The sequence below is a fragment of the Clostridium sp. C2-6-12 genome (genome assembly GCF_009928485.1).
GTDB lineage: Bacteria > Bacillota > Clostridia > Clostridiales > Clostridiaceae > Clostridium.
The window spans coordinates 1-57,671 of the sequence record NZ_JAABNP010000032.1; the positions used below are offsets into that span (position 1 = coordinate 1).

The 57,671-nt window shown below is 30.1% G+C and carries 44 protein-coding genes and 1 other annotated feature; of the genes, 1 reads left to right on the plus strand and 43 read right to left on the minus strand.

The genetic code is table 11. From position 1 onward, the window contains the following. Positions 1 to 79: 79 nt before the first annotated feature. The 19 genes from sigG to GXK56_RS21330 form a co-directional block, all read right to left on the minus strand. Positions 80 to 853: an RNA polymerase sporulation sigma factor SigG gene (gene sigG / locus GXK56_RS21240; RefSeq protein ID WP_160691177.1), complete on the minus strand. Its 774-nt coding sequence runs from the start codon at positions 851 to 853 to the stop codon at positions 80 to 82. A gap of 84 nt (positions 854 to 937) precedes the next feature. Continuing rightward, positions 938 to 1,645 (minus strand): RNA polymerase sporulation sigma factor SigE, encoded by a 708-nt coding sequence (gene sigE, locus GXK56_RS21245; protein WP_160691179.1) that lies wholly within the window; start codon positions 1,643 to 1,645, stop codon positions 938 to 940. After that, entirely contained in the window at positions 1,620 to 2,462 is an 843-nt protein-coding gene (locus GXK56_RS21250) for a sigma-E processing peptidase SpoIIGA (protein ID WP_160691181.1), read from the minus strand. Before GXK56_RS21250 ends, sigE begins: the two co-directional genes overlap by 26 nt. A 288-nt stretch (positions 2,463 to 2,750) precedes the next feature. After that, positions 2,751 to 3,884: a cell division protein FtsZ gene (ftsZ, locus tag GXK56_RS21255; protein ID WP_160691183.1), complete on the minus strand. Its 1,134-nt coding sequence runs from the start codon at positions 3,882 to 3,884 to the stop codon at positions 2,751 to 2,753. A gap of 14 nt (positions 3,885 to 3,898) precedes the next feature. Then, positions 3,899 to 5,143: a cell division FtsA domain-containing protein gene (locus GXK56_RS21260; protein ID WP_160691185.1), complete on the minus strand. Its 1,245-nt coding sequence runs from the start codon at positions 5,141 to 5,143 to the stop codon at positions 3,899 to 3,901. 247 nt (positions 5,144 to 5,390) lie between these two features. Then, positions 5,391 to 6,074: an RNA polymerase sporulation sigma factor SigK gene (gene sigK, locus GXK56_RS21265; RefSeq protein ID WP_243156211.1), complete on the minus strand. Its 684-nt coding sequence runs from the start codon at positions 6,072 to 6,074 to the stop codon at positions 5,391 to 5,393. 179 nt (positions 6,075 to 6,253) lie between these two features. Then, positions 6,254 to 7,873, minus strand: coding sequence for a penicillin-binding transpeptidase domain-containing protein (locus tag GXK56_RS21270; protein ID WP_243156215.1), 1,620 nt, complete (start codon positions 7,871 to 7,873; stop codon positions 6,254 to 6,256). A gap of 48 nt (positions 7,874 to 7,921) precedes the next feature. Further along, on the minus strand, positions 7,922 to 9,139 hold the full coding sequence (locus GXK56_RS21275; protein WP_160691189.1) for a U32 family peptidase: 1,218 nt from the start codon (positions 9,137 to 9,139) through the stop codon (positions 7,922 to 7,924). 5 nt (positions 9,140 to 9,144) lie between these two features. Continuing rightward, positions 9,145 to 9,789, minus strand: a complete 645-nt coding sequence (locus tag GXK56_RS21280) for an O-methyltransferase (protein WP_160691191.1) — start codon at positions 9,787 to 9,789, stop codon at positions 9,145 to 9,147. Positions 9,790 to 9,937: 148 nt separating this feature from the next. After that, positions 9,938 to 10,963 (minus strand): endolytic transglycosylase MltG, encoded by a 1,026-nt coding sequence (mltG, locus tag GXK56_RS21285; RefSeq protein ID WP_160691193.1) that lies wholly within the window; start codon positions 10,961 to 10,963, stop codon positions 9,938 to 9,940. Positions 10,964 to 11,061: 98 nt separating this feature from the next. Next, positions 11,062 to 12,888 carry a translational GTPase TypA gene (gene typA / locus GXK56_RS21290; RefSeq protein WP_160691195.1) on the minus strand — a complete coding sequence of 609 codons (1,827 nt, stop codon included), beginning with the start codon at positions 12,886 to 12,888 and terminating at the stop codon, positions 11,062 to 11,064. Positions 12,889 to 13,340: 452 nt separating this feature from the next. After that, positions 13,341 to 15,008 (minus strand): ribonuclease J, encoded by a 1,668-nt coding sequence (locus GXK56_RS21295; RefSeq protein WP_160691197.1) that lies wholly within the window; start codon positions 15,006 to 15,008, stop codon positions 13,341 to 13,343. A gap of 62 nt (positions 15,009 to 15,070) precedes the next feature. Beyond that, entirely contained in the window at positions 15,071 to 15,535 is a 465-nt protein-coding gene (locus tag GXK56_RS21300; protein WP_160691199.1) for a Fur family transcriptional regulator, read from the minus strand. Positions 15,536 to 15,624: 89 nt separating this feature from the next. Next, complete coding sequence (locus tag GXK56_RS21305) at positions 15,625 to 15,900, minus strand: DUF1292 domain-containing protein (protein ID WP_160691201.1); 276 nt, start codon at positions 15,898 to 15,900, stop codon at positions 15,625 to 15,627. Between the two features lie 281 nt (positions 15,901 to 16,181). Continuing rightward, entirely contained in the window at positions 16,182 to 16,598 is a 417-nt protein-coding gene (ruvX, locus tag GXK56_RS21310; protein ID WP_160691203.1) for a Holliday junction resolvase RuvX, read from the minus strand. Between the two features lie 50 nt (positions 16,599 to 16,648). Then, positions 16,649 to 16,906 carry an IreB family regulatory phosphoprotein gene (locus GXK56_RS21315; RefSeq protein ID WP_160691205.1) on the minus strand — a complete coding sequence of 86 codons (258 nt, stop codon included), beginning with the start codon at positions 16,904 to 16,906 and terminating at the stop codon, positions 16,649 to 16,651. Positions 16,907 to 17,044: 138 nt separating this feature from the next. Then, positions 17,045 to 19,684: an alanine--tRNA ligase gene (alaS, locus tag GXK56_RS21320; RefSeq protein WP_160691207.1), complete on the minus strand. Its 2,640-nt coding sequence runs from the start codon at positions 19,682 to 19,684 to the stop codon at positions 17,045 to 17,047. Between the two features lie 163 nt (positions 19,685 to 19,847). After that, positions 19,848 to 20,029: a binding site (T-box leader), on the minus strand. 69 nt (positions 20,030 to 20,098) lie between these two features. Continuing rightward, positions 20,099 to 21,160: an iron-containing alcohol dehydrogenase family protein gene (locus tag GXK56_RS21325; protein ID WP_160691209.1), complete on the minus strand. Its 1,062-nt coding sequence runs from the start codon at positions 21,158 to 21,160 to the stop codon at positions 20,099 to 20,101. Positions 21,161 to 21,198: 38 nt separating this feature from the next. Next, positions 21,199 to 21,510 carry a hypothetical protein gene (locus GXK56_RS21330; RefSeq protein ID WP_160691211.1) on the minus strand — a complete coding sequence of 104 codons (312 nt, stop codon included), beginning with the start codon at positions 21,508 to 21,510 and terminating at the stop codon, positions 21,199 to 21,201. Between the two features lie 276 nt (positions 21,511 to 21,786). Here GXK56_RS21330 and GXK56_RS21335 point away from each other — a divergent pair, with 276 nt between their 5' ends. Then, positions 21,787 to 22,947, plus strand: coding sequence for a right-handed parallel beta-helix repeat-containing protein (locus GXK56_RS21335; RefSeq protein ID WP_160691213.1), 1,161 nt, complete (start codon positions 21,787 to 21,789; stop codon positions 22,945 to 22,947). 245 nt (positions 22,948 to 23,192) lie between these two features. Here the strand turns inward: GXK56_RS21335 and GXK56_RS21340 are convergent, their stop codons facing one another. The 24 genes from GXK56_RS21340 to GXK56_RS21450 all read right to left on the minus strand — a co-directional run bounded on the left by GXK56_RS21340 (position 23,193) and on the right by GXK56_RS21450 (position 57,663). After that, entirely contained in the window at positions 23,193 to 24,488 is a 1,296-nt protein-coding gene (locus GXK56_RS21340) for an MFS transporter (protein ID WP_160691215.1), read from the minus strand. 110 nt (positions 24,489 to 24,598) lie between these two features. Next, complete coding sequence (locus GXK56_RS21345; RefSeq protein ID WP_160691217.1) at positions 24,599 to 25,702, minus strand: alpha/beta hydrolase; 1,104 nt, start codon at positions 25,700 to 25,702, stop codon at positions 24,599 to 24,601. Positions 25,703 to 25,719: 17 nt separating this feature from the next. Next, positions 25,720 to 26,511: an alpha/beta hydrolase family protein gene (locus GXK56_RS21350; protein ID WP_160691219.1), complete on the minus strand. Its 792-nt coding sequence runs from the start codon at positions 26,509 to 26,511 to the stop codon at positions 25,720 to 25,722. 37 nt (positions 26,512 to 26,548) lie between these two features. Continuing rightward, positions 26,549 to 28,789, minus strand: a complete 2,241-nt coding sequence (locus GXK56_RS21355; RefSeq protein WP_160691221.1) for a glycoside hydrolase family 3 N-terminal domain-containing protein — start codon at positions 28,787 to 28,789, stop codon at positions 26,549 to 26,551. 194 nt (positions 28,790 to 28,983) lie between these two features. Further along, the gene (locus GXK56_RS21360; protein ID WP_160691224.1) at positions 28,984 to 30,924 is read right to left on the minus strand and encodes a helix-turn-helix domain-containing protein; all 1,941 of its coding nucleotides are present in this window, start codon (positions 30,922 to 30,924) and stop codon (positions 28,984 to 28,986) included. A 74-nt stretch (positions 30,925 to 30,998) separates the two neighbouring features. Beyond that, the gene (locus GXK56_RS21365; RefSeq protein WP_160691226.1) at positions 30,999 to 32,315 is read right to left on the minus strand and encodes a hypothetical protein; all 1,317 of its coding nucleotides are present in this window, start codon (positions 32,313 to 32,315) and stop codon (positions 30,999 to 31,001) included. 18 nt (positions 32,316 to 32,333) lie between these two features. After that, a complete protein-coding gene (locus GXK56_RS21370) occupies positions 32,334 to 33,386 on the minus strand; it encodes an AraC family transcriptional regulator (protein WP_160691228.1) in 1,053 nt (350 codons plus the stop codon). 155 nt (positions 33,387 to 33,541) lie between these two features. After that, complete coding sequence (locus GXK56_RS21375) at positions 33,542 to 34,378, minus strand: methyl-accepting chemotaxis protein (RefSeq protein WP_160691230.1); 837 nt, start codon at positions 34,376 to 34,378, stop codon at positions 33,542 to 33,544. 223 nt (positions 34,379 to 34,601) lie between these two features. Then, positions 34,602 to 35,558, minus strand: coding sequence for a flavodoxin family protein (locus GXK56_RS21380; RefSeq protein ID WP_160691232.1), 957 nt, complete (start codon positions 35,556 to 35,558; stop codon positions 34,602 to 34,604). A gap of 158 nt (positions 35,559 to 35,716) precedes the next feature. Next, positions 35,717 to 36,112: a DUF6379 domain-containing protein gene (locus GXK56_RS21385; protein ID WP_160691234.1), complete on the minus strand. Its 396-nt coding sequence runs from the start codon at positions 36,110 to 36,112 to the stop codon at positions 35,717 to 35,719. 13 nt (positions 36,113 to 36,125) lie between these two features. Continuing rightward, a complete protein-coding gene (locus GXK56_RS21390) occupies positions 36,126 to 37,130 on the minus strand; it encodes a TIM barrel protein (protein WP_160691236.1) in 1,005 nt (334 codons plus the stop codon). A gap of 102 nt (positions 37,131 to 37,232) precedes the next feature. Next, positions 37,233 to 38,294, minus strand: coding sequence for a Gfo/Idh/MocA family oxidoreductase (locus GXK56_RS21395; RefSeq protein WP_160691238.1), 1,062 nt, complete (start codon positions 38,292 to 38,294; stop codon positions 37,233 to 37,235). Between the two features lie 63 nt (positions 38,295 to 38,357). Then, a complete protein-coding gene (locus GXK56_RS21400) occupies positions 38,358 to 39,272 on the minus strand; it encodes a sugar phosphate isomerase/epimerase family protein (protein WP_160691240.1) in 915 nt (304 codons plus the stop codon). Between the two features lie 441 nt (positions 39,273 to 39,713). Then, positions 39,714 to 43,514, minus strand: a complete 3,801-nt coding sequence (locus GXK56_RS21405) for a carbohydrate binding domain-containing protein (RefSeq protein WP_160691242.1) — start codon at positions 43,512 to 43,514, stop codon at positions 39,714 to 39,716. Between the two features lie 41 nt (positions 43,515 to 43,555). Further along, positions 43,556 to 45,241, minus strand: a complete 1,686-nt coding sequence (locus GXK56_RS28760) for a hypothetical protein (RefSeq protein ID WP_347707971.1) — start codon at positions 45,239 to 45,241, stop codon at positions 43,556 to 43,558. A 54-nt stretch (positions 45,242 to 45,295) separates the two neighbouring features. After that, positions 45,296 to 46,258: a hypothetical protein gene (locus GXK56_RS28765; RefSeq protein WP_347707972.1), complete on the minus strand. Its 963-nt coding sequence runs from the start codon at positions 46,256 to 46,258 to the stop codon at positions 45,296 to 45,298. A gap of 20 nt (positions 46,259 to 46,278) precedes the next feature. Then, positions 46,279 to 47,295 (minus strand): LacI family DNA-binding transcriptional regulator, encoded by a 1,017-nt coding sequence (locus GXK56_RS21415; protein ID WP_160691244.1) that lies wholly within the window; start codon positions 47,293 to 47,295, stop codon positions 46,279 to 46,281. A gap of 79 nt (positions 47,296 to 47,374) precedes the next feature. Further along, complete coding sequence (locus GXK56_RS21420) at positions 47,375 to 48,115, minus strand: glycoside hydrolase family 16 protein (RefSeq protein WP_160691246.1); 741 nt, start codon at positions 48,113 to 48,115, stop codon at positions 47,375 to 47,377. A gap of 114 nt (positions 48,116 to 48,229) precedes the next feature. Further along, positions 48,230 to 49,099, minus strand: coding sequence for a glycoside hydrolase family 16 protein (locus GXK56_RS21425; protein WP_243156212.1), 870 nt, complete (start codon positions 49,097 to 49,099; stop codon positions 48,230 to 48,232). Between the two features lie 17 nt (positions 49,100 to 49,116). Then, a complete protein-coding gene (locus GXK56_RS21430; protein WP_160691248.1) occupies positions 49,117 to 52,089 on the minus strand; it encodes an amylo-alpha-1,6-glucosidase in 2,973 nt (990 codons plus the stop codon). A gap of 103 nt (positions 52,090 to 52,192) precedes the next feature. Then, on the minus strand, positions 52,193 to 54,292 hold the full coding sequence (locus GXK56_RS21435; protein ID WP_160691250.1) for a methyl-accepting chemotaxis protein: 2,100 nt from the start codon (positions 54,290 to 54,292) through the stop codon (positions 52,193 to 52,195). 96 nt (positions 54,293 to 54,388) lie between these two features. Further along, on the minus strand, positions 54,389 to 55,255 hold the full coding sequence (locus tag GXK56_RS21440; protein ID WP_160691252.1) for a carbohydrate ABC transporter permease: 867 nt from the start codon (positions 55,253 to 55,255) through the stop codon (positions 54,389 to 54,391). Beyond that, positions 55,255 to 56,229 carry a sugar ABC transporter permease gene (locus GXK56_RS21445; RefSeq protein ID WP_160691254.1) on the minus strand — a complete coding sequence of 325 codons (975 nt, stop codon included), beginning with the start codon at positions 56,227 to 56,229 and terminating at the stop codon, positions 55,255 to 55,257. The genes GXK56_RS21440 and GXK56_RS21445 overlap by 1 nt, the downstream gene beginning before the upstream one ends. 78 nt (positions 56,230 to 56,307) lie before the next feature. Then, positions 56,308 to 57,663, minus strand: coding sequence for a sugar ABC transporter substrate-binding protein (locus GXK56_RS21450; RefSeq protein WP_160691256.1), 1,356 nt, complete (start codon positions 57,661 to 57,663; stop codon positions 56,308 to 56,310). Between the last annotated feature and the right edge of the window lie 8 nt (positions 57,664 to 57,671).

Below are 57,671 nucleotides of genomic sequence, written 5' to 3' on the forward strand. Positions count from 1 at the left end.
AACGAGTAATTCTATGAATAATCAAGCTATTTTTTCATAACAGCTTAACAGATTCCTATAGTATTACTTAATTTTCTTTTTATACATGTTTTCTCATGTGTTTTAAAGCTGTTTTTTCTAATCTTGAAACTTGTGCCTGTGAAATTCCAATTTCATCTGCAACTTCCATTTGGGTTCTTCCATTAAAAAATCGTAAATTTAATATTAATTTTTCTCTGTCAGAAAGTTTTTTCATAGCCTCCTTTATTGAAATGTTTTCAAGCCAATGTTCATCCGTATTTTTCGAATCACTTATTTGATCCATTACATATATTGCGTCTCCTCCATCATGGTAAATTGGTTCAAATAATGATACAGGATCTTGTATTGCATCTAATGCAAATACGACTTCTTCTCTTGGTAGTTCAAGTTCTTTTGCAATTTGCGAAATAGTAGGTTCTTTATTATTATCTTTTATAAATCTTTCTCTCATAATCAAAGCCTTATAAGCAATGTCTCTCAAAGATCTGCTTACTCTAATAGAATTATTATCTCTTAAATATCTTCTAATTTCTCCAATTATCATTGGTACTGCGTATGTTGAAAACTTGACATTTTGAGATAAATCAAAATTATCTATGGATTTCATCAATCCAATACAGCCAACCTGGAACAAATCATCTATATTTTCGCCTCTATTATTAAATCTCTGAATAACACTTAATACAAGCCTCAAATTTCCTTTTATGAAGGTTTCTCTTGCACTTTTATCTCCATCTTTCATTTGAAGAAAAAGCTGTTTCTTTTCTTTCTCTTTGAGTACAGGAAGCTTCGAAGTATTAACGCCACATATTTCTACTTTGTTAATTATCACAAGTATCAACCCTTTCGAAAGTAATTATCCAATTGCTATTTATAATTATCTCCTTTAGGCAATACTTTTATACTCGAAGACAAGCTAAATCATTCTACTTATTTCTTTCTTAAGTCTCTTAATTATTTTCTTTTCTAATCTTGATATATAAGATTGAGATATACCAAGCATATCAGCTACTTCCTTTTGAGTTTTTTCTCTTGTTCCATTTAATCCGAATCTCAATCTTACTATTTCCTTTTCTCTTTCATTTAAACTTTTTAACGCCATGACTAAAAGCTGCTTATCAACTTCATCTTCAATTAAATTATAAACTGTATCATTTTCAGTTCCTAATATATCAGATAATAAAAGTTCATTTCCATCCCAGTCTATATTTAAAGGTTCATAAAATGAAATTTCTGCTTTTATTTTACTATTTCTTCTTAAATACATAAGAATTTCATTTTCGATACATCTTGATGCATAAGTTGCAAGTTTTATTTTTTTTTCAGGATTAAAGGTATTTACAGCCTTTATTAATCCAATAGTTCCAACAGAAATTAAATCTTCTACATATACTCCTGTATTTTCAAATTTTCTCGCTATATAAACTACTAATCTTAAATTCCTTTCTATTAATATGCTTCTGATTTTTTCGTCTCCATCATTTAATTTATTTACTAATTCTTCTTCTTCATCTTTTGATAATGGTGGTGGCAATGCATCACTTCCTCCAACATAATATAAATTCTTTTTTAAAATTTTAAATCTGCTCATCAGCCTATTAAAGAACAAAATTAGTCTTTCCATATACATCCTCCTTATATACTATTCCTCTGGATAATAATGCATTGAATTCATCTTCTCTGCTTAATGTTTGCTTACAAGGACAAATTATTGCATCAACATTTTCGTATAGATGCTTTGTATTTGTTATTTTTATGTTATTTATTCTTATTCCTCTAAGATCACCGCCATATCCTATAGAATTATAAGGTATTTTATAAGTATTATTTTCATTGAATTCTATATCCTTAATCAAATCTTCTTCAATTAAAATACATGGAAGATTAGTAATGGATTCGACCAGTTCATTTCCTGTATCTAAAAAACCTTTAAAACTATAGTGTTTTTTTTCTATTTCAAATTCAACATTGAAGTCAAAATTCTTTATAAACAATTTTCCCTTTACATAATCTGTAATTCTACTATAAGATGCATATATAATCATTATTGACAAAATAATATATTTAATTGAGTATTTCTCAACTCTATAACTTGTACCTATACTGAATTCATATGACTTTAAAGAAAATAGAAAACATATTCCACTTAAAGTGAAGCTTATCATTAAAAAAATAGCTGCCAATTTAATTAAATTAAAAATGCTGTTCTTTCCATACACTAGCCTAACCATTATAAATACAACTGCTAGTTGAAATGGAAAGCTTGCTAATATATTAAGTTTAGGCAATATCAAAACTAGGGTATAAATCCCCCCTATAAAGCTTGAAATAATCAAATTACTAGTTTTACATTTATGTTTGATACAGTTCATTGTTAAAGTTAATAAAAAAAAATCCACTATACAGTTTTCTAAAATTAGAATATCAGCATATATTTTCATCTTAACGCCTCCAATCTGTATGGCTTTTATTATATACTCCTTCATTTCAAAAATTTGTCACAATCACATTTTATAGCTTTACTTTTTTTATTAATCTTTTTACATTTACTTACACTATATTTTTATGTTTACTTTTTTACATTTAAAACCAACTTATTATATAAAAATAAATTCTATTATCTTATATAAATTTGCTAAAAATAGTAATAACAAAATAGGATGGAAACTTGTTATAAGAATATCCCTCAAACAAATTTCCATCCTATTTATTAAATTTACATTTTTATATTAATGTCTCTTTTGTCTTCTTAAGAAAACTGGTATATCTAAATCATCTTCTTCAAAGCTGCTAGATGTTGTTTCAGGCTCTTTAACATCTACTGCTGCTTCTGGTTCCTCTTTAACTTTTTCTTGAACTTGTGGTTTTTTAAGTTCTTCCACCATTGAGTTCATTGAAACTTTATTATTTTCACTCTCAAATCCAGTTGCTATAACTGTAATCCTAATTTCTTCAGTAAGAGTTTCATCTATTACCGCTCCAACAATTATATTTGCATCTGGATCAACTGCTTCACGAACAACATCTGCTGCATCATACACTTCTAATGCTCCAAGATCTGCTCCACCAGTAAAGTTTATAATAACATCTGTAGCACCATCTATTGATGTTTCTAAAAGTGGAGATGATATTGCCTGCTTAACAGCATCTTGTGTTCTAGTATCACCTTTACCAAAGCCAACACCCATATGAGCTAATCCTTTATTAAGCATAACTGCCTTTATATCTGCAAAGTCAGCGTTAATTACACCAGTTATTGTAATCAAGTCTGAAATTGCCTGTACACCTTGTCTTAATACTTCATCAGCTAATTTAAATGAATCCAATAGAGTTGTTTTCTTATCAGCCATATTAAGTAATCTTTCATTTGGTATAATAACTAGAGTATCAACCTTTTCTTTTAATGTAGCAATACCCATTTCAGCATGTCTCATTCTCCTTTTTCCTTCAAAAGGGAATGGTTTTGTAACCACACCTACAGTTAAAATGTCCATAGCTTTAGCTATTTCTGCAACGATTGGAGCTGCACCTGTTCCAGTACCGCCTCCCATACCAGCAGTAATAAATACCATATTAGCGCCTTTAATAGCAGCAGTAATTTCCTCTCTGCTTTCTTCAGCTGCCTTTCTTCCAATTTCAGGGTTTGCACCAGCACCTAACCCTTTTGTTAACTTTTCCCCTATTTGAATTTTATGATTAGCATTAGAAAGCATTAATGCTTGCTTATCTGTATTTATTGCAATAAACTCAACATTCTTTAATCCTTCAACTATCATCCTATTTACGGCATTACTTCCACCGCCGCCGCAACCAATTACTTTTATATTGGTTAATTCTTGCATATCTGTTTCAAAATCTAACAAAACAATTCCTCCCCTTAAAAAATCTTATCAAAAAAACCTTTCACTTTTTTTAGAATATGATTTTCACTTTTATTATTGTGTAAATATTCATTATTTATTTCATTATTTTTATTAGTTAGAACTACGTTTTTATCTTCTAATAAAATTAATCTATCATATACTTCTTTCGCAATTGCTAATGAAGTTATATTTTCTGAATTTTTTATCCCCAAATCATTTTTTCTTATAACTTTTGTTTTTATCTTAAAAATTTTACGAATGATTTCACTTATATCCTCGAAATAAGTTACACCATCTCCATATAGAATTATACTACAAATTCTATCATAATGACCAGTGTTTTTTAATTTTGCGTTAATATGATTTAATATTTCTTCTATCCTAGCATTTGCTACCTCATAGAATAGTTTTTTAGACACTTTAGTTGTACCTACTTCTATTTCATCCTGAAGAGAATTATCTAAGTATAAAGCTTTATAATTGCTAGAATAAATCTTTTTCATATTATCAGCTTCTAAGAAAGAAAACTCACCACAAATAGCTATATCATTACTTATATTATTACCACCTATTAGTACATTTGCCAATTCCTTTACGACACCATTACTAAATAACGCTATATCAGTAATACCTGCTCCAATATCAACTAAAGCTATGTTTCCTATTGAATTTTTTTCACTTAAAAACACTTGTTTTCCAACTAATATATTTAACTTAATAAATTCAATTTTATATTTAGTTTCTTTAAAAAGCTCATAATATTTTTCAATTTCTTTTGTTTCTGCTATTACCAATGTAAGATTAAGTTCAAGCCTTCTACCTTTCCAGTTAATTATATCTTTATGTACTACAACACCATCTAAAATATAAAAATTTATCAATATATCTATAATTGATTCATCGCTTCTTATAGTAATACTTTTTTTTCCCATTTTTAGTGCTTTTCTTATCTCTTCACTAGTAACCTTTTCTTCACTTAGATCAATTGCAACCGTTGTTTCTGAAATTCTAACTTTATTTGAAGAAATTCCAATAGCAACATCCTTAATTTCTTTTTTAGCTTTTTCCTCCAATTCACTTAACAAACTTACGACCGCTTCTCTGCATTTTTCAATATCAGTTAATAATCCCTTTTCCATTCCAGCTGACTTACAAGATTTTACGCCTAATATTTCCAGATCTTCTTTACCTTTAAAAGCTAAAGTCGCAGACAACTTCTTACTTCCAAAATCTATGGATGTAATTATATCTTGTTGCATAATTAATCTTCCCTTCTATATTGAAAAAAATCTACCAATTGCATTATATTCAACATATCTCTTAAAAATCCTCTTTTAATTTATATATTTTTTCATAATTTATTATTTTTTATTCATCCTTCATAATTACTTAATAAAACAATATAATAGTTATTGAAATATTTTTATAAAAATAAGGGTACTATTTTGAAATAGCACCCTTATTTTAACTATGTGAAAACTTTTAATTTTTTGCACGTAAATCTCCTTAATTTTTTGTAAGTAGCTCTTTTCTAAGCTTTTTTAAAGCCTTCTTTTCTATTCTTGATACATATGAACGTGAAATTCCTAAGTTTACAGCTATTTCTCTCTGAGTTTTACATTTACCGTCTATTAATCCATAACGCATAATTAAAATAGCACTTTCACGTTTACTTAATGATTCAACTAGTTTTTTATATAAAGCTCTTATTTGTAAGTTGCTTTCAACTTTTTCTAAAACACAATCCTTCTCACTACTTAATATATCAAGTAAACAGAATTCATTTCCCTCCTTATCAACTCCAATCGGATCTTGAAGATAGACCTCACTTTTTTGCTTTTTATTGTTTCTAAACAGCATTAGAATTTCGTTTTCTATACATCTTGAAGCATAAGTAGCCAATCTTGTACCCTTGCTAGAATCAAATGAGTCAATAGCTTTTATTAATCCTACAGTTCCAATTGAAATTAATTCATCTACATCCTTATTGGGAAATGAGTATTTTTTTACTATGTGGGCCACCAATCTTAAGTTTCTCTCAATTAAAACGCTTTTTGCAGCCTTATCTCCCTCTTTAAATTTCTTTAAATACATTTGTTCTTCAGTTTCATCTAAAGGCATTGGAAATGTATTACTGTTTGTTACATACCCTGTAAGAAAAAGTGAATTCAATATTAAGTCTATAAACACCTTTTTCCTCCACATCAGTGCTTGCTATTATAATATGTTTATTTTTCCGAAAAGTTGCTTAAGCATTTTTATTTTTTTATTTTTATTAATTTCTTTATTAAAATATATAAGTTTTAACATTAAAATATATATTGAAAAAATATTAGACTTTCCCCGTCGCCTCATCATTCTTAACTGATCTAGTCTCTCATATTTAACTTTTTAACTATATCTTTAAAAATAGGAGCTGCTGTATCACCGCCTCCTAACTTTTCATTATCAGTTCCATCTGAAGATTTTATATTTGGGGTAAATACCACCATAGTATATTTCTTTTCTCCTATATCAAAAAAACCAGCAAACCACCCATGTGTTTGTTTTTCACTACCAGTTGACGAGCCCGTTTTCCCTCCTATATCTAGATCTCCTATATAGGCTTTTATTCCCGTTCCATTTATTATAACCTGCCTCATAGAATTCTTAACTAATTTTGCTGTTGTTTCACTATAAACCCTTTGTTTATTAGTTTTAAATTCTTTAATTATCCCACCATCCTTATCTAAAACATCTTCTACTATATAAGGTTTTATATATACACCGTTGTTAGTTATAGTATTTATAGCTCCTAGCATTTGAACTGGAGTTACATTCATACATTGTCCTATAGAAATATTATTCATCCCTGATTCTTTAAGTGGTTTAACTCCTTTGGCTTCATTTCTACTTCCACCTTTAAAATTTAATACTCTATCATATAAACCTAACTTTTCTGAATACTCCATTAGCTTTTCATATCCCACCTTTGATCCTATCTCCGCAAATATATCGTTGCAAGATTTTGCAAAGGCCTGCTCTACAGATAATCTTCCATGTACTTCCTTGCATATCTTTCCGTTACACGTAAAAGTGTTATTTATATTCATTAATCCCATATCTAAGGCTGCACCAAGTGTAATTACCTTATAAATAGAACCAGGTTCATATCCTATTTGTTGTATCCCAAGATTTATATTAGCTGCACTCTCATCTTTTTGAACCATAGCTCTTATTTTCCCAGTATCAGCTTCCATTATAGTTATACCAACATTAGTTAAATATGAATATTCTTCTTTATCTAATATGCCTCTTACCTTATCTTCAATTTCTTTATCTATAGTTAATTGTAAATTCCTATTTTGATCACTTATATTTAATAACTGTTTTACATAAACTGCTCTACTATCTAAATAAAATTCACCTTTAGGTTTTTCATTATCTTTAAAATAATTATATAGTTCTCCTTCAAGAGATTCTGCCTCATGTTCTTCATCTAATACTTTAGAAAACATACTTGGTACGCTCCAAGCTTTTTTTGTATCCGTTTCATTTGAAATATAGGTATATATACCTTTAATATTTTTAAGATTATTTATTTTATTGTACGAGCCTTCTGATATATTGTAGTATATCTTACCACCCTGTTTCATAACTTCAGTATAATTAAAATCAGGATTTTCAGACTTCATTATAAAGTTTAAAGCCATCAAGTCTTCTAGCGTTTCTTCATAATTATTTAAACTGAAGGGCTTAGTATCTATTACAAGCACGTATTTTTGTTCGTATTTCATCAAATCATTACCATTAGTATCTAAAATCTTATAGTTCATATTACTAACATTTTCTTCTTGATGATTTTGATAAGAACTTTGGACTTTTTCAGATGGATATATTTGCAAAACATATAATCTTACGGTTAATGCCATCATGATTGTTATAAATATAGCTAAAATCTGTAATATTCTTTTATTCCTGTTAAACTTTTCAGTAAAAATAAAAAACACCTCCTTTTGGTTAATTATTCCCAAAAAGGAGATATTTTATTCAAACTGTTATTTGTTTTTAATCAATAGGTCTTTCACTCTTAGTGGCACATCAACTTTAACTTTATATAACATTTGTGCTCTTGCAGCTGACTCTAATGCCTTACCATTTAATTCTTTCATTTCGTGAAGAACAATTTCAAAATTGTCCCCTTCTGGTCTTAAAACTTCAACTGTGTCTTCATTTAATACTTTATTTTTTTGTTCAATAGTTGCAGTTTTTGTTTTTTCATCATATTCTCTTACAATTCCAACTATATCTGCATTTCTGATATATCCTGAATCTTCATATACTTGTTCATTATTTTGTCCATAATAAAAACCTGTATGGTATTGTCTATGACTTACATTATTTAAATTTTCCATCCATTTTGGATCAAACTTATAATTATCAGGGTCTTTCATATATGCATCAACAGCTTGCCTATAGGATTTAACTACAGCTGCTACATAATATAAACTTTTCATTCTTCCTTCTATTTTAAGGGAGTATACTCCTGCCTTAATAACATCATCAATATGTTCAATCATGCATAAATCTTTTGAATTCATTATATAAGTTCCATTATCATCTTCAACTACTTCGTAAAGTTCACCTGGTCTTTTCTCTTCAACTAAATGATACTTATATCTGCATGCTTGAGCACAAGCTCCTCTATTGGCATCTCTACCTGTCATATAATTAGAAAGCAGACATCTTCCTGAATAACTTATGCACATTGAACCATGAACAAAAGCTTCGATTTCGCAATCTTCTGGTAAATTATCTCTCATTTCTTTAATTTCAGTTAAGCTTAATTCCCTAGCCATAACTATTCTTTTAACACCTTGATCATACCAGAACTTAGCTGCTCTCCAGTTAACATTATTTGCTTGAGTGCTTAAATGAATTTCTAAATTTGGTGCAACTTCTCTAGCTGCTGATATTATTGCTGGATCTGATGCAATAATTGCATCTACTCCTGTTTCATATAATTCTTTTATATAATCCTCAACGCCACTTAAATCTTCATTATGAGGGAATACATTCATAGTAACATATACTTTTCTATTTCTTTCATGGGCGTAATCTACACCCTCTTTTAATTGTTCATTTGTAAAATTATCAGCAAATGCTCTTAAATTTAATTTGCTTCCTCCTAGGTATACTGCATCAGCTCCAAAATCTATTGCTATTTTAAGCTTATCTAAATTCCCTGCTGGTGCTAAAACTTCTGGTCTTATCATTTTATTTACCTCCTCTTAGTAACTGCAATTCCATCTCCCATAGGTATGACAGATGTAATCAAGTTTTTATCTTGAGTAACTAATTCCAAATAAGTCCTCATTCTTTTTACTATTGTTATTTTTCTTCTTTTGACTAATTCCTGAGATGCTACCATTCCTCTAAATAGAACATTATCAGCTACTATTATACCATCTTCCTTAAGCAATCTTAAACAATGTGGTAAAAAATGATTATAATGTCCCTTTCCTGCATCCATAAAAATTAAATCAAATGGTTCATTTAATTTTTCTAATACTTCTAAACAATCACCTTGTTCAATTTTTATTTTATGACTTAAATTAAATTTATTTAAGTTCACATTAGCTAATTCTATCATTCTTTCATCACGTTCTATTGTTACAATCTCTGGCTCTGTACCAGCTGCTTCATACATTAATATTGATGAAAAACCTATTGCTGTCCCTAGTTCCAATATCCTTTTTGGCTTTTTCATACTTGTCATAAATTCAAGGAAAACACCAGTTTCTTTTTGAACAATAGGAACTCCATTTGCTCTTGCAAAATCTTCTATTTCTTTTAAGATGCCATCCCTGTCCTTAATTAAACCTCTAATATATTCTTCCATATAGTCATATGTAATCTCACTCATGAATTTCCTCCAAATTTCAAATCTAATATAAATTCATTGTAAACTAACTAATAAATAATATTAAGTTACTAAGCAACTTAATATTTAATTTTTGAAAAGCACTAAGGCTTTTCTTCCTCAACAGTTAACTCTTAACTGTTACCTGTTTTTAGTATCCTAGTTCTTTTTTCTTCTTTAAAAAATCATCATAGCTCTTAGTAAAATAATGTGAATCATCCTTTTGTAAAATATAATATAAATAATCTGTCTTTTCTGGAAGTATTGCAGCTTTAATACAATTTATTCCCGGACTAGCTATTGGACCTACTGGAAGACCTTCATATTTATAAACATTATATGGTGAGTTTATTTCTAAATGTTTGTTTAATACCACATCAACATGATATCCAAGAGCATAAATTACTGCTGCATCTATTTCAAGTTTCATATTTTTATCAAGTCTATTATAAATAACTGATGAAATAAGTGGTCTGTCCTTTTGCACCTTGGCTTCTTTTTCTATCATAGAAGCTATAGTAATTATTTTTTCCACATCTTCATCTTTTATATCAACTTTAGTTTCATCTTTTACTTGCTTTAATACATCCTCAAATCTAGTTAACATTATTTTAACTATATTTTCAGCTCCTAAGCCTTCTTCAACTAAATATGTATCTGGATATAAAAAACCTTCTAGATTGTATCTTTTTTTGCTGTTATTACTAACATACTTTGGCAATTCATAATTTTGCACGGCTTTTATGAACTCATTTTTTGAACAAATTTCTTTCTCTTCAAGAACATTCCCAATTTCTTCAATAGAATATCCTTCTGGAATAGTAAATTTAATTAAATTTTTAACACCTGTTCCATTTTCTAAAGAACTTATTAATTCCTCTAAGCTTGAATTAGTATTTATTTCATAAATACCTTCTCTTAATTTTATATTTTTTTTATCTATTGCAAGCTTAACTTTAATGAGTAGCTTATTTGAAAGCTTATCTTCTTTGTCTAATTTATTTAATATATCATAAAATCCTTCGCCTTGTCTTACTTCAATCAGCATGGTGTTTTCATTTGAATTTAAGGGCTTTTCTATTGCATTATTATAGGATATCACAAAAGTAACTATTATGACAAATATAAATATTGCAACTGCCAGCAGCAATTTTTTTAAGTTTTTATATCGCTCCATAAAGATTCTCCTGAATATAATTAAAAGTAAATAATCCAATACAGACTATTTACTTTTAATTAGCTTTATTTATTTTATCTATAGAATATTATTTATAATTATTTTTTGCTTCTGCTGATCATTCTTCTTCTTTCAGCACTATCTAATATTCTCTTTCTCATTCTTATATTTTGTGGAGTTACTTCTACTAACTCATCAGCATTTATGAATTCTAAACATTGTTCAAGTGACATTTCAACTGGTGGAGTTAATTTTAATGCATCATCAGCACCCGATGATCTTGTATTAGTAAGTTTCTTCATTTTACATACATTAATTTCAAGATCCTCTGCTCTTGCAGAAACACCAACTATCATACCACCATATACAGGAACACCAGCTCCTATAAATAATTGTCCTCTTTCTTGAGCACTATATAATCCATAAGCTATTGAATCTCCTGCTTCAAAAGAAACTATTGACCCTCTGCTTCTACCTGGAATTTCACCTTTATATTTTTCATAAGAATGGAATACGTGATTCATAATTCCATTACCCTTTGTATCAGTCATTAATTCACTTCTAAATCCAATAAGACCTCTAGCTGGAACCGTAAATTCTAATCTTGTGTATCCATTTACTGCTGATGTCATATTAACCATTTCAGCTTTTCTTGGCCCTAGCTTTTCCATTACTGGCCCCATAAATTCTTCTGGAACATCGATTGTTAAGTACTCAATCGGTTCTTCTTTATGACCATTTTCTTCTCTAAAGATAACATTTGCTTTTGAAACTTGGAATTCATATCCTTCTCTTCTCATAGTTTCAATAAGAACTGAAAGATGAAGTTCTCCTCTTCCTGCAACTTCAAAGCAATCTGGAGTAATTTCTTTTACTCTTAAACTTACATTTGTTTCAAGTTCCTTCATTAATCTATCTCTCAAATGTCTTGATGTTACAAACTCACCTTCTTGCCCTGCAAATGGTGAATCATTAACCATGAAGTTCATTGTTAATGTTGGTTCATCTATTTCTAAAAATGGTAATGCTTCTGGAGCTGAAGAATCTGCTATAGTATCACCTATATTAGCATCAAGAACACCACTTACTGCAACTATATCTCCCATTGAAGCTTCTTCTGCTTCTTCTCTTTTTAATCCTTTGTATGTAAATATACTAGTTATTTTGAAATTAAAATTTGATCCATCATTCTTTAATAGAGTTACAGTTTGATTTCTCTTTACAACACCTCTGTGTATTTTACCAATTGCAATCTTCCCAACAAAGGCATTTGTATCTAGTGTACTTACTAACATTTGAAGTGGTTCATCTGCATATCCTTCTGGTGGTGCAACATATTTTACTATTGTTTCAAATATAGGATTCATGTCTGCATTATCATCTTCAACATTATATCTTGCAAAACCTTCTCTAGCTGACGCATAAATAATTTGGAAGTCTAATTGTTCATCATTTGCTCCTAATTCTACAAATAGGTCAAATACTTCATCAATTACTTCTGTTGGTCTAGCATTTGGTTTATCTATTTTATTAATTATAACTATTGGCTTTAACCCTAATTCTAATGATTTCTTTAAAACGAATTTAGTTTGTGGCATTGGACCTTCATATGAGTCAACAACAAGTAAAACTGAGTCAACCATCTTAAGTACACGTTCAACTTCCCCACCGAAATCTGCATGTCCTGGGGTATCTACTATATTTATTTTTATATCATTATAAATTACAGCAGTATTTTTTGAAAGAATTGTAATTCCTCTTTCTTTTTCTAAGTCATTAGAATCCATTACTCTTTCTTCTACTTTTTCGTTAGCTCTAAATGTATGACTTTGCTTTAATAGAGCATCAACTAATGTTGTCTTACCATGGTCAACGTGGGCAATTATAGCTATATTTCTTATATCTTCTCTTTTTATTAATTCCATTTTTTATTCCTCCAAACAGCATTAAACTGCGAATTTTTCTTTTTTATCCAAGTCAAAACTATCATAGATTATTAACTTATTAATTATTTCATAGCAACAACTATAGATAAGTATCACTTTATTATTTTGTCTCTAGTTATGTATACAATAAGTAAAAAATTAAGTATATTTATAAAATATTTTCCAAATAATTATTATGTTAATAAATTTTTAATTATTAATTAAAATAATAACTCAAGTTATAAGTCAATGTAAACCTATAACTGTTTTTTTCCAAAATAAAATTGGATACTTAAAGTATCCAATTTCCTACACAACTATTTTAAATTTTACCCTTTTCAGCATAAAAAGTCAACTATAAAAAACTTACATTATAAGTTTTACTATTTGAACTTTCCTTACAATGGCAAAATTTATTTTCTATTTTAAACATTGATTTTGCTTCAAATAATTTAAAATTCCATAATTATAGGTAATATCATAGGCTTTCTCTTAGTCTTTTCATAAAGGAATTCTCTAAGTTCGTCTCTCATTTTAGATTTTAATGTTGCCCAATCTGATATTTGCTTTTCTTCACAATCTCTAAGTACTGCTTTAACAATATCTCTTGCATCCTCCATAAGACCTTCTGATTCCCTAACATATACGAATCCTCTAGAAATTATATCTGGTCCTGATACGACTCTTCCCGATTGCTTTTCTATTGTAACAACAATTGTTAAAATACCGTCTTGTGATAAATGCTTTCTATCTCTTAAAACAATATTTCCTACATCTCCAACTCCAAGTCCATCTACAAAAACTTGACCAGCAATTGCTGTACCATTCTTTTTAATATAGTTTCTTGCTACTTCAATTATATCTCCATTTTCAGGTATAATTAAGTTCTTATCTGGAAGACCTAACTCCATTGCCAATTCACCATGCTTTTTCAAATGTCTATATTCACCATGAACTGGTACAAAAAATCTTGGCTTAACTAATGCCTGCATTAATTTTAATTCTTCTTGACAAGCATGACCTGAAACGTGAATTTTTTCAGCAGAATCATATATTACTTCTGCACCTTTTTTAAATAATTGATTTACAACCTTTGAAACCAATTTTTCATTTCCTGGAATTGGTGTTGCTGAAATAATAACAGTATCTCCAGGTACAACATTAACTTTTCTATGTTCTGATGCCGCCATTCTTGCTAGGGCTGACATTGGTTCTCCTTGACTTCCTGTTGTTATAATAACAACTTTTTCATTAGGATATTTTCCAATTTGATCTATTGGCACAAGTACATCTTCTTCAAAGTTAAGATAACCCAATTCAGCTGCTACTTGAACTATATTTTCCATACTACGCCCAGACACAGCCACTTTTTTATCATAAGCTTGTGCTGCCGTTATTATTTGTTGGATTCTATGAATATTAGAAGCAAATGTTGCAACTATTATTCTGCCCTTTGCTTTTCCAAATAATCTTAAAAAAGTTTCTCCAACAACTCTTTCAGTTAAAGTATATCCTGCTCTTTCAACATTAGTTGAATCAGCCATCATTACTAAAACACCTTTTCTTCCCAATTCTGCTAATCTTCCAAAATCCATCATTTCACCATCAATTGGTGTATAATCAATTTTGAAATCTCCAGTATGAAGCACAACTCCCAGTGGTGTATGAATGGCAATTGCCACCGAATCCGCTATAGAGTGATTTGTTTTTATAAATTCTACTGAAACGCTCTGTAATTTAATTATATCCTTTGGTTTAACTCTCATAAGCTGAGTTGATGCTAATAAGCCGTGCTCTTTTAATTTAGTCTCAACTATTCCTATAGTAAGCTTAGTACCATAAACTGGAACATTCAATTGTTTCAATATATATGGCAGAGCCCCTATATGATCTTCATGTCCGTGAGTTAAAAATATTCCTTTAATCTTTTCGGCATTTTTAATTAAGTATGAAATATCAGGTATTACAATATCTATTCCAAACATATCATCATCTGGGAACTTTAATCCGCAATCTATAACTATAATATCATCTTTATATTCAATTGCTGTTATATTCTTCCCGATTTCATTTATACCGCCAAGAGGAATAATTTTTATCTTTGCTTTTTCGCTCTTCATATTTCCCCTCCTTTTTGTGGCATTATCTATAAACAAAGGCTCTTTTTTATTTCAAGTACCTTTTATTCATCCTTTAGTTTTTTTTGACATTCCTCACATATTCCATAAAACTTTACACTATGGTCTAAAATTTTAAATTTATACTGCTTTTCTATACTTTCTTCAAGTTCTTCCAGTAAATCATCCTGAACTTCCGAAACACTGCTACAGATATTACAAATCAAATGATGATGCCTATGTGCTTCATTAGAATGCACAATTTCATATCTGCTACATCCATCATTTAAATCCAATCTTGATATTACACCCAATTCTTCCAACACAAGAATAGTTCTATATACTGTTGCTAATCCAATTTCTGGACAATCTTTTTTTACCTTATCATATATTTCTTCTGCCGTTAAATGTTGACCTTCATTTTCAATAATTGTGTCAACTATGGATCTTCTTTGTGGTGTTAATTTATACCCTTTCTTTTTCAACTCTTCTTTTAAGGCATTCATATCAACCAAGTTCGATTTTTCCATACATAACACCTCACTTTTCATATAAAATTTATACTCAGCATAAACTATTTTCATTAAAATATGTTTAACTATAAAATGTTACTTATGAATTATTCCTCTAAACCGTCTTCATTCATAAGTGTTTCATAAGTTTCTAGCACCATTTCAAACTCTTCATCCTCATCTTCTAGTGCTATAAAAATTTCACTTCCATCTTCATCTTTAAATATTTTAAATGCATATGCATCTTCTGTATCTTCATCAGCTGGTGTCGCAACAATATATTGTCCTTTTAATTTTTCTATTTCGAAGTAAATAATAACCTCAAACTTAACATCATTGCCATTTTCATCTGGTATATATACGTATTTTGCATCTTTATCCATATAACATTTCCTTTCTATCTCTTATTTTTTAATAATTGTAAAGAAAATAACGAATCAATTACAGAAAATCTATCGTTAGTTGACTTATTACTTTCCAAAATATATATTTAAGCACCTGAATCACAATAACAGGACAAAATTTATCCCTGTTTTATTGTTAAAATTTAGTTAAGCTTAATAAATTCCGTATTTTGCTTCGCACTATTTTCTATAGTGAAAAGTTTTTGGTAGTGCTTTGCACTATTTTCTATAGTGAAAAGATCTTGGTTGTGGCATAGCCACTATTTCATATAGTGCATATCTAAATATCCTTGAAGGATAAAAGTTGATGCAACTTTATCAACTATCTTTTTTCGCTTATTTCTTGACAAATCAGCTTCAAGCATTGCCTTATGCGCAGCAACAGTTGTTAAGCGTTCATCCCAGAATACTATTTGAACTTTCAGCTCTTCTTCAATTAACTTTCCAAAAGTCATTATAATTTCTCCTGATGGCCCAATTGTTCCATTCATATTCTTTGGAAGTCCAATTACTATAATTTCTGCTTTATATTCATCACAAAACTTTTTTATTTCTTCTAAATCTTTTTCTTTGTTAGTTCTTCTTATTGTAGTAATCCCTTGCGCTGTAAATCCTAACGGATCACTTACTGCGACACCTATAGTCTTTGAACCTACATCTAATCCCAATATTCTCAAATTTCAGCACCTCTTAAAAAAATAAGAGTGCCCGCAAAAACGGGCACTCTCTACTTTATCTCTAAATAAGATTTTATTACTTCCTCTAGTATGTCATCTCTTTCGAGTTTTCTCACTAAAGCTCTTGCTCCGTTGTAATTAGTGATGTAAGTAGGGTCTCCTGAAATCAAATATCCAACTAACTGATTTATAGGATTGTATCCTTTTTCTTGTAAAGAATTATAAACCTCTGTTAATATTGCCTTCGTAAGAGCTTCTTTATTCTTACTTAAATCAAATTGCATTGTATGTTCAATATTATTACTCATAGTACGCTGCTTATGCAGCTCACCCCCTTAATCATTGTCTAAGGAAACGATATCCATATTTATTATTTACTTAAATTTTTAATTGTATTCGCATAATCCATATTTAGATTATAACCTATTTTTTTTCAAAAGTATATACTACTTTGCTAAAGTTTCTACCATTTTATAGGCAACTTCAATTGCTTCCTTTATCTTTTCTGGTGATTTTCCGCCGGCTTGAGCCATGTCTGGTCTTCCGCCTCCACCTCCGCCAAGTACAGCAGATACTTCTTTTATTAATTTACCACAATGAGCGCCTTTTGCCACTGCATCTTTTGTTGCCATAGCACAGATAACAGCCTTTCCATCTTTAGCACTCATAAGCACTACTACACTATTTTCAACCTTATCTCTTACTTTTTCACAAACTTCTCTTAAAGCATCTCCATCAACATCACTTAATTCGTATGCAATTACATTAATATCTTTAATATTTTTTGCTGATGCTATTATATCATCTAGACCCATTGAAGCAAATTTAGCTTTTAATGCTCCTATTTCTTTATCTTTATCTTTTAATTCTTTAACTTGTTGATCAAGTTTAGCTAAAAGTTCTTTTTCTGAACATCTAAGCTTGCTTGAAATTTCTTTTATTAAATCCTTCTTTTCATTAACTATCTTATAAGCTTCTTTACCAATTACAGCTTCTATTCTTCTTGTTCCTGCTGCAATACCACTTTCTGATACAATTTTAAATAGCCCTATCTTTCCAGTATTATCTATATGTGTACCACCACATAATTCTTTAGAATATTCTCCAGCCATTACAACTCTAACTTTATCAGAATATTTATCATCAAATATACCAATAGCTCCACTGTTTTTTGCTTCTTGAAGATCCATAACCTTTGTAACTACAGGTGTTACACTTGTTATTGCTTCATTTACTAAATCTTCTACTTTAGCTATTTCTTCATCTGTCATAGCTTCAAAGTGAGAAAAGTCAAATCTAAGTCTATCATTAGTTACAAGAGAACCTGCTTGGTGAACATGTGACCCAAGAACTGTAGTTAATGCCTTATCTAATAGATGAGTTGCAGTATGGTTCTTTTTAATACTTTCACGTCTAGCTTTATCTACTTCTATAGTAACTTTATCATTAACTTTTAATTCTCCTGATAAAACTTCTACAAAGTGAACTATCTTTCCACCAATATTCTTTTTAGTATCAACAACTTTAGCCTTAAAGCTATCATTGTATATTAAACCTGTATCTCCTATTTGTCCTCCCATTTCAGCATATAAAGGAGTAACATCTGTAACTATAATAGCTTTATTTCCTTCTGTAATACTATCTGCAAAGTCTTCGCCTTCAATTAAAACTTTAACTTCTGCCTCTAACGTATCATTATCATAACCATCAAAAACAGTTTCTACTTCAGCTGGTATTGCATCTGAAATATTAACATCTGTTCCCATGTAATTAGAAGTTTTTCTTGCACTTCTTGCTCTTTCTCTTTGAACTTTCATTTCTTCTTGGAAAGCTGCTTCATCTAAAGATAAACCTTCATCTTCTAAGATTTCCATAGTTAATTCCATTGGGAATCCAAAAGTATCATATAATTTAAACCCATCTACACCACTAAGAACTTTTTCATTCTTTTCTTTTAATTCACTTATAAATCCATTTAAGATCTCCATTCCTGAATCTAAAGTTTCTCTAAATTTATCTTCTTCTATTTTAATTACCTTTTTAATGTATTCTTTTTTAGCTTCTAATTCTGGATATGCGCTACTACAATCTCTAATAACAATATCACATAAATTGCATAAGAATGCATCTTTAATTCCTAAAGTCTTTCCATGTCTTGCAGCTCTTCTAAGAAGTCTTCTTAAAACATATCCTCTTCCTTCATTAGATGGCATTACATCATCTGAAATTAAGAAAGATATTGATCTGATATGATCAGTTATTAATCTTAAAGAAATATCTGTTTTATGATCTGCTCCATATTCTACCTTAGCAATCTTTGCAACTTCACTTAATATATTTTCTAATGTGTCAATTTCAAATATACTATTTTTATTTTGCATTATAACCGCTAGTCTTTCTAGTCCCATTCCTGTATCTATGTTAGTATTTGCAAGTTTTTCATAATTACCTTTTCCGTCACCATCAAATTGAGTAAATACAAGGTTCCAAAACTCTATTATCTTATCTGCATCTGATAAAGTAACAAATTCTTCAGAATTTGTTGGAACTTCTTCTGTTCTACTGAAGTGGATTTCTGTACAAGGACCACAAGGACCCGCGCCATGTTCCCAGAAGTTATCTTCTTTACCTAATCTGAATATGTGACTCTTATCTACATCTGTAAGTGTAGTCCAGTATTCATATGCTTCATCATCATCTAAATATATTGTCACATATAATTTTTCCTTTGGCATTTCTAACACTTCAGTTATGAATTCCCATGCCCATGGAATTATTTCTTTTTTAAAATAATCACCAAAAGAAAAGTTTCCAAGCATTTCAAAGAAAGTACCATGTCTGCTTGTAATACCTACATTTTCAATATCGCCAGTTCTAACACATTTTTGACAAGTAGTGATTCTTTTCTTTGGTGGCTCTTGCAGTCCTGTAAAGTAAGGCTTTAAGGGAGCCATACCAGCATTTATCAATAATAAACTCTTATCATTTTTAGGAACTAATGAAAAACTTTCTAATCTTAAATGTTCTTTACCTTCAAAAAATTTTAAATATGCTTCTCTTAGGTCATTTGTTTTTGTAAATTTCATAACTACCTCCAATTAAATCAGTTAACAGTTAGCAGATAACGGTTAACTGTTGATTATGATATTCCTTTAGAATATCATATTTTTTATTTTTTATCTTCTGATGAAGATTTTAAATGATTTCTTTATGTTAATTACCAAATAAAAAAGCTCTCGCCCTATGAAACAAAGGGACGAAAGCTGAATTTCCGTGGTACCACCCTAATTATGTATTTCTAATCTTTAAATACATCACTTAGTAATTTATAGCTCATAGGTAGCTTCAAAATACATAGCAAGAAGTTTTCACCAAGCACTTCCTCTCTAAATGTCTATAATAAATTTACTCATCCTAATCATCGCTTAATATTTAATTATTTCATCAAAAATTATATTTCATCTAGTTAATTATGTCAATATACAACTTTAGCTTTTAACTCACAGCAATACATCATTTAATATTTTATCTTCATCTATGATTTTTTTAGCCAATATTCTATTTTCCTCAACATGAAGATAAGTATATCTATTTGGTTTTATTGATGGCGCCATATCAATTGCTTTCTTAAAATCTTCTTTTTTCATTTTTAAAGTTTTTGCATATTCAAAAAAGCCTGTTTCCATAAGCACTTTTGTTATTCTTTCAAATCTATGTTTTTGAACCTTAGACATAATATATGTTGCCATTCCAACTTGTATTCCATGAAGCTGAGGTGTCTCAACAAATTTATCTAAGGCATGAGAAATTAAGTGCTCAGCTCCAGATGCTGGCGAGCTATCTCCTGCTATTTCCATAGAGATTCCATTTAGCGTAAGTGAATCTACCAACTCTTTTAAAAATAAATCTTCTTTAATTGATTTAAATTCAGTCCTAACAAAACTATTAACTGCCTTTTTAGAAATCATAGTTGCAAAATCATCAATAATCACTTTTCCATTTTCTTCTTCAAATTTCCAGTCATAAAGAGCAGTAATATTTGATATTAAATCCCCAATTCCTGAAAATATAAATTTTTCTGGAGCTCCTTTGATTACATCAATATCCACAATAATTCCATATGGAGTTTTAGCAGACAGCGACATACGCCTTCCATTAACTAAAAGTGAAGCACCTGAGCTGGAAAAGCCATCATTTGAGGTTGAAGTTGGAACACTTATGAATGGTAGCTTTTTCAAAAAACTCATGTATTTAGCTGCATCGATAGCTTTTCCCCCTCCAATTCCAATTATAGCTTCTACATCATTAGGTATTTCAAAAGCCTTTAGGCTTATTTCCTCAAAGTTAATATTAGATATTACTTCCACCCTAGAAATTTCAATATTAGCTTCTTTTAATGAATCTCTTATTGAAACTCCAAATAATTCTTCTATTCCTTCTCCAAAACATAATAAAACTTTATAAAACATAGCCTTTTTTATTAAACTTCCCACATTATTTATGTTCCCTTTACCAACCTCCAAAATTGAAGGAATAGCTATCCTATGAGTTGATGCTTTCATATATTATCTCACTCCTTTTATACCAAATAAAATAAAACTTATTTTAAATCATTAACAACCTTATTTATTTTATCAACCTTCTCCACGGTTTCTGTCCACAGTTCCTTAGATGGCATTACTTTTTCAATAGTAGCATAAGTTTGCTTAATTACTGGTATGTTAACAAGATTAGTACTTTGAAGAGACATTAGTACAAAATAGCATACTGCTAACATTGCAGCTATTTTTATCAAATTTCCTATTGCTTTTATTAAAATATAAATAGCAACCACAGCTACTGCAATTAAAATTATAGTATTCGTTGTAAGATGCAGTGGATTTTGGCTAACAAAACTATTTATTTCTTCCATATTGTTTCCTCCATTTTTATTCTTATTCTCTGTATTCAAAAAAACACTTATCTCTATAAGTATATATTATTTGCTCTTCTCATGGAATTACTGATCACAAATTATGTATAAAATCATGCCTTTTTATCTAATAGTAACCAGAACTACAAACAATAATTCCCAATGTAATAGTTGCTATTAATCTTTAATATCTATATTATAGCAACAATTGTAATATTTTAAACTTTTTTCTATTATGATAAAATAAAGTTATTGATATTTCAGGAGGGGATAAAAATGATTAATAAAACTTTATTCAAGATTATAGCTACTTCATTAATGCTTACTTCAATATTTGTATTTACTCCAATTTCTGCAAAGGCTGAATGGAAACATAATAACAAAGGCTGGTGGTATATTCCTGACACCTGTGCTACTGGTTGGTGGGAGATTAATGGAAATTGGTATTATTTTTATTCTGACGGATATATGGCTCATGGTACTGTAATTGATGGTTTTAAATTAGGCTCAAATGGAGCTTGGATAAAAACAGAGCCAGCTACTTCTGATGAGAAAATTACTGAGGTTACTGTAGGAACTGCTGCTGAATTGGTTAGTGCTATAGGTTCAAATAAAAAAATAGTTTTAAAGCCTGGAACCTATAATTTATCTACTATTACTCAAACTGATAATTCTAATAAATCAGTAACCTGGGAAACTGTAACAGATGGTAAGGAATTGAACGTACAGAACATCCATAACCTTACTATTGAAGGTATGACTTCAGGGAAGGTAGAAATAAAAGTTGAACCTCGTTATGCAAATATAATAAATTTTAGTAATGTTCAAAATATAACTATAAAAAATATTGTAGCAGGCCATACACCTAGTAAATATGAATGCAATGCTGGAGTTCTTAAATTCAGTAACAGTAATAATATTTCAGTAGATAATTCTGAACTATATGGCTGTGGAAGTATAGGCTTAGATTTGAATTCCGTAAGAAATCTTACTTTTTCAAATTCAAAAATAGATCATTGTTCTTTAAGAGCTGTGGAAATCCGCAACTCAAATGCTATTAAATTTTCAGAAGCAAAATTAGTTAATAATGAAGCGTTCAGTAATATTATAGCTGTCGATAATTCTCAAAATATTACTTTTGAAAAATGTGAAATGACTGATAATAATAATTTTGGCTGGAGTTTTATTGAGGCCACACAAAAATCAAATGTATTACTTGATAAATGTATAATAAAAAATAATTCCCAATCTACTGATCCATCTGTTCGTTTTGATAAAGTATATTTCTTTAATACAAATGATTACTCTGGAACCAGTGATAGCAAAATAATATTAAAGGATTCTCAAATAAGTAACAATAAATCTGATTTCTTATTAACTAATACAGATAATGTAAGTTTTGATAATTGCACCACCAATACCAATAGCTGGAATTAATTTAAATAAGGTGCTTAACCGTGCTTAAATAAAATTAGAGCAGATTGCCTTAAATGAATCTGCTCTAATTCAAATTATAAACGTTATTTTCCTTGAAAATAACGATCCACATAAGCCATATTTGAATATAAACTCATTTGTGCTGATGGCATAACAACAGCCAAACTTAAACATTCTACATAACGCTCTTAAATAATTTTATGGAAACTAGAATCTAAAAGTTTTATATTTTTAGAAAAAATGTTTTATTCAGTAACAATTTCAGAATTATTTTCACTTTGAGATGAGCCTATTTCTGGAATTGGTAATACTGTTAAAGCCGCTAAAACTGTAGTCACTGCAAGAACAATAAAGTAAACAGTATATCCATCTCCACCTATCATAGAAATACCCATTGATAAAACTACTGGTGTTGCAAAACTAACAATTGCTGAACCTAATTGTGTTGTTGTATTTATAATAGCTATATCTTTACCAGCATCTTCTTTTGAAGGAAGAACTCTATTTACAAGTGCATTATCAACTGCACCAAAAATTCCATATACAAAGTTAAACATAAAGTAAGCAATTATTACAAACGTTAGATTATGTGTAATTCCAAAACCTACTAAGCATGCACCAGATAATAGCGCTGATCCTATTACAAATACTTTTTGTTTCTTAAATTTATCTGATAAGAATCCACCAAGTATTCCTGATCCAACCGTTAATAATATTGCTGATGATGTAGTTGCATTAAGCTTCATAATTTCAACTTCCCCTAGCTGAAATCTTGCTATATAGTAAAGTGTCATTATATTTAAGCTTGAATTTGCCATAGCCATTAATAACTTAGTAAGTAATGCCCAAGTAAAGTTTGGATATTTCTTTACATTTGGATAGAAATTCTTTAAACCTTTAATAAAATTCTTGTCTTGTTTGTCTAATCTATTACTTTGATAACAGTTGTCTTTAAGAAATAATACTGAAATAAGAGAAACTAAAAGTTGTACTGCTGCAATTACCATAAGCTTTTTCTCAACAGGCACTTCTGCATATGCCCCTACTAACATAAACCCAACCATAATTCCTAAAGGTCCTGCTGCACCAAAAAATCCTGATATTTTACCAAATTTACTTGGATCAACTTGTTCTGGCACCATTGCATAACATGATAAGAATACCATTCCATAGAAAAATTGAATTAAAATATATGCTAAAATCAAAACTGGTATCGAAGGTGCATAAGCAAGCACAATCATTGATAATCCACCAAATATACTTCCACCAACTATCCAAGTTTTTCTTCTTCCAAATTTCAGACGAGTTTTATCTGCCAAAAATCCACCAATTGGATTCATTACTACTATAGCTACCCCACTAATACCAGCTGCTAAACTATACATAGCTGTAACATTTTGAGGCCCAACTAATTTAATAATTGTAAATTGAATAAGTCCCGCATTAACTAAAACAATAGCTGGTAGTGAAACAAATAAAATTAGTGATGCTACTATAATTAGTGTTAAAAAAGGCGTTTTTTGTTGTGTATTATTTTCCATATTTTTTATCCCCTTTGTATTAATTTTTTATACTTCTAGTTTCGAAAACGTTTTAACCTATTTTTTTACTTTGCTTCCATTCCGAATAAAATTATTAACTAAAATCAGTGTTATGATATTGCAGCTTGAAATGCTTTAGCTATCTCATTCATACAATCTTGAGCTTGAGGATATACCCCTAACTTATCAATAAAGGCGTGATCAACACCATTATATCTAATTACTTTTGTTTCAACTCCATCCCTTATTAGCTTTCTTGCATATGCTTCTGCTTCCAGAGTTAAATAATCATATTCTGCAGTTACTATAAGAGTTTTTGGCATATCTCTTAAATTTTCAGCCAAAAGTGGTGATACATATTTATTTTCAGTTTCCTTCACTTCATCTACATAAATTGCTGAAATTGGTGGGAAATTTGTTATCATCATTATTGCATTTTTCACCAATTCATAATCTTCCTTTATGTTATATAGATTTAAATCAAACTTATAATCTTCAACCTGATTTTCTGTTAAACATACTCCTGGATACAGCAATGCTTGGAACTTTATCATTTTAGTTCCTATATCTCTATCCATTAAGGAACATACTGTTGAAAGATTACCTCCAGCGCTATCACCTGAAATACCAATCTTTTCATTATCAACATTTAATTTCTCTGAATTTTCATAAAGCCATTTCACTGTATCAAAGCAATCATGAAACCCTTGCGGAAATTTATGTTCTGGACATAGTCTATAATCAACGGAAACTACAACTCCCTGTATCTTTTCAGCTAAATATTTACAAGGATTTTCTACTGTCTTTGTACTTCCACCACAAAATGCTCCACCATGTATAAATACTATTGCAGGCATTTTTTCTGATTTATTAGCCGTATAAACCTTTACATTGACGCTGCCATTTCTTCCTTCTACAACCTTATCACTTATACTAATCCCATTTGATATATCAATATTGGGATACCCCATACCTTGTCTCATTATTTCTATAGGCATATTTTCAAATAGCTTTTTAATATCCATAGAATGTTCTGCCATTTCCTTTGCCATTTTTTCAATTTCTGCCTTTACTCTTGGATCGAATCCACCTTCAATGTCAAGGTCAGGGATATGTTTTATCAACATATCCAAGCCATGAACATTTCTTAATTCTGCTTTCTTTTCTAAAAGAGATACTAATTCATCTTGTTTTGCTTTATTATAATTGTTCATAACTTACCTCACTATAACTAGTTTAATAACCACTTAATAGCCTTTTCTATATATTCATCCCAGAACTTCCAATCATGAACACCTGGACCCTCTTCATAAGTATGAGCAACTTTTTCAGATGCTAGAAAATCTCTAAATTTATGATTATTGGGTAATAAGGAATCTTCTGTACCACAAGCTAGATATAATCTAGGCATATCACCATTCTCTGTCATAATCTTCCTAACTAGAGCTTCAAGATCCTTATCACTACCTTTTATATTCTCTACTTTACCGAATACAGCTTCATAATAACTCTTTCTTCCAAATTCAAAAGGATGTTCTTCATTTGAAGTTACTGCATCATCTATTATAAGTTCAGAAGATAAAGCTGCTATTGCACTAAAATTAGTATAATATTTTAAACCATTTCTAAGTGCACCATACCCTCCCATAGAAAGGCCTGCAATAAAGGTATCTTCTCTCTTATGAGATAAGTTAAATAATTTTCTAGTTTCTTCTACTAGTTCTTTACCTATATACTCTCCATAATAACTTCTTGGTGCTTCGTGATCCACATAAAAACCATTTTCACCTGAAGGCATTATAACTGCTATATTATGCTCTTCAGCATATAGAGCAATTCTGCTCTTTATAAGCCAATCTGTAAAATCTCCAAAGATTCCATGTAATAAATAAACTGTTTTAAATGGTTTAACTTCCTTAGCAGGTCTACCTGGAAATACTGCTCCATCTACAGGTATTATTGCTTTATAAGAAACTTGTCTTGCAAGTGCATTTGAAAAAAAATTAACATCTATTATAGCCATAATTAACTCCTATCTTCTAATTGATTTATTATTTTTTCTATTCTATAACGCTAAATTGGCCTTCAAGACCTTCTTTTGAATTTGGTCCTACGAATACTTTGAATAAACCTGGCTCAATAACATAGTTCATATTATTATCATGGAATCCAAGTTCATTAACATTAATATCAATGCTTACAGTTTCACATTGACCTGGCTTAAGCAGTACTTTTTTGAAACCTTTTAATTCCTTAACAGGTCTTACTCTGCTACCAACAACATCTGAAACATAAAGTTGAACTATTTCTTCTCCTAATACACTTCCAGTGTTAGTTACATTAACGCTAACTACTAATTTACCATCTTTTGAAACTTCATTAGCTGATAAAACTAAGTTTTCATAATTGAAAGTTGTATAACTCAAGCCAAATCCAAAAGGATATAATGGTTCATGTGGTCCATCTATATATTTTGAAGTAAATTTAATTTGTCCTGCTGGTCTTCCTGTCATTGGATGATTATAATAAACAGGTACTTGTCCAACTGAATTAGGGAAAGTAGCAACTAATTTTCCACTTGGATTATAATCACCAAATAATACATCTGCTATAGCATTTCCACTTTGTATTCCAAGTTGCCATGCTTCTACAATAGAAGTTGCATTTTCTGATACCCAAGGTAATGATAACGGTCTACCATTAATTAAGATTACAATCATTGGCTTTCCAGTCTTACTTAATTCTCTTAATAATTCTTCTTGTCTTCCAGGTAAAGTTAAATCTATTCTACTAGCAGCTTCTCCACTCATACTGCAGCTTTCACCAACAACTGCTATAATTACATCACTTCCACTTGCTGCTTCTACTGCATCTGCAAAATATTCTTTATCTCCATCTAAATCACAGCCTTTAGAATATACAACGTCTGTATCATTGCTTACTGCAGATTTAATTCCTAAAAGTACAGGTACAGTATCTTCAGCTCTTCCTACTATTGCCCAAGTTCCTAGCATTTCCTCAGCACTGTCTGCAAGCGGTCCAACAACTGCAATTTTCTTTAAATTTTTCTTTAGAGGTAGCATATTATTTTCATTCTTTAATAATACAATTGAACGACGTGCCATCTCTCTTGCTGTTTTTATATGTTCTGCACAAAGAATTGTTTTTTCTTCTTTTTCTTTATCTGTTCTATATGGATTATCAAAAAGACCCATGACAAATTTTACTCTTAACACTCTTCTAACAGCTTCATTTAATACTTCTTCTGATATTTTTCCGTCTTTAAATTGCTCTGGCAAATCTTCTCTAAATGTTCCATGACTCATATCCATATCAAGTCCAGCTTCAATTGCTTTTCTACTAGCTTCTTTTCTATCAGCTGCATGTCCGTGAATTGCACATTCAGCTACAGAATTAGCATCACTAACAACAAATCCATTGAATCCAAACTTTTCTCTTAAAACATCTGTAAGTAGATATTTATTAGTTGTACAAGGAACTCCATTTACATCATTAAAGGCACTCATGAAAGTTGCTGCTCCAGCTTCAGCTGCTGCTTTAAATGGAGGTAAATAAACATCATGTAAAGTTTGAAGTGACATATCTACTGTGTTATAATCTCTTCCGCCTTCAGGTGCACCATAAGCTGCAAAATGTTTTGCACATGCTAAAATACTTTCATCACTTGATAAATCTCCACCTTGGAAGCCTTCAACTCTTGCTGCTGCTATAACACTTCCTAGATATGGATCTTCTCCTGCTCCTTCAGCTACTCTACCCCATCTTGGATCTCTTGATATATCCACCATTGGTGCAAAAGTCCAGTGTACCCCTGCTGCTGATGCTTCTTTTGCAGCTATTCTTGCTGTTTCCTTCATTAATTCTGGTTCCCAACTACAAGCTTCTGCTAATGGAATTGGAAATACTGTTCTATATCCATGAATTACATCTAAACCAAATATTACAGGTATTCCAAGTCTTGATTCTTCTACTGCAATTTTCTGTAATTCATTTGATTTTTCAGCACCAGTTACTCCACCCATTGAACCAATTAGACCTTGTCTTATTTCATCTTCATGGTAATTTCTTTCTAACTGTTCAAATTGTTCTGGTGTCATTTCACCATTAACTAACTTTTCAATAATTTCATCAGGTGTCATTCCAAACGCCCCAAAAAGTGATGGAGATATTTGTATTACCTGTCCTATTTTTTCTTCTAAAGTCATTTCGCCTATGAGTTCATCTATTTTTTGCTCATAATCTTTGCTTATAAATTCTTTCTGTTTATTCTTATTAAACATTAAAATTTCTCCTTTTATTAAAATTCTCATGAAACGTTTACTACTTTTTAAGTATATCTCTGTAACCGTTTTTTCAAATCTCATGTTTTTATTTAAATTTGTTATTGATTTTAAGTATTTACATTAATAAAAACTTTTCAATAAAAAAAGATTAAAATCTTTAACACTGATTTTAATCTTTTCTATTATTTCAATTAATTATAATCAATCTCAAAAGTTAATAATCTAACTTCATGAGGTTGCAGCTCCAAACTATAACTAAGTTTTGATTCAAATACATCTATATATTCTATATCTAATTCCGGTATACTAGTATCTTTTAAATAAGATATTTCATCACTTCTTAATCGACTATCCGCATTTAGCTTTATCCATTTATTTAATACACTTCCATATGACTCATTCAATATATAACTTTTCAATCTATATTTTCCATTCGGTACATGTTGAATTAAAAAAGAAATATTGAGTTCCTTTTGATTTTCATAAATATCCATAAGGCTTTTAAAACCACGATTTTCTTGATAATTTTGAAAATACAAATCATTGAAATGTTTATAATTATGGCATATGATTGTAAATATGCTATCACTTTTTTTAGTCATTATATAATTCTTCCCTTTTTGAACCATAATTTCACTAAGTCTTTCCAAAAAAGAAAGTGCATAGAAAGAAGGCTTTTTCATACCATTTTTACTTAAAAGTCCTGTTCCCCCTTGTAATAATAAATTTATATCTAAATATTCCTCTGATATATCTGATGCCGTCCAATAGCATAAGGAATCAACCTTATCAACACTATCAATTATATTCTTAACTAAATATGCTGCTTTAAAACAACTATCATTTATATAATTCCGACTTGATATAGTTAAACTCCATTCACTAATTATTATTTCCTCGCCTGAATATCCTAAACTATTAATAATTTCTTTTACATTATGAAGCTTATTAACCAAAAAATCTTTATCATTTGAGTGATATATTGTTTCTTTACCATTCTTTGTAACAGTAGAATATGGATATATATATATTGAAATGAAGTCTGGCTTTGATTTAAAGTTCATCCATTCCTTAAAAAACTCAGCTGGATCTGATTCTCCAAAATGATCACCTGGTCCTCCAACTTTTGCATTAGGAATAATTTTCTTTATACATCTATAAGCCGCATCAAAAATCTCATAATATTTTAAATTGTAATTTTCACCTTGAATCTTAGGTTCTAAAATTTTATATGTTGATACTTCAAAATACCACTTTTCAACTTCTTCTCTTCCATATCTATTAATACAATGAATAATAAAGTTATTTAATAATGCTTTCCACTGTTCTATGCTCCTATACTTAACAGCTTCAATTTCAAAACTGATGACTTCTAAAACATTTTTGGAAATACTCTTTGCTTTTGGACTTAAATCTATAAATGGTTTTATTTTATTATTAATAAAAAAATCTAATACCCTATCTATTTTATAGAAATTATACTTTTGCTCTTCACTTCCTATATTCATATCTTCATTAAAAATACCCCAAAAGCGAGCATATTCAAATTTCAATTCATATCTTAACATCAGGATATGTTCTTGTAGTATTGTTTGTAAAATATCATTAGCATATCCAACATTTAAAAATTTATTATAATGCTTTTTTATTTTTTTTTCTTTGCTAATATCTATTATTATCTTAGTTTCTTTTTTTGTTGACTCAATTTCCGATTCATGAATATGATTTCTATTTAAATATATTTCTAATTCATTACTAATTTTATCTTCGATCTTACTATCCCGTTTAAACTTTTTTCTATATTCATTTGGTGTGCTTTTATATGCTTCTTTAAAACATTTGTTGAATAAAAAGGTTGTAGAAAAACCATTTTCCAGTGCTATCCTTGTTATAGGCTTATCCGTATTAATTAATTCTTCCAATGCATAATTCAATCTTACACTGTTTAAATATTCAGTAAATGTCATTCCTAAATTTTTTTTTATGAATTTAGATAAATAAGGTATTGATAATAGCTCCTTTTCTGCAAAATCATTTAAAGTTATTGATTTTTTATAGTTACTATTAATATACTCTTTTATTTTGTCTATTCTTTCAATATACTTATTTTTAATTATTTCATCTTTAAACACAGTATCTCATCACCTTTTCCCATGTACTTAATTATCCCTAAATGTTATTTTCAATATTGAAAGAAGCGTTCACCCTAATTATAATCAATTTCTAAAGTTATTAACCGTACTTCATGTGGTAATAAACTTAAACTATAATTTAAGATTCCATCAGAAACCTCTGCATATTCAAGCTTAAGCTTTGGTATGCTAATTCCTTTTAAATAATCTATTTCATCAATTTTCAAATGATTATCTGTATTTAACTTTATCCATTCATTTAATACACTTCCATTGTCCTCATTTAATAAATAACTCTTTATTCTATACTTTCCATTTTGAATATTAGAAATAACGAATGTAATCAATTGTTCATTTTCATCTTCATAAAAATCTTCTAATTCATTTAAACTAATATTTTCTTCAGAATTTAGCAAATAAGAATTATTGAAATGTTTATAGTTATGACATATCATAGTAAATGAATTATTACCATTGCTTGTTATAATATAGTTATCACCTTTTTGTACTATATTTTTACTAAGCTTTTCTAAGAAGGAAAAGGCATAAAACGAAGGTTTTTTTATACCATTCCTACTTATTAGCCCTGTTCCACCTTGGAGTAATAAATCTGTATCCAAGTATTCACCCGAGATATCTGAAGCCATCCAATAACCTAATTTGTCAACTTTCCCAATACTATCTAATACATTCTTTATTATATATGCTGCTTTAGAACAACTGTCATTAGTATAATTTCTATTGGATACAGTTGAATTCCATTCACTAACAATTATTTCATCAGGATAATAACCTAAATTACTAACATTTTTCTCTATGCTCTTTAATTTATATAAAAAGTAATTCTTCTCACTTGAAGTCTGAGCTCCTGTTTCACCACTTTTTATGAGCATAGTATATGGATATATGAAAATGGATACAAAATCAGGTTTAGCTTTATATTTTCGCCAATCCCTAAAAAAAGCTGAAGCATTTGACTTTGTAAAGTTTCCTCCTGGTCCGCCCACCTTTGCATTAGGCAGCATTTCTTTTATTTTATTATATATAACATTAAATATTTCAAAATATATTACGTTTTCATCTTTGTTAATTCCAACAATACTGATATTTTCATTTCGAGAAACTTCAAAATACCACTTTTCTACTTCTTCTTTCCCATATTTATTGATACAATGAACTATAAATTTATGTATTAATATTTCCCATTCTTCTAAAGTTCTAAATTTAAGGACGTCAGTTTCAAGGCTAAGATACTCTTCTGTATTCTTAGATATCTTCTTTGCTTTAGGCATTAAGTCAATAAATGGCTTCATTCCTGTACTTATTATAAAATCTAATATTTTATCGATTTTATAAAAATTGTAATCATTTTCTTTGTTCTCAATATTCATATCTGCATTAAAAATACCCTAAAAACGTGCATATTCATATTTTATTTCATTTCTTAGCATTAATATATGTTCTTGCAATAATGATTGCAAAATGTCTCTTGCATATCCAATATTTATTATTTTGTTATAATGTTTTTTCACTACCACCTTATTATTAATATTAATTTCAACCTTCAATTCATTTGTTGATTGATTATTTAAATTTTCCTGAAAATCACTTTGATCTAAATAGGATTTTATTTCCTCATTAACTTCTAAAATATCTTTATCATTCATCTTATTATTGTTTTTAAATTTTTTTCTATATTCACTTGGTGTCATATGAAAAGTTTCTTTAAAACATTTATTAAATATAAAAGTTGTAGCAAATCCATTTTCAAGCGCAACTCGTGTTAATGGTAAATCAGTATTTATTACATCCTCTAATGCACGATTTAGCCTTATGCTATTTAAATATTCAGTAAATGTAATCCCTAATTGTTCTTTTATAAATTTAGACAAATATGGCACTGATAAAAATTCTTTATTGGCCAAATCGTTTAAAGTAATTTGTTTATTATAATTCTTATATATATAATTTGTTATTTCATTTAATCTATCCGAATGTTTATTTTTACTGCTACCTGCAGTATTATCGTCGGTAACAGCAAATTGATTTATTAAATTATCTATTAAATCAAATTGTAAACTTATTAATGTTAACTTTTTCTCGTTTTTCAAAATAGAATCTAGTATGTTATTTATGTTTTTCCTTAATTTTGTAAAGTCGTTTCCATGATCAATTACAGAATTACAGTTAAATTTTATAGCTCTATATTCTATAATTTCACACAATTCAATGTAGGAAATGCTTATACAAATCAAAATAGCATCATCTAAAGTCTTATATTTATATCTATTATTTTCATTTATTAATAATAGATCATCTTTTTTCATTATATATTCGTTAGACTCAATTTTAACAAATACTTCCCCTTTTATGACATATAATAATTCTAAAAAATTATGAAGATGTTGTTCTTTTTCCTTTGATTTAAATATATCTATTTTCATGATCGATTCATTAAACATTTATAAATCACCTTCTTATTTTTTTATACTATAGAAACAGGATATTTTGATTGAAATATATCCGTTTACATCTACAATATCATAACACATAAAAGGAGTACATTTCTTTTATAAATCTACTCCTCTAGTTCTAATTATTATTTTATCATAGGATATTATTTATTATCTTTGATATGTTCTACCAAAACTTCTGAATTCTTTGAAATTTCTTCAACTGTTGCACATAATTCTTCTAGGCCTGCAGCTTGATTAGTGGAAATCCCACCTAATTCATTTATTGTTTCAATAATAATCTTCATACTATGACTCATTTGATTTAACGCATCTGAAATCTTTTTAGAAGATTCAGCACTATTTAGCGCTAATTTTCTCATTTCACCAGCTACAACTGAAAATCCTTTTCCGTATTCCCCAGCTCTTGAAGATTCAATAGCTGCATTAAGTCCAAGAAGATTGGACTGCTTTGCAATATTTTCGATTAACTGTATTGCTTCGCTACCTTCTTTAATTAATTTTTCCGTATTTTCTGTATTTTCAATTAGGAAATTCACTTTCTCTGATAAATGAACGGCTGCATTTGCAATATCTGTTGCAGTTAATTTTGTTTCGTCTAGTGAAGACTTTAAATGTTCTGTTGCACTAATAATTTCTTCATAGTCTGTAACATCCATGCTTGTACCAATCCAACCAACAACCTCTTTTTCTTCATTAAATATTGGAACTGAACTTGCTTTAAATGTAAATCCATATTCCTTCGCTTCAAATACACTAAAAAAGCTTTTTTTCTTCCTGTATATGTTTTCATTAATTCCATTTTTATCCATAACATTATTATCTATAACTTGCCCCACATACATAGGTGCTTTTGATTTATTTCCATCTAAAGCATATAAACATTGTTCTTTATCACAGATATTTATTGCTGCATTGCCTTCAAATAGTTCACTAATTATTGGTGCTGCATAAATCATTTTTTCGAATACTTTTTCCATTCTAATTACCATTCCTTTCTTGATACTAAAGTAGATTCAAATTGAACTTACTTATAATGTATAAATAATCTATTTTATACATTTATAAGTTTAACTAAAACAAACTGAGCATATTTATTACAACAGCTCAGTTTTAAGTAATTTTATTTAAGTAATCTATTAAGCTAAAAGCTTCTAATCATACCATTATTATAAACAACTTCTTCAGGTATCATTAGCCTTATTATTCTCCATAACCTTTATACTTTTCAAGTAATTCTTTCTTATTTGGAACTTTTCTTTGTGTCATTGCTCCATGTGATATTTCAACTTGGTGTTCTAATTTACCAGCATAGAATACACGAGAACGATTTTGTTGTGCTTCACTAAAGTTAACTTTAATTTCACCATCTACTAAAGCTAAGTCTCCACTGATTCCACAAACTGGACATTCTACTACATTTTTATTATGAACTACAGTAAGCATATCACAGTGACATACTGGACATACTCCTTCATCAGCACCTCTCCATTTTCTCATTTCTTCTTCTGTTTCGCTATTTATAGCAGCTGCTATGTTTTGTCCCATTACTACCATACGATCCATTACTTCAGGGTTTCCAACAACATGTTCATGAGCCATAGCACCAAAGTATTCATATTTATCTACAACACTAGTTCCCATTGATATTGTAAATTCATACATAGATGGCATAGCAAATGATAACCAGTTTTGTGTCATTGCTCCACCAACAGTAATTAATGCTCCTACTCTTGGCTTAAATGATCTTTCATCAGGTAATTTTTCTGGATCTTTGCCAGCTGCTATTCCTGTTTTTTTAGCTTCTGTTCTAAATGCAAGATCATGAGAAGGCCCTAATCTATCACATACAGTTTTAAATTTACCTGTTGGTGCTAATACATATGTAGGTGATCCCACTATTACAGCATCACATTCCATTAAGGCTTCATCTATAATATGCATGTCATCTTTTAATACGCAGTTTCCATTTCCACCTTGTAATAAACTACCTACACAAGCAATACAACCTGTACAATCTGCAATATTTAAACTATCAGCATGAATGTATTGTATTTCAGCTCCAGCTTTCTCACATTCCATTAATGCAGTTTTAATCATAACTTCAGTATTCCCCATTTTTCTTCCAAATGAGATACCTAATACTTTCTTTTTAGACATATTTTTATTCTCCCTTTTCACACAATATTATTTTTAAGCATTATTATAATTAACCATCAATGCTCAATGGTCAAAATTAGAAATTTAAAGTCTGATCATTGAGCAATAATATCTTTTATCTTAATAAGTTCCGAATTGCAGCATAGCTGCTCTTTTCATTAGTGTATAACAACTTTTCTTGTTCTTGTTCCTTCAAATGGTACAGGTATATATGCAACTCTTAATACTGTTGTTAATTTTACATCATGTTCTCCTTTAGAAAGCCCGCCTTCTCTTTCAACAAAAACAGTAGCTTCTTCACCATATTCCCATCTATAAGTAGTAACTGTTTCCATTTCATCTAAAGTGAAGTAATCTTCTCCGTTTGGACTAAATTTAATGTTTTCTCTTGGTACTTCTACTCCATCAACTTCAACTCTTACATCATGTACCATAGATACTGGTACTCCTCTGTAGTAAGTAATTAATGTCTTCATTTCAAAACCATCAATTTTTCCATCTTTATTTAATACGTTTTTACAACTGTTTTCACTAAATACGTAATTATCAAACATGCTTGCTTTCCTCCTATCTTCCTAGCTCAGCTATATATTTCTTTAACATTTCTTGATGCATTCTTACTTGTTCAAGTTCTTTAACTTCTGCACCTTCAAGAGTAAATCTATTACCTTCATATTCAGTTGAAATATATCCATCATATCCCTTTTCATCTAAATATTTAATAAATTCATCATATGGAATAGAATATTCTACGCCTTCTTCTGTCATTTCATATACTTTTCCATGAATGTGTTTTACATATGGCATATGTTCATCTAAAATGCTGAAGTCACTTGCTTCATATCCATCACAGAACAATGTATACATATGATCAAGTTCTGTTTTACATAAATCAAGTAATTCTTTAGGTCTTCCACCTAATTTAGTAAAGTATTGCTTTGGATCTGTTCCTTGAGCAAAAATATCATCAACATATTTAATTACAGCTTCATTTACACCTAAGCTTCTAAAATACTCTGTTGCTACTCTTGGATGTCTTCTACAGAAAATTCCAGCATCAACAACTATTCCTAAGTATGGTGATTTAGTTTTATTAATTACATCAATAAAAGCTTTTGTCATAGGATTATCGAAACTCATACCTCCATGAATTTCTAAAGCTAAAGTTACATCATATTTTTCAGCATATGGTAATACTGGTTCTATAATTTCTGGAGGTGTTTTTGATACAAGTCTAACTAACTTAAATCCTAAACGATTAGCTAATTTTATTTCTTCAATTAATGCAGCTGTTGATTCTTTAGCAGTTAAAGTTCTATTTTTATATAAACAAGTATTTATAAAGATATCATTACAAACTGGCTTAACTTTATATTCAGCCATAAGTCTATCCCATTCTTTTAATGTTTCTTCTGATGGATGCGGAGTTCCTTTAAGCATTTGATCGCTTATAAATTCCATTTCAGCGTCCATTTCTTTTAAAAATTTGAATATATCCTCTAACTTCATTTTTCCTCTAGCATATTGATCTTGTAAGCTGTAAAAACTTACTGAACGTTTAATATTTGACATAAACTATCTTCCTTTCTTCTATCCTATTTATATTTACCTGAGCTTTAGCCTCTGTAACTCTTAATCTTATATACATTGGCACACTCTTAGTTAAATTGCTATTTATTCAAAATCAATTGATCTTCCTGTTGCAGCTGATTCTCTAACAGCTTCCATAACTGCAAGCACTCTTCTTACTTCTGGTATCTTAACTAGTAACTCTTCTTTTCCTTCAAGTGCCTTTAAGTAGTTTTCGAAGAACATAATATGAGCAACATCTACTTTAGGTAATTCTTCTGTAACTAATACACCTTCTGGTGGTGGTCCAAAAGAACGAGTTGGTCCTGATGCTGTCATTGTTGTTTTACCTGGAACATTTTTAAGAAGTCTTGTTGTTCTTGCAATTTTTCCTTCTGGCTCAAAACCATCACAGTACATACTTCCTGTATCTCCACCAATAAACCAATGTCTTTCAAACCACTTTGGTTTGTCTGCTAAGAAGTAAGTTCCAAGTTCAACTTCTCCTGTAATTCCATTTTCAAATTTAAATAAAATCTTAAAGTAATCATCTACTTCTTCATTTATTACATTTCTTAAATCAGCATATATTGTCTTTATTGGACTATCAACCATATAAAGCATTTGATCTATTAAATGAACTCCCCAGTCATATAACATTCCGCCGCCATATTTTTTGAATACATGCCAGTCATGCATATTCCCATTTATCCCATATAACATTGATTGGATTGTAAATACATTTCCTAATAACTTTTGATCATATACTTCCTTAGCAGTTCTAAAATCTTCATCAAATCTACGTTGTTGATGCACTGTAAATAACACTCCTGCATCTTTTACAGCTGCTATCATTTCATCATATTCTGCCACACTCATAGCAGCTGGTTTTTCACAAATTATGTTTTTTCCAGCTTTTGCAGCTTTTATTACAGCTTCTTTATGCACATGATTACTTATTGAAATTACCACTGTGTTTATTTCTTCAATTTTTAATAATTCATCAATGCTAGTGGTTTTTATAACTCCTTCTGTAATTGCATCTGACATTTTTTCTTCATCTATATCACAAATTGCTACTACATTAATGCCTTCCATAGAATCAAACATTTTTTCATGAATATGTCCCATAAATCCAAAGCCGATTATTCCAAAATTAACTTTCATTTTAATTTCATCCCTTCTTTAAATAAAAATACTTTTTCATAATTCTCTTTAAGTCTGCTTTATTTAGATTACAAAGTTTCTTAAATATCTTGCTGATAATATTGCTGACTTTTTACATTCTTCAATTGAACCTTCAAATGCTTTATCTTCAACTTCTATACATGTATAACCCTTATATCCGATATCTGTTAAAGCTGATACATATTTACCCCAGTCAATATCCCCAAGACCTGGTAATTTAGGTGACATATATTGAAGTGGAGTAGCCATTATTCCTACATCATCTAATTTATCCTTGAAGACTTTTATATCCTTATAATGAACGTGGAAGATTTTATCCTTAAATTCATATATAGGCTTAATGTAATCTATATGTTGCCATACAAAGTGTGATGGATCGTAGTTTATTCCAAAATTATCACTATTAAGTATTTCGAATACTTTTCTCCAAATAGCTGGAGTTGTCATTAAGTTTTGCCCACCTGGCCATTCATCATTAGTAAATAACATTGGACAGTTTTCAATTGCAATCTTTACACCTTTTTCTTCAGCATATTTTACAATTGGAGGCCATACTTCTTTTACTATTTCTAAATTTTCTTCAACAGTTTTCTTTGGATCTCTTCCTAAGAATGTTGTTATCATATTTACACCAAGCTTGCTACTTCCATCTATTAATTTGTAAATATGTTCAACATATACTTTTCTCTTTTCTAAATCTGGATCCATTGCATTTGGGTAATATCCAAGAGCTGATATTTCAACACCTTTTTCTTTGCAGTAATTTTTGATGTATTCAACTTTATCTGCACTTAAATCTGCTACATCAATATGTGAAACCCCTGCATATCTTCTTTCAGCCTTTCCTTTTGGCCAGCAGCAAACTTCTAAGCATTCTAAATTATTTTCTGCTGCAAAATCAACTAATTCTTCAAAGGTTAAATCTCCTAAAATGGCACTGTTTAATCCTAATTTCATTACATACATCTCCTTTAAAATTCTTTATCTAAATCTACATATCTATTAGAAACTTTTAAAATTTATATCCCTTTTACATGCTTATTGTACCTTTTTTATGAGTGTAAACGCATTCTTTTAATTATTCAGTTCTATCTTTAATGTTGTTTAAATTAACTATATTTTATATAAAGCAAAAAAAAGATTAAAAAATCGAATCGATTTATTAATCTTAATTTAACTGGTATCATATACACTGTAAGCATTAATTTAACTTATAATGATTATTCATTCAAAAATATACCTTATAATTGGGTTAATGGTAAGCTATTATTTACCTCTTCCTATTCTACATATAATAAGCAATAAAAATACGCTGCTAAAAAACTCCTTAAGCTTTTTAGCAGCGTCAAAATTATTTATAATTATATATTTAACTTAATCATAGTTTTATGAACTTACTTATTTTGCTTTAAGTGAAACATTATCAATATATACTTTTGTCAATGCAGGGTTACTTGTTTTACCAAAACAGAATTTTAGTTGTGGCACATCATTCTTTGACATTGTAAATTCCATTGTCACATGTTTCTTATTACCATCAAGCGCTACTGTTTTTGCTATGTAGGTAGCGTAAGGATCAACATTTTGTTGAATTTCAGCAATTATATCTCTATTATCGTCAGCCCAAACATCAAATTCTAAAATATAATTTATATCTTTTAACAATGCAATATTATCACTAAATAACATTACATTCCAATCAGCATCTCCTAATGCTTGAACATCAATAGTAGCTCTCTTATCCACATCACCTGTTATACTAAAGGTTGCTGCAGCTGGACTTGTAGCAAAATGTGTCCAATTATCAAATTCAGAAGAAAAATCTCCATTAGTAACAAGATTATTATTTGTTGCTAAATCAATTATATTTTGTTTAATTCCTGTAATATCAAATCCATTGGATTTTACAATAATATTATAATCACCTTTTTCAGTAAATAAACTCTTATCTAAAATTATTTCTCCATCTGATATTTTATATAATCCTGGATCAACATTTTTATCTTTTACTGTTATTTCTTTTATTGAATCCTTCCAACCGCTATCTCCACTTGCATAAGAAATATTAATATCATTTCCAATTGTATTATCTATACTATCTGCTATTAATGTTGCTGGCATTTTAACCGGAGCATCTTTAACTCTAAGTGAAACATTATCAATATATACTTTTGTTAATTTAGGATTACTTGTATTACCAAATAAAAATTTTAGTTGTGTAGTATCATCTTTAATCATTGCGAAGTTTAAAATTACATGTTGTTTATCAGGTTTAAGTGCTAATGTTTTTGATGTATAAGAAGTATAATGAACATTTTCTTCAACTTTAGCCACTATATCTCTAGCTTCATCTGCCCAAGCATCAAATTCTAAAGTATAATTTACTCCTTTTGATAATTTCATATCATTACTATATAGCATTACATTCCAATTTTCTGTACCTAATGCTTTAACATCAATAGCTGCTGCTTTATCTGCATCACTTGTTATACTGAAATCTGCTTTTGAACCAGCTTGATTGTCAAGAGTTTGCCAATAATTATATCCTAGGCTAAAATCTCCATTTTTAATTGGATATAAATCTACACCATCATAATTTACATTATTATTTGTCGTTCTTATAAGTTCAACATCATCAATATAAACTTTTCCATCAGCATTTCCCATTATAAATTCTGTAATTGAATTTATATCAGTTTTTCCTTCTGGCACAGTAAATTCATATTCATATGATTTATCTGTAGTTGTTAAATTAAATGTATTTTGCGCATATGTTTGTCCATCTTTTGATGCAAATTTTACATCCATTGTTCTATCTTTAGATGCATGTGCTTTAAATGCAAGTTTATATACATCGTTTTGTAACAAATTAGTTCCTGTTTGAGATAATATAACACTATTTTTATCTCCGGCAACTGATATTGTTACTTCAGCTTGCTCTTTATCCTTGTCGCTTTTAAAGGTAGCGCCTTCACCTTTAAAGTCCCAAAAACCTATTCTATTATCCCCTAAATTAAAGCTTCCATTGTAAATGTGATTACCATTTTCTAATGGTTCTTTTGCAGTACTTGCATTATCTTCAACACCTGCATCTGATTCTGTTACTTCTACATCATTAATATGAATATTAATGTCATCAGTTAAGCCAAGATTAAATTCTAATCTTCCATGAACATTAGGCGTGTCTTTCATTACAAATGAATATTCATATTGTTTTTCTTCATTTGTAAGATTAACTTTAAACGCATCTGAATATTTCTTCCAGCCTCTGTCTGAACCACCACCAAATTGAGATTCTACAGTTGCAGCCTTATCCGCTTTTGCTTTAAATTTCAATGTATATTTTTTATTAAGTCTTAATGGCACATGATCAATTAATTGAACTGAATAGTTTTTATCTCCGCCATTATCTATATTTATAGCTAGTCCATTACCTGAATTATTAAATGTAGCTTTTCCTATACCAGCAGTTAGGAAGTTCCACTTATCATAAGAAAGCTCTCCATCTGTAGCATTTTTAATATTTTTAAACTTAGGATCAAGAATATAACTTCCATTGCTTAAAGGAGTTCGTCCCCCTTTTAATGGTCCCTCATAGGTTGCTGGATTATGATGTACTGGATATTCTCCATTTAAATCATATACTCTTACATAATCTACTTTCATTTGTGCAGCTTTAAATGATTCATCTGGTTGTAATCCACCATCGTAATCTCCACCTACTGCAAAATTAAGAATTAAATGAAAGTTTTTATCAAATGGCGCTGGATATGCATAAGGAGCCGGTTCCTTATCACCTTGACTAAACCAATTATTAGCTGTGTAATACAATTCTCCATCAACATACCATCTAATTTCCCCAGGTTCCCACTCAACAGCATAAACATGCTTACCTGTAATGTCTTTTCCTTCTGGGAATGTATAGTGACCACCACTAGATGTGTTATTCGGCCATTCCTTACCAAAATGAATTGTTCCCCAAACATTATTAGGAACTCTTCCCTTAGCTTCCATAATATCTATTTCTCCACCAGCAGCCCATCTGCCATATATATTATTATCATCTGGTAACATCCAAAATGCTGGCCATAAGCCTTGTCCCGCTGGCATTGTAATAGCAGCTTCTATTTTTCCATAAGTTTTGCTATACTTTCCTAGTGTTCTTATTCTTGCTGAGGAATATTTATATTCCTTATCTCCATATAAAATTGGAGTTTCTTCTTTTCTTGCTTCCAAAATAAGATTTCCATCTTCTACTTTTGTATTCTTATCAGTATAAAATTCTTTTTCGTTATTTCCCCAATCTACTGCATTATATTCAGTACCATTTCCATATTGATAACTCCATTTATTAGTATCCAAGCTATTACCATTAAATTCATCACTCCACACAAGCTTCCACTTATCCTGTTCTTTATTAATATTTTCATTATTTGGATTAGAATTACCTGTTGATGAATTTACAGTAGATATAGCTCCTGTTGATGAATTATTTGATGACGAACCACTTGAAGATGAATTGCTAGACGGAGAATTACTTGGTAAAGTCTCAGTGTTTGCTGGCTTATCAGCTTGTTTTGTTACACTAACACCGTTACCATCAAAAGCTTTAAATGCCTTAAGTATTTCTCCAACAGCCTCTCCACTACTACTAAAAGTATATTCTTTATTATCTATTATAATTTTACCAGTTTGCATTTCTCCTGAAGCTACAAAATAGTATACCTTTCCGTCAATCTCAATTATACCTGTTTGCATTGCCCCTGATGCATCTGTAAAGTACCACGTTCCGTTATCATTTATCCAGCCTGTTTTCATTACTCCTGATGCATCTGCAAAATACCAAGTTCCCTTATCATTTATCCAACCTGTTTTCATTGCCCCTGATGCATCTGCAAAATACCAAGTTCCATTGTCATTTATCCAGTTTGTTTTCATTGCTCCTGATGAATCTGTAAAATACCACGTTCCGTTATCATTTATCCAGCCTTTTTTCATTATTCCTGCTTCGTCAAAATTGTACCAGCTACCATCTATTAATCTCCAATTAGTAACTAATCCATTATTATCTATATAACTCCACGTACCATCTTCACTTGACTGCTTCCACTCAGCACTTACTTTACTTGATAGAAGTCCTGGCATTATGCTTGTAACAACAACTAAGGCTAGTATTTTCTTCAATTTAACTCTCTTCATTTATATCAATTCTCCTTTGTGCTATTTTTGTATTTCACACATTATTTAAGAATAACTCGTACTATATGTTGAATGTTTTCATCCATAGAGAGTAGTTCATTTCTTTTTATCATAGGTTCATTATTGAATTTATATTCTTGTTCATTAATATAAATTTGACTTACTTTATACTCTCCAAATTCCTTATTTTCCTCATTTATATACTCAATTTTAAGTTGTCTTCCTGCAAAATTCATCTGGATAGCTGTCTTTTTATCATGATCAAACTGTTTTGCTAATATCTTAGGCTCAAATGCCAAATCACCCATTTTACCTTTTATACCAAACATTTCAGACAATACTGTTAATATGAGCCAGCTTGCTGAACCGGTTAAATAATGATACATTCCTCTTCCACGTTCATTTATATATTCAGGTATCCCTGGATATATCCTGCTGATATCAAAGTTATTACAATGACTATAAAGTGTATCAATAACCTTAAACCCTTCCAAAGCATAACCTCTTTGATAAAGTGCATTTGCATACATAATTGCCATATGGCTAAATAATGCGCCATTTTCTTTGTGTCCATAGGCAAAGCCAAACATTCTTCCTAAATCTGTTTTTAATTCATTGAAATTTGTATTTAATCTGTAACCGCCAACAGATTTATCATATAGATATTTATCAGCTGCTTTAATAATACTTTCAACTTGTTCTTTTGTTGCAGTATTACTCATAATAGTAAATACTTGCCCTGTAAGCATCATGCGAGTACCTGTTTCTCCATCACCCTCAACTCTTCGAGCATTATTATCATAGTAACCGTTATACCAGCTATAGCCCTCCTCATTGCTTATCCACTCATTTTTTTGAATGTGTTCTTTAAGCCAATTTGCCTTTCCTTCAATGTTAGAAATTAATACATCACAATCTATGCTAACTACATTTCCACTAATATTATGTTTACATTTATCACAATAATCCTTTAATATATTTTGTTTTTCTTCTACGTTATCGTAAACTTCACTATTACCAGTTAAAAGCACCTGCAATTCTTCTGCTAAATCTATATTTTTTACTCCATTTACATCTCTTAAGTATTTTAGCAACTCAGCGATATCTGTAAGATTTCCTCCATAAAGCGCACTAAAGGCAACACTTTCACCGTGTTTCTCTGCCATATCAAGTCCATCATTCCAATCCGCACCATGCAATTTTAAATTATTATGCTCTCCAACATCATAAAAAGCTGTTAAATGTTGAACTAAAAGATGCTCTAGAATAGTTCCTTTATATTCTTCTGAATTTTCAGCACGAACTTTATTACCTTGATTTAAATCCCATAAATTATCTTTTTCTGTACCTCTTCCTACTTGAAGATCCTTAAAATAGTTCTGTTTTTCTAAAAGGAAATCAATATCTCCTGTTTGTTGAATATAAAGCTTTGTAGTTAAAAATGGCCATGCCCCATGATCCATCCAAACACGAACTATATTATTTCTATCTGCAATAAATTCACCTTGCTTTGTTCCTATAATGGTAGCATTTGTCCCATCAATACGAACTCCACCAAAATTATCTAATAGCATTCCTCTAACATTGCTTGGATCCATAGCCAAAAGTGCTAAACAATCTTGCCATAAATCTCTCCAACCTCGTCCACCTTTACCATAATCATGGTGAGGTAAAAATGAACAACCATAAATTCTTCTAAGCATTGGTTGGAAATTAACCCAATACATCCAATTATCAAATTGTTTATCCTTTGTTTCGTAAGAAATATTTATTTTCTTATCTCAACATTCCCTAGTTTCTTCAAGCACGGAATCAAACTCATTTTCTTTCAAATACTTGTCTGCAAAGCTAATAAAATCTTCTTTAGAATCTCCAAACCCTATTGCTACAACATAAGTTTTTGACTCATTAGGTTCAATTATTACTTCATCAAAACGAATAGCTCCAATTGCCTCATAACCTTCTAATTTCATATCTGCCTTAACTTTGAATTCTTCATTTAATAAGACACTCTTTGGAATTTCAAATGATCCACCTTCTCCAATATATTCTTCTACTATTGGACAAAAACTCACTGGCTTTTCTCCCCCACCTGTTGCTGCAACTACTCCATAAACAACATTATTTTTTTTGTGTCCTCTTTCATCAAATGTTAATGTTGGATTCACTATAATTCCATTTTCTGTAGTTTCTATTCTATGCAAAAGTGAAGTCACATGTCTATGATCTCTAATATTATCTGCTGAGCGGCAATACAATGGTATTGCTGTAGTTGGTGTTACTTTTTTAGCTTTATTACTTGTATTTGTAATTGTGACTTTCATTAATTCTATTTTTTCATTATTTGAAGGAACAAATGATACAATTTCACTTTTTATGCTATATTTCTTTGATTCTCTAGTTATTTTATGCCACATGATTCCAGCTTCTAATTCAGTTTCTTCCTTATGTTCGCTAAATACCTCTGCTTGCTGAACAGCAGAAACTCCTGTTGCTGACCATGCTCCTACGCCATCTATATAAGCCCAGAAATTCCTTGTGGATTTATTATTATGAAGTTCTTCACTACTTACTGGCGCAAGTAAGAATGTATTTTGACCCATTTTACAATCTCCATTTAAAGTTGGAGTTATACTTGACATTACTCCAGCTTCATTTGCAATTGGGAAATATAAATAGCTATTATTTTCTGGATTTTTTAATTTAAACGTCCCTTTATTATTTAAAAATTCACATTTTGTCATACCACAAAATCACCTTTCTATTATTTTATTTTCTTACATGAATCTCTTTCTATTAACTCTACTGGTATCATTTTATTAATCTTAAACCTTTTTTTCTCATCAATCTGTTTTATTAGTAGCTCAACAGCAGTCTTTCCCATTTCATCGTACTTTTCTCTTATTGTTGTTAACTTAGGATGAATATATTCGGCCAGTTCCATATCATCAAATCCTATTACTGACATATCTTCAGGTACACTTAATCCAACTTCTTTCAAAGCATTTATTGCACCAACTGCTATCTTATCAGAGGCTACAAATACTGCTGTCGGCCTTTCCTTAAGCTTTAATAAATTCTTCATCTCAATATAACCATTATCAACATTAAAATTTGTTCCACTGGAAATATAGCCATCAAATATATTTAAATTCAACTTTTCCATTGCATTTATATAGCCTTCTTTTTTTATGTAATTTGACCAGCTATTTGACTCATTTGCACCATCTATGTATGCAATTTTTCTATGTCCTAATCCATATAAATAGTTAATGGCCAAGCTGCATCCTCCCAAGTTATCTGAAGTTACTGTTGAAATTTTTTTATTGTTCATATTTATAGCTACAATTGGGAAATCACTTTCTACAAGCTCTAATACTTCTTTATGATTAGAATCAGCACAAATTATAGCTATTCCATCAACACATCTATATTTAAAATATTCTAAAAATGTATCATTTTTTAATCTGTTATTTTTTGAACCCAGTAATAGTGAATATCCATATTTATCAGATTCATTCTTAAAAACGCTTATAACTCTCCCAAAAAAAGGATTGTTAAGTCCTTCACTTAGGCTGTCGAAATATACAATTCCTATCATCCAAGTTTTCTTAGTAGATAAGTATCGAGCTAGTGAATTGGGCATAAACTTTTCTTCATCTAGAATTTTTTGTATTTTGGCTCGAGTCTTATCACTTACATCTGGATAATTATTTAATACCTTGGATACTGTTGTTGGAGATACTCCTGCAATCTTAGCTATTTCATAAATTGTACTCATCTTTTTGTAATTTCCTTTCAAATCCGTAAGTCTTCTAATTTTTTACCTCCAGCAACAGTATAAATATATCTAAATATTTCTACTGCGGATCATATGCTGCCCAATCATAATATGCGTTAATTGGGGTTGCTCCATTATAAGCACCTAACCATGAATCTACTCCTGTACCAGGCCATAAATTCATCATTATTTTGCCAGGATGTGATGGAATATTTTTTGTTGCTCTATAAACTTCTTTTCCGTCTACAAGCCATGCAATATAAGTTGATTGCCAGTTAAATGCGTAAGTATGAAAACTAGAAGAAGCATCAAATCCTAAATTATAAAGATACTCATGATTTCCTACACCATTTGTATAATAATTAAATTGGACCTTTGTAGTATCTTTACCTAGAAATTCAATATCAATTTCATCCCAAGGAGTGCCATCTGTTGGTCCTGTATAAGTAAAAAATGAAGAAACTATTCCAGTATTTTTAGCTGGCTTCATCCTTACTTGGTAAAGTCCATAACCATAAGTATCCTTCGAACGATATTCTCCACCAGCATATGGCTTAGAACCTCCTTGTTTATCTTTATTTAAAGTAAGATCCATAACTCCATTACTAAAATTAACGTTACTAGCCCTCCAAGTGCAGTTAAACATACCTCCATTAGTCCAGCCATCTGATTTTGTCCAAGCCTTTGTGTTAGCATAGTCAAATCCATCACTAAAATGAGTCTTAGTTAATGCAAAAGTCTTTGTGGGAATCACTGCTCCCACTAAGAAAGTACCTACTAGAATTCCTAATGCTGCAATTTTAAATTTTTTCATTTTCATACATTTTTCCTCCTAATATTTTATAATTTATAAAAATCATAATTGATTTTTTATTACTAATCTTGTTTTTTACATTGATGGAAAATAAAATCTCTACTATTGGCTAGTCTAATTTTATTTTTCATCAAACTGGTAAACTCTTACATAATCTACTTCCATTGATTGTGGAAAAATATTATCATCAATGCCTTTTTGACCACCCCAGCTGCCACCAACTGCAATATTTAATATTAAATAAAATGGTTTATCATAAGGCCAAGATTTCCACTTTTCTTCTTTATCTTTTTCTGGATCATATTCAGCAGTAAAGTATTTTTTATCATCTACAAAAAAGTCAATCTTATTTGGTCTCCACTCCATTGCATATACATGAAAATCAGTATCTACATTGTCAACTTTAATTTCTGCTGTTTTTTGGGTATTTGCTTTCCAATAATATTTTAGTGAATGTGTTGTAGCATGTATTGTCCCAGGATCAAAGCCTACATGTTCCATTATGTCTAATTCTCCACTTTGTGGCCAATCTCCATAACTGCTTTCCTTAGGCATCATCCATATAGCTGGCCAAGTTCCAACTCCCTTAGGCAATTTCGCTTTTATTTCAAATCGTCCATAAAGCCATGCTTCCTTACTCAATAACCTTGCAGACGTATATTCATTAAAAGCATATTTTTCTTTTTTTGCCGTAATTATTAACTTTCCATCTTTAACCTTTGCATTTGAAAGTTCATCCGTATAGCATTGCTTTTCTTCATTTCCCCAGCCTGATCCTCCAATATCATACTTCCATCTTTCTTTACTTGGAGGACCATCCTCGTTAAATTCCTCACTAAATATCAACTTCATATTTTCTTTTTTATCTAATTCATTTTGCTTCATAATAGTATCTCCACTTTCTTTTCTAATCAATTTACTTCCAAATGCTACTGCTAAAATCATAATTAGCAATGCTCCAACACTTATAAAAATTTTTTTATTCTTCATTGATTAGCCTCCTTACATTAAGAGAAGCTTATCTCTACGTTGTGTCTATTATTGTCTTCAAAATTCTTTATAATATTGCCTTCAATTTTCATCCCATCAACTGTTATTGTGTATAAAGAATCCTTCATTCTATAGAAACCATCTGGTTTTGAGATAATAATATTGTAACTAGCCTTACCAGTGTCAAGAATTAAATTAAGCATTTTTTGTTCTTCCATAAGTATTGGATTTATTTCTATACCTCTTGTTGTATATTCAATACCAAAGGCATCAAATAATGATAATGTAAGCCAAGTAGAAGTACCGCTTAATGTAGGTCCTATATTTTCACCTGTATCACTATTGTTGTATTGTGTGCAGAATCTTGGATTTCCGCATGTTTCATATGGATGTTCCATTGTGTTATATGGTAAAACCAAATTTATCATCCAATATGCTGTACTAGTTAATTTTCCTGCTAAAATCTTATTTTCTACTACCTTAGCAGCTTTTAGCATTGCACTAGTAGCCATCATTGTAGCATGTTTAAATATTCCACCGTTTTCTCTATCTCCAGGAAAATATTCACCTGTAGCTGTACCTGTTGCAACTTTTTCCAAATCAGTTGGGCTAATAAGCTTTATTCCATAAGGTGTCTTTAAATGTGCCTCTATGGAATCAAGCATTATTTCTATTTGTTCTTCTGTTGCACAATTTGACAAAATCGCCCAGCTAAACGAGTTTAAGAAATATGTTCCATCTTTATTAGGATCTGCTGAAAGCTTATCTCCCTTAGCTCCTAGATAAGTAAATTCTCCATCTTTGTATCTATTAAATAAAACCCTTGCAAAGAAATCTTCTTTCCAAGCATGACGATGAAGGTTTTTATTAAGCTCATCAGATGCTTTTTCAAGTTTATTTATATAGAACATATCTTTTTTTTGTCTTCCCATTTCAAGCATCTCATCCATGGCTAACTTTAATAGGAATCCATTCATAACACTCTCTGAATAATCACTTTCAAAAGGTTCTCCATCTCTACCTGTTCTAGCAACCTGCTCCTTATATCTTCTTTCTTTTTCAATACCATTAATAAAATTAGTATCAAGTTTTAGACAATCATTCCAGTCTGCAAAATCTAACAGTGGTATTCCATGTTTTCCTATTGAGATTTCTCCTGAATAATTTAATATGGCTTTCATTGTCTCATATAAACTTCTTTTCTTTATTGGATCACTTCCGCCTATAATACATTGCTCATCTAAGAATCCAATGTCTCCACTAATATTTATATATCTATATACAGCCTGAATTAGCCATAATCCATCATCAGACCATTTTCCTGGTTCTTTTCCAACCCAGAAAAAATTATGGTAAGCATATCCGAATTCAAATACTTTTTCAGCCCATTCTTTTATTAGATTTTTTACTAAATCTTTTTCGCCCATTCCTATAAAGTAGTACATTGATGCATAGATATCTTGAATTTCTCTAAAACCAATTTCTCTATAACCTTTTTGGGTTTGATCAAAAGAACGCGATACGAAGGTTTGATACAACACTTGAAAAGGTAGATTCTTATTTATATAAGAATCAAATTTCTTGTCGCCAGTAGCAACTTGTAAATAACTACTATATGAATTAATAAAACCTTTACTTACTATAAAGGTATTTTCTATTTCCTTATCTCTGCTATACTTAGTAATTAAATTTTTCACTTCTTCCTTAAAGGTATCCTCTTTAAAATTATCATTACTCTTATTTGAAACTAATCCAGTAAAATTATCAATAGAAACCTCACATTCTGGTTGTATTGTAAGTTCACTACTAACAGCAAAGAAACCAGGACCTTTTCTATTTAATTTATTACTAAGCTTATATATTCCTGTTGGTCTTTCTAAGGAACCACTTCCCACAAATTCACTATAGTTTGTACAAAATTCCTTTGGCAGTACAGCTCCTTTTTCATCATGAGCAATCATAGTGTGAAATCTATAATCCCCACTTGTATACATTGGGTAGTAATCTGAAGATATTGCCATTAAGTTACCTTCAGTATCAGTTAATATTTTGGCTTGCATTATTATATTGCTGTATAAAACATCCTCCATTAATGCACCAGGTGCTGCACTTCCAAACATCCCAGTATAAACAATTTTAATGTTTCTCTTTCTATCAGTATTATTTTTTATTTTAATTTGTTGTGACTCTACCGCAATAGGCATGTTATTTTCTTGAGGCAGCAAGAAAATCAATCTTTCAATCTCTAAACCACACTTAGTCTTATAAAAAATCTTAGTATAATTTTGAGAGTGAATACACTTACCACTTTCAATGTTTTCATCTGTAACATTTGCCGAATAAAATATTTGCTTGCCATCTTCCATTAAATAAAACTGGCGGTTGGCAGGAAACCCATTTTCTTCTTGAAGAATATCCCATCTTGTAGCTAATACTTGAGTTGCCGCATGAGATCTAAAACTTCCTCTTCCCAGCCTATCAACTACACTCTTTGGTGTAGTCTGTAAAGGATTAGAAAATTTCATTCTATTCCCTAACAACAAATTTGTATAGAAATGAGGTCCTGGAGCTGGAGCCAATAAGTCTATTTCATGTTCTCCTTCTTCATTTATATGTCCCACACCATATGTTATTTTTTGTATTATTTTATTTATTTCATTGCTGATCTCAATATCTAAAGCTACTTCAGTAATTATTCCTTTTTTACATATTAATATGATTGTATTATCTATATTTTCAGAAAGTTTAATAATTGCAAATTCATTATCTACTAAGATCTTATCCAATAGTATAGCTATTTCTCTATTCTTAAATATTTCTAAAGTAACTGGGATTTTAATAGGCAAATTAGCAACACCAACTACCTTTTTATATGTACTGTCATAGAATATACAATCTATAACAGCCTCTTCTTTAAACCTTCCATGAAATATTTCTTTCACTTTTTCTTCTGGGGACTTATGAATTCTTCTAGCAACAACTTCTCTCATTATTTGCCTCCTACCTTAATAATTTAATATTTTTTAATATTATCTTGTTTTCTTAGAATTTCAAATTTATATCTCGTATACTTTTATTTGACTTATAAAAACCTTATATTTTAAATTTTTGTACTTTTCCTTCTACTTTTATTGCCAATTCTTTAAGGGAACTAGATAATTCAACAAGCTCCTCGTTTAGGTGTATTTTTTCTTCTGCTGATGCTGCTATTTCGTTACTAATTAATAAATTATCATTAGAGCTTATATTTAATATGCCCATTGTTTCATTTATCTTTTCTCTAGTAATATCTATAGCTGCTACCTCATCCTTAACATTTAGAATTTGGCTTACAAGAAACTCCATCTTACTTGCAATCGAGTCAAAACTATTAGTACTATCAATTACTGACTCAATTTGTTCCTTCATATATTCTTCTGATCTGTTTACTTCATTGTTAAGTTCGTTTATTTTATCATTTAAATTATTAATTATTGAATCTATATATTTAGTTGAGCTGCTTGTTGATCCTGATAATTCTTTAACTGACTTTGCAATTACGCTAAAGCCTTTTCCCTGTTCTCCTAAGCGAGCCGCCTCTATTTCAGCATTTAAAGCTAATAAATCAGTTTGTTTTGCTATTGCATTTACTGCATCTGTTATCTTTCTTATTTCCTTGAATTCTTTATTTAACGCTTCAGAAGTAGCTAAAACATTTACAGTAATACTAGCCACTTTATCTGATTTTACTTTTAGCAAATCTAGATTTTTTTTACCATGGTAAGTTAGTTCTTTTGTATCACTTATACTACAATCAATATTTCTAAAATAGCTGATTATAGCTTCTATTTTATTTGATAGCTCCGTTGTCAATTCATTTATGCTGCAAATATCATCATTTTGATTTTTACTTTTGGTATAAATATCTGATATTTTTAGTCTCATACTTTCAAATTCCTCGTAATTTTTCATTGCATTTGAGGAAATTTCATCTGCTGCTTTAGAGGTTATACCTGACATATTTTTTATATCATTTATTGAATCTCTAAAGCTTTCAAGCATTTCAATAAATCTATTTCCCAATAAACCTACTTCATCCTTCCTATTTGGCACTTCTACTCCAATTAGGACTCCATCTTTTACTTTATCCATTCCTTTAATTAATTGGCTTAATCCACTTGTTATATCTCTAGTGATAAAGGTTGAAAAGAAAAAAATTAGTGCTATGCTTACTATTCCAACACCTAAGATCTGCCATCTTATAGTTGAAGCAACCTTTGTCATATTATCAATTGGTGTTAACCCTACTAATATCCAATCTGTGTTAGTAAATTTATAAAAAGTCACAAGATTATTTTCACTATTTATTTCTTTGTTAAACCAGTTATTTTCATTTTCTTCTATGCTCCCAGCTATATCTATAGAATATTTGTTACCATTGTTATTTCTATCTGATGGATCAATGACTAGATTATTATTTTTATCAATAATAATTATTTTGGTATCATAGCCAACCTTCATATCACTAATTAAGCTATAAATATAATCTTCCTTTAAATTAACAGCCAAATTACCAATGCCATTCAAATTGCTTGATACTCTCATCTTATAAAAAGCCGTTATAACTTTAGGTGATATTTGTTTTGTAAAACTATGACCATTTACATAAGGTATAGTTTTACTGGAATTTTTATTGCTGCTAACAAATTCTTCATAATTAGGTTCACTAAATATATCATAGTTTGCATCAAATCCACTTCCGCCATAGTAAAAAATATCTTTATTTTTTGAAACAATAAAAGCATCGGCAACATCCATTCTTGTCTTTAATGCATCTCCTAAGTAACTTCGTATTTCATTTGACACTTGGGTCTTTTTCATAGAATCCATATCCTTATACTTTGATACTTTTTCTCCTAAACTGTCATTATTAGCTATGATTTGAAAATTTTTATCTATATCTTGCAAGGATTTGTCTATATTCTCTCCTTTTTGTTTCATAAGCTCAATCAGACTATTTTTATTTTGATTAATGATCGTATTGGAAAACTGATTGTATGAAATAATTGAAACGATAAAAAGAGATATGGAAATCAATAGCAAAAAGCCAAAATTTAATTTAACTCTTATTCGTAAATTTTTCATTGATACAAAATGAAAATTAGAATTAACTTTTACTAGTAACTTCCTAACTAAATATTTTTTCTTTAGCATTTAATCACATCCTATACTGCAGACTAATTAAATTATTTCCCATTTACAAAAATAGAGATTGTAAAAAAATCTCTATCCTTTGTATTTAAACAATATTTATCCTTTAACAGCTCCTGCAGTCATACCACTAATAAATTTCTTTTGAAGTGCAAAGAACATTATTAATACTGGTATTGTAGTTACAACACTTGCTGCCATCATTAAATCGTACCTGTTTTGGAAATTACCAACATAAAGTCTTATTCCAACTGGAATTGTTTGAGTAGAAATATCAGTAGTTAATACCCAAGCAAAAAGTAATTCATCCCAAGCCATTAGGAATATATAAATTCCAGTAGCTATTATTCCAGTAGTAGAAACAGGTAATATTACTCTTATAAGTGCACCAAGCTTTGTGCACCCATCTATACGAGCTGCTTCTTCCAACTCCTTTGGAATTGTAGCAAAAAAGCCTCTTAATATCCATATACTAAATGGAATAAAAAATGCAGAGTAAGTAATTATCATCCCAGGATATGTATTTACTATTTTTATTCCAAACTTATCTTGAATATTTATAAACATCATATATAATGGCAACAAAAACATCATTCCTGGAATCATTTGAGTAGCTAAAACTGTTCCTCCAAATATACCTGAACCAGGGAACTTATATTTTGCTACTGCATACCCAGCAAAAACAGCTAAACTTAATGTGAGTACTGTTGTAAGCCCACAAATTATTAAACTATTTTTAAGATATGCAAAGAAATTTATATTTTTCCACATTTCAATATAGTTCTGCCAATTAGTTGGCTTCCCTAAAGCACCTGTTGCAAGATCTCCTTGAGTCATTAAAGAACTTAAAAACATCCAAGCTATTGGGAATATACTACATATTATCATTACTGCCAAAATTATATTCGCTGCTATACGTTTTCTTTTCTTTTTTCTTTTAATGCCCTCCATATAACTTTTTGCCATTATTCATCCACCACCAAACTATCTTTAAATACTCTATACCATATTCCAACAAGTATGAGCATGCATATCATTACAACAATTGTTGCAGCTGCGCCTGTACCAAAGTTCCAAGTTTGAAAAGAATTTCTTTGAATATTTGTCATTAATAAATCTCCCCATTTACCTGGATATCCTGATCCGTGTCCAAACATCATTGAAACAATATTATAAGAATATATATAATTAATCATCCCAAAAAGCATTTGAATACCAATTACTGGTTTAAGTAATGGTAATGTTATATTGAAAAACTTTTGAATTCCACTTGCTCCATCTATTTCAGCTGCTTCATAATAATCGTCAGATATATTTTGAAGTCCAGCTAGAAGCATTATCATTACAAGTGGCACATTTCTCCATATAGTAGGTATTATTATGGCTGCAAGTACATTACTTCCTGTAAGCCAAAATGGTTTAGTTGGTAAAATGTGAAACCAATCCACTAAGATTCTATTAATTATCCCTGTATCCTGTTGCAACATAAATCCCCATAGCATTCCAACTACATAAGATGGCACAACCCAAGGTGTTAATAGTAAAGTTCTTGCAATTCCTCTAAACTTAAACTCTCTGTTTACTACCATTGCTGCTGCTAAGCCTATAGCTATAACTAACACGCTACAGATTACTCCATATATACCTGTGTTTCTAAGTGCCTCTAAAAATCCCGAACGCATATTACTTGTTGGATCAAACAAAACTTTATTAAAGTTATCAAATCCTGCAAATGGTGCCCCTAAAAATTCTTTTAATGTAAATTGGTTAAGTTTAAGCACTGAAAAAAATAACCCTTCTGCCATTGGTATAAGTTGAACAATAATCATAGCAATTACAGCTGGAAGTATAAGTGCATATGCAAATTTATTTTTACGAATAGTATCTATAAGGCTATACTTATGCTCTGTTTGTGTTAAAATATTTTTCTCTGTTTCCATATATGCTCCTCCTGTATAGTATCCTATAAGAATTTATACAGGGGATATCCCCTGTATAATCTAATTTTAGTTATATGATTATTGATTTAGAACTGCATTAACATCGTTAACTGCGGCATCTAATTCAGTCTTATTTTTTGCAGGATCATATTTCCCATTAACTCCCATAACATTATCCCATACATTTGATAATCCTTTTTGAAGTAATGATTCTGATGGAGCCCATCCTGGTACTGAAGGATATGATCTACCGTATTGAAGCTGACCTTTGAATACTGATAACATAGGATCATCAGTTACGAACTTATCATCGAATGATTTAGCATTAGCAGGTAAGTTACCATGTTTCTTAGCATATGCAACTTGTGCATCTGCAGATGATAAATAAGCTAATAATTTAACAGCTTCTGGTTTGTTCTTTGATGATTTAAAAATTGCTAAATCACTTCCACCAAAGAATGCATATCTGCCTTTTGGACCTTCTGGAATTATAGCTACTCCAACCTTCTTAGGATCTAAAGCTTTTGAACTATCTTTTTCATACTCATTTTTTAATGTTTTTGCAAAGTATGCACCTGAGAAAATTGTTGCATATTCACCATTATTAAATAAAGCTTCAACTTCAGATGAATTCTTTTCTAAGGCAGCCTTTGGCATTAATCCCTCATCTGCTAAACTAGCATAATAATTAACTCCATTTAATGCTTCAGTAGAATTTATTACAGCTTTACCATCTTTAATATAATCTCCACCGGCTCCCCAAATCCACCATGAGAAGTTATGAACAACATTCCAGTCATTTTTTCCTGGCATTCCAAGTGCTGCAAGCTTCTTGCCTTCAACTTCCACACCATTTAATTTCTTTAGAGCAGCTTTAAAGCTATCCCATGTAGCAAAATCCTTAGCTGGATCTACTCCTGCCTTTTCACAAGCATCTTTTCTATAGAAGAAAGCTCTTGTATCAATAAACCAAGGAACCCCATATCTTTCTTTCTTTCCTTCTATTCCAGTTGTAGTTAAAGTAGCTTTAACGAAAGCTTCATCTCCTCCAAAATCTTTATAATATTGAGAAAGATCCTCTAATGCTCCCATTGCTCCTACAGCTGAAACCCAAGTATTACCTAACTGTGTAATATCAGGTGCTTGTCCACTTGTTCCAGCAGCTGTGATCTTAGTCCAAGCTGATCCCCAGTCAAGTACTGTTGGTGTAACCTTTATATTAGGATTTTGATCTAGGAAAGGTTTGATAACCTCCATAAAATCATCTTCTGGAGTTCCGCTGTTAGGCATTATCCAGACATTTAAATTTACTTCACCTTTTGATGCATTTCCAGAACCTGAAGTTTTAGAAGCATCACTTGAACCAGAACCGCATCCAATTAAACCTAAAGCTAATATACCTGCGATTACTGTTGCTAATATTTTTTTCTTCACTTTTGTTA

Bases quoted from the DNA above. Each gene is read 5' to 3' on its own strand.
- GXK56_RS21305 (WP_160691201.1), bottom strand. From the start codon at position 15,900: ATGGATAAAGATGCAAAATACGTATATATACCAGATGAAAATGGCAAT.
- GXK56_RS21300 (WP_160691199.1), bottom strand. From the start codon at position 15,535: ATGGAAAAATCGAACTTGGTTGATATGAATGCCTTAAAAGAAGAGTTG.
- GXK56_RS21365 (WP_160691226.1), bottom strand. From the start codon at position 32,315: ATGAATATTGAGAACAAAGAAAATGATTACAATTTTTATAAAATCGAT.
- GXK56_RS21355 (WP_160691221.1), bottom strand. From the start codon at position 28,789: ATGTTTAATAAGAATAAACAGAAAGAATTTATAAGCAAAGATTATGAG.
- mltG (WP_160691193.1), bottom strand. From the start codon at position 10,963: ATGGAGCGATATAAAAACTTAAAAAAATTGCTGCTGGCAGTTGCAATA.
- GXK56_RS21380 (WP_160691232.1), bottom strand. From the start codon at position 35,558: ATGTCTAAAAAGAAAGTATTAGGTATCTCATTTGGAAGAAAAATGGGG.
- GXK56_RS21400 (WP_160691240.1), bottom strand. From the start codon at position 39,272: ATGAAATTAGGATTAAACAGTGCCATTTTAGGAGATTTAACCTTTGAA.
- GXK56_RS21325 (WP_160691209.1), bottom strand. From the start codon at position 21,160: ATGAAAGCATCAACTCATAGGATAGCTATTCCTTCAATTTTGGAGGTT.
- GXK56_RS21420 (WP_160691246.1), bottom strand. From the start codon at position 48,115: ATGAAAATGAAAAAATTTAAAATTGCAGCATTAGGAATTCTAGTAGGT.
- GXK56_RS21390 (WP_160691236.1), bottom strand. From the start codon at position 37,130: ATGTCAAATATTAAACGTTCAGTAAGTTTTTACAGCTTACAAGATCAA.
- GXK56_RS21250 (WP_160691181.1), bottom strand. From the start codon at position 2,462: ATGAAAATATATGCTGATATTCTAATTTTAGAAAACTGTATAGTGGAT.
- GXK56_RS21395 (WP_160691238.1), bottom strand. From the start codon at position 38,294: ATGAAAGTTAATTTTGGAATAATCGGCTTTGGATTTATGGGACATATT.
- GXK56_RS21350 (WP_160691219.1), bottom strand. From the start codon at position 26,511: ATGGCTATAATAGATGTTAATTTTTTTTCAAATGCACTTGCAAGACAA.
- GXK56_RS21375 (WP_160691230.1), bottom strand. From the start codon at position 34,378: ATGGAAAAAGTATTCGAAAAAATGATTTATGCAGCACCAATAATTAGT.
- GXK56_RS21275 (WP_160691189.1), bottom strand. From the start codon at position 9,139: ATGATAAGACCAGAAGTTTTAGCACCAGCAGGGAATTTAGATAAGCTT.
- GXK56_RS21415 (WP_160691244.1), bottom strand. From the start codon at position 47,295: ATGAGTACAATTTATGAAATAGCTAAGATTGCAGGAGTATCTCCAACA.
- GXK56_RS21425 (WP_243156212.1), bottom strand. From the start codon at position 49,099: ATGAAGAATAAAAAAATTTTTATAAGTGTTGGAGCATTGCTAATTATG.
- GXK56_RS21315 (WP_160691205.1), bottom strand. From the start codon at position 16,906: ATGAGTAATAATATTGAACATACAATGCAATTTGATTTAAGTAAGAAT.
- GXK56_RS21280 (WP_160691191.1), bottom strand. From the start codon at position 9,789: ATGAGTGAGATTACATATGACTATATGGAAGAATATATTAGAGGTTTA.
- GXK56_RS21440 (WP_160691252.1), bottom strand. From the start codon at position 55,255: ATGGCAAAAAGTTATATGGAGGGCATTAAAAGAAAAAAGAAAAGAAAA.
- GXK56_RS21335 (WP_160691213.1), top strand. From the start codon at position 21,787: ATGATTAATAAAACTTTATTCAAGATTATAGCTACTTCATTAATGCTT.
- GXK56_RS21385 (WP_160691234.1), bottom strand. From the start codon at position 36,112: ATGTTTGATAATTACGTATTTAGTGAAAACAGTTGTAAAAACGTATTA.
- GXK56_RS21260 (WP_160691185.1), bottom strand. From the start codon at position 5,143: ATGCAACAAGATATAATTACATCCATAGATTTTGGAAGTAAGAAGTTG.
- GXK56_RS21345 (WP_160691217.1), bottom strand. From the start codon at position 25,702: ATGAACAATTATAATAAAGCAAAACAAGATGAATTAGTATCTCTTTTA.
- GXK56_RS21435 (WP_160691250.1), bottom strand. From the start codon at position 54,292: ATGCTAAAGAAAAAATATTTAGTTAGGAAGTTACTAGTAAAAGTTAAT.
- typA (WP_160691195.1), bottom strand. From the start codon at position 12,888: ATGGAATTAATAAAAAGAGAAGATATAAGAAATATAGCTATAATTGCC.
- alaS (WP_160691207.1), bottom strand. From the start codon at position 19,684: ATGAAATTTACAAAAACAAATGACCTAAGAGAAGCATATTTAAAATTT.
- sigE (WP_160691179.1), bottom strand. From the start codon at position 1,645: ATGGAAAGACTAATTTTGTTCTTTAATAGGCTGATGAGCAGATTTAAA.
- GXK56_RS21370 (WP_160691228.1), bottom strand. From the start codon at position 33,386: ATGTTTAATGAATCGATCATGAAAATAGATATATTTAAATCAAAGGAA.
- GXK56_RS21405 (WP_160691242.1), bottom strand. From the start codon at position 43,514: ATGAAGAGAGTTAAATTGAAGAAAATACTAGCCTTAGTTGTTGTTACA.
- GXK56_RS28760 (WP_347707971.1), bottom strand. From the start codon at position 45,241: ATGTATTGGGTTAATTTCCAACCAATGCTTAGAAGAATTTATGGTTGT.
- GXK56_RS21430 (WP_160691248.1), bottom strand. From the start codon at position 52,089: ATGAGAGAAGTTGTTGCTAGAAGAATTCATAAGTCCCCAGAAGAAAAA.
- GXK56_RS21295 (WP_160691197.1), bottom strand. From the start codon at position 15,008: ATGAAGAGCGAAAAAGCAAAGATAAAAATTATTCCTCTTGGCGGTATA.
- GXK56_RS28765 (WP_347707972.1), bottom strand. From the start codon at position 46,258: ATGACAAAATGTGAATTTTTAAATAATAAAGGGACGTTTAAATTAAAA.
- GXK56_RS21340 (WP_160691215.1), bottom strand. From the start codon at position 24,488: ATGGAAAATAATACACAACAAAAAACGCCTTTTTTAACACTAATTATA.
- GXK56_RS21445 (WP_160691254.1), bottom strand. From the start codon at position 56,229: ATGGAAACAGAGAAAAATATTTTAACACAAACAGAGCATAAGTATAGC.
- GXK56_RS21330 (WP_160691211.1), bottom strand. From the start codon at position 21,510: ATGGAAGAAATAAATAGTTTTGTTAGCCAAAATCCACTGCATCTTACA.